Here is a 57,671-nt window from a genome sequence, read left to right as displayed (position 1 = left end):
ATCCAATATATCGACGTAGGTCTTTTTTTGATGGTGACTACCCGCCGCTGAATAAACAATTGTACGAATTGCTTTCGCTACTCGCCCTTGCTTGCCTATGACTTTCCCTCGATCCTCTGGATGAACAAAAAGTTTATAAACAATTCGATTTGCATTTTCATCCGTCTCTATACGAACTTCTTCTGGATAATCGACTAACGGTAAAACGATTGCTTCAATCAGCTGCTTCAAAGACGTCGCCCCCGATTATTTACTGAATTTTTGGTTATGGAATTTCTCCATGATTCCTTGTTCTGAGAACAAGTTACGCACTGTATCTGATGGTTTCGCACCGTCAGTTAACCATTTAAGAGCTTTCTCTTCATCGATGTTTACAGTAGCTGGTTGAGTAAGTGGGTTGTAAGTACCAACTGTTTCGATTGAACGACCGTCACGTGGTGAACGAGCGTCTGCAACTACGATACGATAGAAAGGAGATTTTTTAGCTCCCATACGTTTTAAGCGAATTTTAACTGCCATTTTAATAGCACCTCCGAATAAGTTTCACACAAGATAGTATATTATCAATGTTTAGGTTGTTTGTAAAGTGTTTTTTCTTAACACCTAAAAATTATTATTTAAACAATGAATCGAAGCCTGGTAGTTTCATCTTTTTCTTTCCTTTGCCACTTGCCATGCCTGTCATTTGCTTCATCATTTTTTTCATTTCATCAAATTGCTTTATTAAACGATTTACCTCTTGAATTGATGTCCCAGAACCCTTCGCTATACGCTTTTTACGGCTACCGTTAATAATTTCCGGATTCGTCTTTTCAGCAGGTGTCATCGAATAAATAATAGCTTCTACGCGGCCCATTTGCTTATCATCAACTTTAACATTATCTAAGCCTTTAATTTTGCCGGCACCTGGTAACATTTTTAAAATTTCGTCAAGCGGACCCATTTTCTTTACTTGCTGCAATTGCTCAACAAAATCATCAAATGTAAAGCTCTGAGTTTTAAACTTTTCCTCTAGTTCTTTAGCCTTTGCTTCGTCAACATTTGCCTGAGCCTTTTCAATAAGCGATAAAACGTCACCCATACCTAATATACGAGACGCCATACGCTCTGGGTGGAAAGGTTCCAACGCATCCAACTTTTCACCCATACCGACAAACTTAATCGGCTTTTGTGTAACGGAACGAATTGATAACGCCGCACCACCACGTGTATCACCATCGAGCTTTGTTAAAACAACCCCTGTAATGCCGATTGCTTCATTAAAACTTTCTGCCACGTTTACAGCATCCTGACCTGTCATAGCATCTACAACTAGGAACACTTCATCTGGTTCTTTTAACGCACGAATATCTTTTAATTCTTGCATTAATTCTTCATCGATATGCAAGCGACCTGCTGTATCAATTATCACAACATCATGATGTTCTTCTTTTGCCAATTCAATTGCCTGTCGTGCAATTTCAACTGGAGATACATCAGTCCCTAACGTAAAAACAGGTAGGGATAACTGCTTTCCTAATGTTTGTAGCTGTTGAACAGCCGCTGGACGGTAAACGTCAGCAGCAACTAGTAATGGCTTACGATTATATTTTTTACGTAACACATTTGCCAATTTACCAGTAGTAGTCGTTTTCCCCGCACCTTGTAAGCCGACCATCATAATAACTGTCGGTGGCTTTGTGTTAAATTTGATTGGGCTTTGCTCGCCACCCATTAATTCTGTTAATTCGTCTTGTACGATTTTAATAACTTGCTGACCTGGCGTTAAGCTTTGCATAACATCCACACCGACAGCACGTTCACTGACCTTTTTAACGAATTCTTTGACAACTTTTAAGTTAACATCCGCCTCGATTAAAGCAAATCGGACTTCTCGCATCATTTCTTTAACGTCTTGTTCCGATACTTTACCTTTACCTTTAATCTTTTGGATCGTTCCTTGGAGTCGCTCCGCTAATCCTTCAAAAGCCATTGCTTTCGCCTCCTAATCCCATTCTTTCAACTGTTCTATAAGCGCCAATTGCTCTTCACTTGTCATACTTTGTTCTGTAATCCCTGTTGTTAGCTGCGCAAGCATTTGTGTACGTTGTTGGAATTTTTCCAATAAACATAGTTTTTCTTCATATTCTTCAAGCATCGCTTCTGTTCGACGAATATTATCATAAACAGCTTGGCGTGAAATTCCATACGATTCAGCGATTTCTCCAAGCGAGTTATCATCTAAATAATATAGCTCCATATAACTTCGTTGCTTATCTGTTAATAATGCTTGATAAAAGTCGAAGAGAAAGTTCATGCGTGTTGTTTTTTCAAGTAGCATCGAATGTTTCTCCTCCCGTTATTAGTCATTTGTATCATAACGAAAAGCGCCCGTCTGTGTCAAGGTAATCTCCTTGTCTAAAAGCCTTAATTAACTGCTTTTTAGGCGTTTTTCACCTATAGCTAGTATTTCCCTTTTAAACAATGCGATTCCCCTGACTACAGACGAGCGCTTCAATTAACAAATTACTACTTGTTAATCCTCACTATTTTGTAATTCTTTATCTAAACCATCCGCAAATAAGCCATACACATAGCGCTCTGCATCAAATGGTTGTAAATCATCCATCTTTTCACCAAGACCAATAAACTTCACAGGAATGTGTAATTTATTTCGAATAGCGAGAACAATACCACCTTTAGCAGTGCCGTCAAGCTTTGTTAAAACGATCCCTGTTACATTTGTAGCTTCCTTAAATGTTTGTGCTTGAACAAGTGCATTTTGACCTGTTGTTGCATCTAATGCTAATAGTACTTCATGCGGAGCATTCGGTATCTCTCGAGAGATTACTCGATGAACTTTTTCAAGCTCATTCATTAAGTTCACTTTATTTTGCAAGCGCCCTGCTGTATCACAAATCAACACATCTGCTTTACGGTTTTTCGCTGCACGAATTGCATCGTACATAACCGCTGCTGGATCTGAGCCTTCCGATTGTTTAATCACTTCACAGCCAACACGGTCTCCCCAAACTTGTAATTGGTCGATGGCACCAGCACGGAAAGTATCACCTGCCGCTAAAACAACTGTTTTTCCTTGTGATTTTAGACGATGAGCAAGTTTACCGATGGTAGTCGTTTTCCCAACACCGTTTACCCCAACGAATAAAATGACAGTAAGCTCACCTTCAGGTTGCATATTAAGTTCGATTAAATCTTCTTCTCCTTGCTCATAAATTTCCACAAGTTTTTCAGAAATAAGCGTTTGAATTCCGTTTGTATCTTTTATATTTTTACGCTGAACCTCAAAGCGTAATTTGTCCATTAGCTCCATTACTGTTTCAAAGCCAACGTCTGCCTGTAATAATAAGTCTTCTAATTCTTCAAAGAAATCTTCGTCCACTTTTCGATAGCGAGCAACTAGATCATTCACTTTTGAAGTAAATGAATTACGCGTTTTTTCCAGTCCAGCCTTGAACTTTTGTGTAATAGACCATGCAGAAGGTTTTTTCTCCTCTTCTGGTTCTTCTACTATCGCGACTTCTTGCACTTCTTGTTGCTCTAGTTGTTCTTGATCTTCCATTGCTTCAGGGATTTCAGTTTCAATTGAGCTTTCCGTTACAGGAACTTCCTCTACTTTTTCAACTTCCTCTACAATTTCTTCAATTTGAGCAGGCTCTGTTGCTTCGTCTTGCTTCTGTTCAGCAGCTTCTTCTTCAGTAATCTCTTCTACTTTTTCTTCCTCGACTGGGTTGCCTACCAATTTATCTTTTAAACGTTTAAAAAAACTCATGCTTGTTCGCTCCTTTGCTCCGCAAGTTCGGGTTCATCTTCTAATTTTACTGATACAAGTTTAGATACACCAGATTCCTGCATTGTAATACCATACAGCACATCTGCTCCCTCCATCGTTCCTTTACGATGTGTGATGACAATAAACTGAGTATTAAGGCTAAATTTCTTCAAATATTGGCTATATCGAACGACATTTGCCTCATCTAAAGCCGCCTCTACCTCATCGAGAATACAGAATGGTACAGGTCGTATATTTAGGATGGAGAATAATAAAGCGATTGCAGTTAGTGCACGTTCACCACCAGAAAGCAAGCTTAGATTTTGTAATTTTTTCCCTGGTGGTTGAGCTACAATTTCTATCCCTGTTTCAAGCAAGTTTTGAGGGTCCAATAACACTAAATCTGCCTGACCGCCACCAAACAATTCACGGAATACACGTTTAAATTGCTCTCGAATGGCATAGAATGTTTCACTAAATCGTAGCGTCATTTCTTCATCCATTTCTTTAATAGCCTCATGTAATGTTTCCTGTGCAGCAAGTAAATCCTCGCGCTGCTCTGTTAAAAATGAATGGCGTTCAAGTACCCGATCGTATTCCTCAATAGCGCTCAAATTAACAGGACCTAGCTCTTCTATAGATTTCTTCAGTAATTTCACTCGACGTCGCATATGCTCTTCATCTTCAATTGCAAGGGCTAATTCTTCAGCTTCTTCAAATGTTAGCTGATAATTCTCTTCTAGCTGTTCATTGAAATTATTGATTTCGAATTCTACACGACTTCGCTTCAATTCATTTGCACGGATCGCCTCAAGATAGCCTTTATGTGTACGTTGCAATTCTTTCAGCTGTTCTTCTAAAGAAGTAAGCTCTTGTTGTTGCGCTACTTTTTCATCTTTTTTCTGTGAAATAGTATCCTGCAGCGAATCTCTTCGCGCTTTCCACGTAGCAACCTGCTCATCCACTTCTTCATCGCTTAAAAGTTTTGTCGAATCATCAGATTGAAGCCAGATTATTTCCTGAGAAATATTGTCGACTTTTTGACGAGCTTTGTTTAATTGTAAGGCTAACTCTGCTGTAGCAATTTGCACTTGTGACATTTGCTCCTGCATTACTGCTAACTGCGAGCGTTTTTCTGCTGACTGCTCACGAAGTACATCTTTCTCCGATTCACTTTGTAGCTTCACTTTACTTAGTTGTTCCACTGTTTCATTTATCTCTAAGAGCTCTGTTGCTAGTGCCGTTAAACGCTCCGTAGCCGCTTCCTTTTGAGCTAACAATGCCTCTTCGCGAGTTTTTACATCTTGCGTTTCATTAGAAGCAAAAGATACTCGTGCCGATAAGCTTTTCTCGACAACCTCTAGCTCACGAATACGACCCGCTTGTTGCATGTCATCTTTTCGTAGTTGTTCACCGTCAAGTTTCAATTGCTCTACTTTGTCTCGCAATACTGCAAGCTTCTCTTTTTCATCCGTGACAGCCTGTTCAGCACTATAAATAGATGCTTCCAACGATTCTAGCTTTACTATTAAACCATCTAATTCCGCTTTTCTTGTAAAAAGTGAAGATTGTTGCTTCGTTGCACCACCCGTTAATGAACCGCCTGCATTGACGATATCACCATCAAGTGTTACAACACGATATCTAAACCCACATAATCGAGCAATTTGACTTGCACCTTCTAAACTTGATGCAACAATGACATTGCCAAGGAGGTTCTCGACAATTGTGCGGTTCTCCTCACCGAACGTGACAAGTGCATCAGCCATTTTAACAAATGCTGGATGCTCAGTGGCTTGTTGAATCATAGATAGATTGATTTTCCGTGACTTGATAACTGTTTTCGGTAAAAATGTTGCGCGTCCAGCTCTTTTTTGTTTTAACCAATGAATCGCCTGTTGAGCATATCGTTCATCGGTTGTCACAATATGCTGAGAGGCTGCCCCTAATGCCGTTTCAATAGCCTGAGAATATTTCCCTTCCACTTGAATTAACTCAGCAACGGCTCCCTCAATTCCAGCTAATTCACCTTTATCACGCGCTAATAATACTTCTTTTACTCCATGGAAAAACCCAGAGAAATCTGCTTCTAGTTCAGCTAGCGTATCTTTTCTAGCCTTAAGTTGCTGCTGATGCTGATAAGCTTTATAAAGCATATCCTGCTTTTCATTAAATGATGCATCCACGTTCTTAAGCTGTATTTGCAATGCTTCATATTGCTCAAGTCTTTCCTGTAATACGTTTGTTGTTGTAGTATGAGCAACAGCTAACTTCTCTTTTTCCGCTAGAATTTGTGCAAGCTCTTGCCCGATTTCATCCGTTTGGCCGGACATTCGTGCCGCCATCGCTTTTTGCTGCACTAATTGTTGTTCAATATTTTTTAATTCATTTTTTACTGTTGCTTCTTCGTTTAAGGAGTCGATATATCGATTTTTTTGTTCTTCAATTTCTTGTTCAATTTCAGAAACAGAGCGATTCAAAGATTGCTCTACTTGCTTAATGCTTTGTTTCAGCTCTGATACCTCTTGCTGCTTTTCACCGAACAATTCTTTTTTCTCTTGCTCTTGAGCTATAAGAGCCTCAACCTCATCTTTTGCTTCTTGTAATGCCGTATTTAATTGAAGTAGTTGATTAGAAGCATTTTGGCGCTTTTCAGCCATTAACGCTTTACGACCATCCCAACGCTCTACCTCCATCGTTGCATTAACAAACTCAGCCTGAGTCGTATCTAAATAGTCATCTAGCTCTTTTAAAAGCTTACGAATACTAGCAGTTTGTTTATCTATCGAAGAAATATGATGAGCTTGTTTTTGTTCTGTTTCATAAAGCTCTGTGTACTCAGTTTTTAGAGCATGCAAAGATTGTGCACAATTTTTTAAATCGTGCACAAGGATAGCGATATCAAAATCCTTTAACTCAGTTGACATTTGCACATAATCTCTTGCACTTGATGCCTGAATTTCTAACGGCTCCAGACGACTATCTAGCTCATGTAGAATATCTAAAACACGATACAAATTTTCATCTGTTTCAACAAGCTTATGCTCTGCCTTTTTCTTTCTCAGTTTATACTTTAACACGCCAGCTGCCTCTTCAAAAATTGAACGACGGTCATCAGGTCGGCTATTTAAAATTTCATCGACACGACCTTGTGAAATAATGGAAAAGGCCTCTTTCCCAAGTCCCGAGTCCATAAACAAGTCCGTAATATCCTTCAGGCGACACTGCTGGTTATTAAGTAAATATTCACTATCACCTGAACGGTATACGCGTCTTGTTACACTGACTTCTGTATATGAAAAAGCAAGCTGTTCATCTGTGTTATCTAAAATTAGTGTTACCTCTGCAAAGTTTAGTGGCTTACGTGAGTCACTCCCAGCAAAAATAACATCCTCCATCTTTGCCCCACGTAACGACTTTGCCGATTGCTCCCCAAGTACCCAACGAATGGCATCAATGACATTACTTTTTCCACTGCCATTTGGTCCAACTACTGCTGTAACACCGGGTACAAAATCAATTCCAATGCGCTCCGCAAAAGATTTAAAGCCAATCACTTCGAGTCGTTTTAGGAACATCTATTAAGCCTCCTCTTTTGCAGTGCGCTCACGCATCATACGCATTGCGCATTGCGCTGCTTGCTGCTCGGCTTCTTTTTTTGATTTCCCACGACCAATTCCAAGCTCCTGTCCATTTAACAGTACGCTCGATACAAAGGTACGGTTATGTGCTGGACCCTTTTCATCAACAATTTCATAATGAAGAAGACCGTTATTTGTTTGCTGTACCATTTCTTGCAATTGGCTTTTAAAATCCATCACATGCGAAAAAGCACCGATTTCTACTTTCGGGAATACGATTCGTTCTAAAAAGGACACAACCGTTTGTAAGCCTTGATCTAAATAAAGGGCGCCAACAAATGACTCAAATACATCTGCAAGTAGCGCTGGGCGTTCCCGTCCACCTGTTAATTCCTCACCTTTTCCGAGTAATACAAAGCGGCCAAAACCTAATTCATTTGCAAAGATAACAAGTGATGGCTCACATACTATGGATGCCCGTAGCTTCGTTAACTCACCTTCACTCATATGAGGGTATTTCTCAAAAAGGTATTTAGAAACAGACAGTTCAAGTACTGCGTCTCCTAAAAATTCAAGACGCTCATTATCCGTAAACAATTTACGGCGATGCTCATTCACATAAGATGAATGCGTGAATGCTTGATACAATAAATTTTTATTACTAAATGTGATAGTTAATTCATGCTGTAACAGCTCGAATTGATTGCGTACTTTTTCAGGAAGTACGCCCGATTTCTGCATAGTTCCTTTTCTTTTCATAGCCATTGAACAATCTGCCTTCCTAATAGTTTCTACCGTTTAAGTGTACCTTTTTCAAGGCATTTATGCAAAAGTATTTCGGCTTAAATACAATGTTTTGGAAGTTTTATCATTTAATTATTTCCCAAAATAAAAAAAAGGGACGGTCACAGTTCGCATAACGAACCATTTCGTCCCTTTTTTTTTAAATACACCTTAGCATTTTCTGCTCTTCACATGTAAGAAAAAGCAGGAGTAATTTCTGCTAAAGGCTTTAACTTTATTCAATCATAAACTTTTATTGTAAAATGACCGCAGTCATGTCAGCACCGCTAGAGGTGATTAAGTTTCTGCTAGATAAAGTTAAAACGAATTAGTTTATTTTACTTTCGATGTATGAAATTGCAGAACCTACTGTTGAGATTTTTTCAGCATCTTCATCAGAAATTTCCATATCGAATTCGTCTTCAAGCTCCATTACAAGCTCAACTACGTCTAATGAGTCAGCACCTAAATCATCACGGAAAGAAGCTTCTAGAGTTACTTCACTTTCTTCAACACCTAAACGGTCCACGATTACTTTTGTTACGCGTTCTAATACTGTAGTCAAATCATTCACCTCCCCTCAAATGATTATACAAAAAATCATTATTTATGACTAATCGAAATTACATGACCATGCCGCCATCTATATGTAACGTTTGACCAGTCATATAGTTAGCATCATCTGAAGCTAGAAAAGCTACTGCCTTTGCGATATCCTCAGGCTGCCCAAGTTTCGCTAGCGGAATTTGCGTAAGCATACCTTGCTTTAGATCTTCTGGTAGTTGTTCAGTCATTTCAGTTTCGATAAAGCCTGGTGCAATCGCGTTTACTAAAATATTACGTGATGCTAATTCCTTAGCAGTCGTTTTAGTTAACCCAATAACACCTGCTTTTGCAGCTACGTAATTAGCTTGCCCCGCATTACCAGCTACACCGACAATCGATGAAATATTAATGATACGGCCTGCACGTTGCTTCATCATTTGACGTGTTACTGCTTTTGTACAAAGGAAAACGCCTTTTAGGTTCGTATCTAGCACATCGTCCCATTCATCTTCTTTCATACGCATTAACAAGTTATCACGCGTAATACCCGCATTATTTACTAAAATATCAAGTGAGCCGAATGTTTTTACCGCTGCATCCATTAATGCTGTAACTTCCTCTGTTTTTGAAACACTTGCTTGTACAGCTATTGCCTCGCCGCCATTCTCTTGAATCGTCGCGACCACTTCTTCTGCTTTTGCCTGTGAGCCGCTGTAGTTTACGACAACTTTAGCACCCTCATTAGCAAGCTTTAATGCTATAGCACGTCCTATTCCACGTGAAGCACCAGTTACAACAGCTACTTTACCTTCTAATTTATGCATTAATTGTCCACTCCTTCGCCGCTTCTAGTACAGCCTCTAATGATGTTTCATCATAAACACAGTATGTCGTAACAGATCGATCGATTTTTTTCACTAGTCCACTTAATACTTTGCCTGGTCCACACTCAATAAAGACATCCACACCTTGTGCGATCATTTCACGCACAGATGCTTCCCACTGCACAGCGCTATATACTTGTTCTACTAGCTCATGTTGAATAGCCGGAACATCCTCTAATTCTTTCGCCATTACGTTGCCGATTACAGGAATTTGTGGAGCTGACATTGATAGATTAGCCAATGTTTCTTTTAATTTTTCAGATGATGGTCTCATTAGTTCTGAATGGAATGGACCACTAACAACTAAAGGAATTGCTCGTTTTGCACCAGCTTCCTTTGCCGCTAAGGAAGCTTTTTCAACGCCTTCCTTTGTGCCAGAAATAACGATTTGTCCTGGACAGTTTACATTCGCCACTTGAACTGGATCACCTGCCACAGATACTTTTTCAGTTACTTCATGTAATGCCTCAAGCTCCATCCCTAGAATGGCTGCCATAGCACCTTGCCCTGCAGGTACAGCTTCATTCATATAAAGCCCACGCTTATGCACAACAGACACTGCATCCTCAAACGATAGCACACCAGCGATTACTAACGCGCCATATTCCCCAAGTGAATGTCCAGCTGCATAATTTGGCACAATACCTGCTGCACGTAATTTTTCTGCAACCATCACACCTGTAGTTAGGAGTGCAGGCTGAGCATGGTAAGTCAATGTTAACTCCTCGGCTGGTCCCTCTAGCATAAGCTTAGATAGTTCAAAGCCAAGTGATTGATTTGCACGCTCGTAAAATGCTTTACTTTCTGCCGAATTCTCAATAAACTCTTGCCCCATCCCAACTACTTGAGAACCTTGGCCTGGAAAAACAAATGCTATTTTCGTCATTTCTCATTAATCCCCTTTTTTAATCAATTATGCCTCGGCATAATTGCCGCTGTCGCTTCGCTTTCGCGCAGATAAACAATGCGTCCGGAATCGGCTTTGTACTAGCACAAAGAACTCCTTTCCGATTTCGTGACATCCGCCGGAGGCTTTGGGCCAACACGATGTTGGTCACTCAGTCTTTGCCACAGGATGTGACGTTCTTAGACTGAGTTCTTCTATTTTAGCGGGTGTTTCAACACCTGCCGAAAGAAGTTAATCAATTTCTAAGTGACGTACTGTATCTGTAATCGTCGAGATGACTGTATGCTCAACCATCGTATTCGCTTGGCGAATTGCACTGTATATTGCTTTAGCATTGGATGAGCCATGCGCCTTAATCACAGGTGCTTGTAAACCAAACAAGCCTGCACCACCGTACTCTGTGTAGTCCATCTTATTTTTTAGGTCACGTAAATTATTTTTCATAAGCACTGCCGAGATTTTTGTTTTTGTTGAAGCCATAAATGCCTCTTTTAACATTGAAAATAACGCACCAGCAGTACCTTCTATCGATTTCAACACCATATTACCTGTAAAGCCGTCTGTTACAACGACGTCCGCTACCCCTTCAAGTAAATCTCGAGCTTCTACGTTACCGATAAAGTTTAAATCTGCTTCTTTTAATAAACCAAAAGCCGCCTTCGTTAGTTCATTCCCTTTTTTATCCTCAGTACCGATGTTTAACAAGCCGATACGTGGCTTTTGTAAACCGCCTACCTTTTTCGCATAAATATCGCCCATAATCGCATATTGCAATAAATGCTCAGGTCGCGCGTCTGCATTTGCTCCTAAATCAAGCATTAAAAAGCCCTTACCATCTAAAGTAGGAAGTGTAGTAGCTAGAGCAGGTCTAGCAATCCCTTCAATACGTCCCACTTTAAATAAGCCTCCTGCCATTAAAGCTCCTGTATTACCTGCTGAAAGACAAGCATCTGCCTTTCCTTCTTCAACTGCATCCATCATTCGTGCCATCGATGAATCCTTTTTACGACGAACCGCGCGTGCTGGATCGTCTGTCCCTTCGACAACTTCATCACAATGTACTACAGTTAATCGATCATGTATTTTTATAAATGGTTCAAGCTTTTCTTGCTGACCATATAATTGAATTTCTAAATTTGGAATTTGCTCTAATGCTAATAAAGCACCTTCAACAACTGATTTCGGTGCGTTGTCGCCACCCATTCCATCAAGCGCTAATTTCATTGTTGTTCACCTTTACCTTTCGTGCGGTACATATCAAATTCACCAACAAAAACTGTTTCACCGTTAACAGTGGACGTTAACTCTACTTTTGTACGATGACTTTTTTCATCACGTCCGATAACGATCGCTTTTGTAATAACACGATCTCCAGCTCTAACAGGTTTCACAAAGGAAATGTTAGAGTGTACTGTTAATGCTAGTTCGTCGTCAATAACTGCTACCGCTAATGAGTTTGCCTGCGCAAACAAATGATGTCCACGTGCGATGCCATTGCGCTGAAAAACATGTTCTTCTTTTACGTCAAAAATAGATAATGCACGATTATCCAATTCAATATCAATTATTTCTCCGATTACTTCATCAATCGGTAGTGATTTCACTTCATTTTCATAGGTTTTTGAAGCAACATCTTTAATTCGTTCTCGTAATTCTGGAATCGCTAATTCCATACGATCTAAACGAATTGTTTGGACACTAACCTGAAACTGTGTTGCTAGCTGTTCATCTGTGACGAATGGATTATCAGCTATCGTTTCGGATAATAGTCGCTGTCGCTCTTTTTTCGTTCGTCTCAACATCATTCGCCACCTTTTTAGTTGTTATTAGCACTTGGTACTAATATCAGTATATAGAGTATAAAAAAAGAATGCAAGACTTGTTTTATAAACAAGTGCTCACATTCCTAATTGAGCATTCATAATCAATTAATCGAAGCGATCCCCTTGTAAAATACCTGAATTTTCAAGCATGTCACGTAAATGTTTGTACTCATCATCATGCCAAAAAGCATCTGTTTCAATCATATCCGTCGCATCTTTTCTCGCAGTTTCAAGGATTCGATAATCGTGCACTAAATCCGCTACTTTAAAATCTGGCAAACCACTTTGTTTACGCCCAAAGAAATCCCCTGGTCCACGTAGTTCCAAATCCTTTTCAGCAAGGCGGAAGCCGTCATTTGTTTCCGTCATCGACTGCATTCGTTCTTTACCTTCATCGGATTTTGGATCAGCAAGCAACACACAATATGACTGATGTTCTCCTCGTCCAACACGCCCGCGTAGCTGATGTAGCTGAGCTAAGCCGAAGCGTTCAGCGTCATAAATAATCATAAAAGTTGCATTCGGCACGTTAACCCCAACCTCAACAACGGTTGTAGATACAAGCACATGAATAGTTCCTTCACTAAAAGCTCGCATGACAGCGTCTTTTTCATCCGAGGATAGGCGACCATGCATTAATCCGACATTGTAACGCCCATTAAAATATGCCGCAAGCTGTTCATAGATTTCCACAGCATTTTGTACATCCAGCTTGTCTGATTCCTCGATTAGCGGACAAATAGCATACGCCTGTCTGCCAGCAGCAAGCTCTAATTCTAGCTTTGACATAACAGAACCAAATTGCTCTTTTTTCATCCAATGTGTTTCAATTTGCTTACGCCCTGCTGGCATTTCATCGATCAATGAAACATCCATTTCTCCAAATGCTGTAATCGCGAGTGTACGTGGTATTGGTGTCGCCGTCATAAAGAGCACATCTGGATTTTCTCCTTTATCACGCAATATTCTACGCTGCTCAACACCAAAACGGTGCTGTTCATCTGTAATTACAAAACCAAGCTTGTAAAAAATGACATCTGGCTGAATTAGCGCATGTGTACCAATTAAAATATCTATGTCTCCATTTACCAGTTCTGCTAAAAGTAAACGACGTTCCTTCGCTTTCGTCGATCCCGATAGTAAAGCTACACGGACGCCAAATGGCTCAAACCATTCCTTCAAACTCTCAGCATGCTGCTCAGCTAAAATTTCCGTCGGTGCCATTAATGCCCCCTGAAAACCAGCAGTAATAGCCGCATATAAACATATTGCCGCAACAACAGTTTTCCCTGACCCTACATCACCTTGGAGTAATCGGTTCATACGATGTGGCTCTTTTAAATCTTTGCAAATTTCATTGACGACACGTTTTTGTGCACCCGTTAATTCATATGGTAACGATGCAATAAAGGCACGTATCTTTTGTAAATCAAACTGTATAACAGTACCGCGCTCACTGTCCTTTCGAATTTTACGTAACGCTTGAATACGTAGTTGAAAGTTTAGTAACTCTTCATAGGCAAAGCGTCTTCTAGCTTGCTTCGCATGTCCTGCATCGATAGGGAAATGAATTCCTTCAAGCCCATCCCGTATTGCAGCGAGCTTATAATCCTCTCGTAAACGTTGCGGAACAGCATCAGGTATGTCAGCACCAAACTCATCTAGCACTTGTCGCATATATTTACGAAAACGCTTTTGCGGAATCAAACCTTTTAGACTATAAACAGGTTCAAAGTCAACTTGATCGGTCTTAGGACCAAATGTTACTGACGTTCCATTAATAACTTGTCTGCCTCGGTCCCATTTACCTGTAACGGTAATAATAGCTCCTGGTACAAGCTTTTGCTTCAAGTAGCCTTGATTAAAAAAAACAACCTTCACTAAATGTCGACCTGCCAACACCGACACTTGTAATCGTGATTTATTGCGACCTAAAAACAAAACTGTTGGTTCACGTTCAACTTTACACTCAACAGTGACACGTTCATTATGTGGTGTTTGCGCCAAATCTTTTAAACGAAAATCCTCGTGTCGATGCGGAAACGTCCATAACAAATCCGCTACCGTCTCGATGCCCAATGCTTCTAAATGTCCTGCTGTTTCTTTCCCGATTCCCTTTAAATTAGTAACAGTGTTCGTTAAATCAGTCACCTTGCACGACAGCTCCCTCAAAGTTTTTCACCACAAATACTTTATCTGCAGTCATTCGTATCACCATACTATTTTTCAGCATATGAGTTTTCCCCTTTCTTAACGATTGTTTTTGGCTTTCGTTATATTGTTGCTTACGTTTAACACTTCTGATCAATTCATCCTGTGCATTTTTAATTTCAATATTATTATATAACTTTTCATTTTCACTAACATAGCAATTTAATTCATCAATAATTAGATTGCTAGATATCAGATGTGTTAATTAACCATTTTTATCCATCCTAAATAATTAGAAGGCTCTGACTCCCGCTACAATCAGTTAAGATGACAAAATAGCAACAAAAAAATCCTTTTATCGCTCCATATTAAACTTATTTATTTCTAATCAACACACCTAGATAGTTATATCTTTAAGTAGGCCCACATAAAAAGCATAAACTTTTTCACCTTTAACAAATAAAGAATCAATCACCTTGATGCCTTCTTTTGTATTTCGAGCTTCAAATAAAGCCCACCTTTAGTTGAAATACACAGCTTTACAATTTTTAAGTTTTTAATAGTCCTGTTAAATAAATGCATTAATTTTTTCTCAGCATATAATGCTGAAAAAGGAGTGAAATCGCTTGGGATATTTTCCACCTCAAGGGACAATGAGGCCACAACAACCACCACCAACCTTCAGACCATCAAAACCTCCTGTGTCCTATGTTATTGACTGTGTATATCAAAACACTTATGTATGGCTTAGAAATGGTAGAGAATTTTGGTTTTATCCTACTCGTATAGAGATGGGTGAAGTATCTGGATATAGATGGAACGGTTCCTACTGGGCATTCTACGGATTTGACGAAGGATTGATTGATGCCGTTGCCTGTTATCCTACCCCAACTCCTTACTAAAAACGCAGAAGCCTTCAGGTCAAAAACCAAAAGGTCATTTTCTTTTTAATTGGCTTACAATACGTAGCATTACCAAGAACGTATTTCTCTTTATCTCAAAAAAACACGCCTCCCCTTAGGAAAAGCGTGTTTCATATTTTTATTTTTGAAGTGACTTAATACTTTCTAAATTGCCATTATCAAAAATGGCTTTGCTAATAGCTTTACCTGTTGGTGTTGCAGCTAGGCCTCCACGTGCCGTTTCTTTTAAATTTGGACTCATAGATTGTCCAATTCGATACATTGCGCCAATCACTTCATCACATGGAATGCGACTTGTGACTCCTGCAAGTGCCATATCCGCTGCCACAAGTGAATTTGCCGCTCCCATAGCATTCCGTTTAACACAAGGAACCTCTACTAATCCAGCTACTGGGTCACAAACAAGCCCTAGCATATTTTTGAGTGTAATGGCAAATGCTTCTGAACATTGCTGTGGCGTACCACCAGCCATCTCAACAATTGCAGCCGCTGCCATACCAGCAGCTGAGCCAACCTCTGCTTGACAGCCACCAGCAGCACCAGAAATCGAAGCATTATTAGCAACAACGAAGCCAAAAGCACCTGATGTGAATAAATAACGAATCATTTGCTCACGTGTCGGATTTAGCTTGTTCTTCACTGCAAACAGTGTCCCTGGCACAACTCCAGCCGAGCCTGCAGTTGGGGTAGCACAAATTGTACCCATAGCCGCATTAACTTCATTTGTCGCAACTGCTTTACTTACCGCGTCTAGTAATAAATCTCCCGACAATGAATTTCCTTGTGCAATGTAATTCTGAAGCAATACTGCGTCACCGCCTGTTAGACCCGTTACAGATTTAACACCCTTCAAGCCTCTTTCAATAGCTTCCTCCATCACCGTTAAATTATTGTCCATTTGCTGTATAATTTCTTCCCTAGTGCGTCCAGTTATTAACATTTCCTGCTCTATCATAATTTCAGAAATTAGTTTTCCTTCTTGCTCCGCTCGTTCAACTAGTTCACGAACATTATGAAACAATACGTCCATATCGGGACACCTCCTTAGTTATTAATTTTAGAAACCTTCGAAATATGTGGTATTAAAGAAATTTGTTGTAATACTTTATCCTCGATGTTTTGATCGATTTCTATCACCATAAGGGCTGTTAAACCACGTTCAATACGAGAAACTTCCATATGCCCAATATTGACCGCATGCATCGCTAAACAATTTGCCACATTGGCAATACAGCCAGCACGATCATCATGGACAACAAGAATTGCTGGCATGCCACCTGTTAGACGCAGCTTGAAGCCATTAACCTCACTGACTTCAATTTTACCACCACCGATAGAAATACCAACAACGGACATCTCTCCTTCATCATCGCCAATCACAAGGCGAGCTGTATTCGGATGCTCCATATTTGCTGTTTCTGGGATAAACTCATATTCTAAGCCTGCCTTTTCTGCATCGGCAAAAGCTGTTTTAATCCGCTCATCGAATGTATCGTAATTTAATAGGCCACCTACTAAAGCTACATCTGTTCCATGTCCTTTATACGTTTCCGCAAATGAACCATATAAGTGTATTTTCGCCCACTTTGGTTGTCTTCCAAATAAATCTCTAGCAACACGTCCAATTCGTGCGGCACCTGCCGTATGAGATGAAGAAGGCCCAATCATCACTGGTCCAATAATATCAAATACTGAAGTAAACTTCATAATAACACCCCTTTATTCTATATATATAATAATAATTCTTTTTACTTATATCATGCTTGATAGTTACTATAAAAGTAAAGCACTTCTTTATCAACTTTCAGAAAATTTACACGACTATAATTTACACAATGGAAATATTGATTAACTTTTGTCTATTCCGTATACACACTGATTTCAAAATGCCGATATCCCAGTATTTTCAAGTATCTTGTCCTCTGGATACATACATTAAATCATTTATTTTTAGCTAATTTATACCGTTTATTATCCCCTATTCTCCTCGTACCATAAACAAAAGCAGTACACGACTTGTGCACTGCTTTGTCTACTTATACTAAAAGTAGCATCGGATTATTCTACTGAAATAATATACGGATATAATCCTTGTTTACCATTAAATAACTCTACTTCAACCTCTGGATAATTCGCTTCAATAAATTTCACTAATTCCGAGGCATTTTCTTCCGTTGTATCTTCACCATAAATGACTGTTACAATTTCTGCATCTCCATCCACTAAATCAGTAATTACCTTCTCAGCTGCATCTTTTAATGCCGGAGTAGATAATACAATTTTACCTTCTGCAAGAGCCATGAAATCGTCCTTATGAATTTCCACACCATCAATAGATGTATCTCGAACTGCATAAGTTACTTGACCTGTTTTAACATTTGCATAAGCTTCTGTCATTGTTGCTTGGTTCATTTCAACTGTCGCCTCTGGGTTAAACGATAGAATCGCTGCCATACCTTGAGGGATTGTTTTCGTTGGAACTACAGCCGCTTCTATATCTAAAAGCTCTACTGCTTGTTCTGCTGCCATGACGATATTTTTGTTATTCGGTAAAATTAATACTTTTTCAGCACCAATTTCTTGTACCGCCTTCACAATATCTTCAGTTGAAGGGTTCATTGTTTGACCGCCTTCAATAACATAAGAAGCACCAATTGAACGAAGTAATTCAGCAACTCCCTCGCCCATTGCAATCGTTACAATTGCATATGGATGCTTTTCTGCTTTTTTGGCTGGAGAAGGTGCTTTATGATCCTCACCAACAATGGCAGAATGCTGTTCACGCATATTGTCGACCTTAATTTTAATAAGGCTACCATATTTTTGACCCATTGCTAAAACAGAGCCTGGTTGCTCAGAATGAATATGCACTTTTGCAATCTCTTCATCTGAAATAACAAGTAAAGAATCACCTAGAGGGTTTAATTCATTACGGAATTGTTCCTCGCTAAACGGCTCTTTTCCTTCTTCAAAACGTACCATGATTTCTGTACAATACCCGAACTCAATATCCACAGTATTCATGAAATCTTGTGCTCTATGGTGCTCTGCATTAATTAAATCATCTAAAGTTGCTTCATTTTTCACCGGTAATGGCTCACCTTTTAAGGATGCTAAAAATCCTTCATACACAAATAATAGACCCTGGCCGCCACTATCTACAACACCTACTTCTTTTAGAACAGGTAAAAGCTCAGGTGTACGCTCTAATGAAGCCTGTGCTTCAGCAGTAAATGCTTCCATCACTGCAATGATATCGGTTTCAGTTTCTGCCACTTCCACGCCTTTTTTCGCCGCTTCACGTGCAACTGTTAAAATCGTTCCTTCAACCGGCTTCATTACTGCTTTATAGGCAGTTTCAACGCCAGCTTGGAAAGCACCTGCTAAGCCCTTGGCATCAATTGTCGCTTCTTTTTCAATAAATTTACCAAAGCCACGGAATAACTGCGATAAAATAACGCCAGAATTCCCGCGTGCTCCCATAAGTAAACCTTTTGATAAAGCTTGGGATGTTTTGCCGATATGTTCTGAGACATATTGCTCTGTTTCCTTTGCACCAGATGTCATCGATAAGTTCATATTCGTTCCTGTATCACCATCTGGTACTGGAAATACATTTAATGAATCAACATAATTTGCATTTTGGAATAGGTGATGGGCACCCATTTGCACCATTTCTGCAAACTTTATTCCGTCTAAAGACTGCATTCGATTTAGTTCCTCCTTAATCATTCGCTACACGAACGCCCTGTACAAAGATATTGACAGATTTTACGCTCATACCTAATGTTTTATCTACTGTATATTTCACTTTCGATTGTACTTGGTAAGCAACTTCCGAAATTTTTGTCCCGTAACTAACAATAATGTACATATCGATATGTAAATCGTCGTCCTTTTTTCGAATTACAACACCTTTTGCAAAATTTTCTTTACGTAAAATATCAGTTAGACCATCACGAATTTGATGTTTAGATGCCATGCCAACAATACCGTAGCACTCTACAGCAGCGCCACCAGCTATTTGTGCAAGTACATCAGTTGAAATATCAATTTGGCCGAATTCATTGTTTAACTCAATTGACATAGAAATGCCCCCTTGGCTCTTTTTGACTAAATGATATTGTAACACTTTCGTTATACATTAAGCAACCTTGGAAGGCATGAAAGCGCACTGTACCAACGTTTTTCTGACATTTTAAAGGTAAACATACATCTTCATCGAAATTTCCACTTTTGCTGTAAAAGTTGTTACGAGCTTTTTGCTTTGCTGTGTATAACGCTTGATCAGCTATTGAAGTAGTTGATTTGCCGACCTTTATATAATAAGACACCTTAATTTCATGAACATAATCGTTTTTCAACAACATGAAAAGCCGATACTTTTTTATAGCATCAGCTTTTACATTTTTCTTTATAAAACCAACAATAAGTCGTGCTTCCCTATTCAACTTCCTATTCCTTAAATTAAAATAGGCTTTTAATAAGCGTATCAATCATCACTGGCATTTCCTTAAATGCACTATCCACATGTAGTCTTTCCGTCTTTTGGTGAGCATCCTTCCCAAACGGTCCAACATTTAAAACCGGGCCCTGTAATGCTGACATTGCTTCAAACGGAATACTATACGTGTCTCCCCATACAGGTGTGTTGCGTTCGAATGCTATCCATTCATTAGAGTTATCCGAATAATTGACATAGCTCAAATCACAAATTCCATTAAAATAGTGAATTTGCTCCACTTCAATAGTAAATGTTTGGGCTGTTTTCTTCATCAATTCAATTGATTGTATAACAAGAGGATCATTGGATGAATTGATTGCCGGATAGTAAGGTGGTGCATATAACAACACTGTCGCTGGTGATAGTTCCTGGCAACGAATCATTAGCTGATCTACAATGCGAATAGATTTCTCTCGATCATCCCATGCGCTATTTTCAAGAACTTGGCTTTTAATTAATTTTACTTCCTCGGCACCTAATTTATTCATCACATACTCTAAAAGTGCCTCATATCGAAGTACGTTTACTTCACCTACGCCTTGTACCTTTTCTCGCTCACAAATTCGCTTATATTGTTCATTACAAGCTGACATCGCTTCCAATGCAACTTGTTCAAAAATATCCATTACTTGCGATGCTGTGCGCTTTAATAAAAACACATTGTAAAGGGCTGCTGCACGATATGGTGTTTGTGTAGAATACTCCATTTTCAAATCTTTTAATTGTAAGGATACAGGTAATGGTGTACTTTCGCCGAGATCTGTCTCACGGAAAATCGGATTCCACTCCATATGCTGCGTCATATACGAAGCAATAAAATTTGCGGTCATTCCTTTTAATGGCTCACCCACATGTGTCTCTTTTCCGTAAAATAAGGCAGCAGGCATAATTTTACCGATAGTTCCTGAATAAATATATTCATTGGTATCAGCTGGTCCTTGTGAAAAAGAAGGCTCACTATTTAGAAATAGTTTATAAGTGAGTCCGTGCTGTTGGCGAAGTCTAACAAGCTCTACAACTGCTGCACGCATCCCAGCAGAATTCACTTCTTCATCTGGCACTGCCGTTAAAATAAGATTGATGGGCCATTCTTCGATACTTGCCTTTTCAATCAACTGCATATGCAAAGCAAGTCCCATTTTCATATCCATCGTCCCACGGCCAAATAAATAGTTGCCTGTTTCCAAATCAATTCTTGCCGCTTCAGGTAAATCCTTTTTGTATTTAGGTTCCATTAGCTTTTTTGTCAGCTCTTCAGGGTAAAAGGCTAATGGTTCCAGCTCGCCATATTCTTCAGTATGGACCGTATCAAAATGACTAATTAACACAACTGTTTCTGTTGCAGTTGGGTGCCTATACAAGGCAGTCACAGCATTGCGTTCAAGGCCCGCATCATGTAATTCAATAAATTCCGGGTTTTCCCGAAAATAAGAAAGCGTTTGTAATTTAGTTTTTAATTTATAGGCAAATTCATGTTCACCTTTAGTTAATGTCCTACTTTCCCAACTGACAATTTCACATAATAATGCACGTAGCTTTTCAGGCGTATTCCAAAGATAAACATTCATAAAAATTCTCCTTCATTTTCTCAAATCAATTACAATTTCATTTCAATGTATATCAAATGATTCCTCATTTTTCACTTCAATTTCATCACCAAAAGTTGAGATGACATTTTATAAAACGTATACCATGTATATAAGTTGATTGGAGTGGAGACTGGGCGACTCCTTGGGGATTAGCGTCACAGATGAGACCCTGGAGCGAGCAACGCGAGTGAAGCGGCTCATCGGACGCCCCCAGGAAAGCGCCCAGTCGGAACGGAAATCAACTACACGTTATGGTGATGAGTTAACCTCAGAAGAAACTGTAGTAGTTTTACTCAATTTCAATTTATAGAAAATCATGCAAGCAATAAAGAATCCAATTCCATATAACAAGCCAACTCTTTGTGTTGGATCGAATGCTAAAAAGACAAGAATTAGCATACAAAAAATAATACAGAACACCGGAATCAACGGATAAAATGGCGTTTTAAATTTCAAATTAGCCACATCCCCTCCTGCTTTCACATAACGATACCGGAACATCAATTGAGATGCGCAAATTCCCATCCATGAAATTGTTACAGAAATTCCTGCAATAGACATGAGTAAAACAAATACTGCATCTGCTTCCATCACGCTCGTCAATAAAGAAAGCAGCGAGAAAAGCATCGTAAAAATGAGTGCATTGAGTGGCACTTTATTTTTCGTTAGTCGTCCAAATAGTTTAGGCGCCATTCCCTCTTTTGACATCGACCATAATAAACGTGTGGACGCATATAGACACGAGTTACCTACTGATAATATCGCCGTTAAAATAACAAAGTTCATAATACCAGCTGCATATGGAACACCAGCTAAATTCATCAATGTGACAAATGGACTTTCCAGTAGTCCAAGCTCCGATGAAGGGAATATCGCAGATAAAACAATAATAGAAGCAATATAGAAAACAATAATCCTAAAAAGAATTGTCTTTATTGCCCGAGGAATATTTTTTTCTGGATTTTCAGTTTCTCCTGCAGCAATACCAACAAGTTCAGAACCTTGATAAGAAAAGATAACATTCATCATTGTGACAAATATGATTGAAATACCTGCCGGTAATAAACCAGTCGGTGCTAAATTCGTAAAGTGTGGTGTAGGACGATCAGCTAACGGAATCAACCCAAAGATCGCCGCCACCCCTATAACGATAAATGCAATCACTGCAATAACTTTAATACTTGCAAACCAGAATTCTGCTTCTGCAAAGCCTCTAGTTGTTAATGCATTTAAAGTAAATAACAGGGCCATAAATATTGCACACCAAATCCAAATAGGGACATTGGGGAACCAATGCTGCATCAAAATTCCCGCTGCTGTAAATTCTACCCCCGCTGTGGCAGCTGACCCGACAAAATACATCCATCCTAAAGAAAACCCTGCTGAAGGACTGATAAAACGTGTTGCATAGGTTTGGAAAGAACCAGTTACAGGCATATAAACCGCTAATTCTCCAAGACAATTCATAACCATGTACAATATTAAGCCACCAAATAAATAACCAATTAATGCCCCTCCAGGACCTGCCTGATTAATTGTAAAGCCAACATTTAAAAATAGTCCTGTTCCAATAACTCCTCCGAGCGATAGCATTAATAAATGCCGACTCTTCATCGAACGGTTTAATTGATGATCTTGCCGTTGTTCCCCTTTACTCAACATCCATCCCCACTCTCTAGCTGTTATTAATATATTGAATGTTCTGATATTAAAACCTACTAAAGTACCCAATCAATTTATCCTATTTAACTTCTTTCAGCGGGTGTCACGAAAATTTTGCCAAGGCATCCTTGATATTGATTGGGTATTTTTTCATTGAACTAAAAACGCAGTGACAAACAACTTAGCCCACCATCATGTTTTCTAAATTCAGACATTTCAAGCTCAATTGTTTGGTAGCCTAGATCGTTTAATTTACGATTTGTTTCTGGATAGCCTGCTGGAATAATGACATAATCATTAACTTGAATACAGTTTGCTGAATACTCATCCTCTTTTGGAATAATAATTTTTTCATAGGATTCGAATGCAGGGTGATCGATAAACTCACCTGCTACTACGATACGATTTTCTCCAACATATGCGATGCCCGTTTTTAAATGGAAAAATTCCTTTAACGGAACAATCGTTGCCTCATAGCCTTCTTTTTCTACGATTTCTTTAAATTGTCGAGCCCCTTCTTCATTAGTACGATCAGAGATACCGACATAAAATTTCTTTTCTGCCTGCAATACATCTCCGCCATCAAGTGTTCCTGGGCCTTCAATATAATATAATTTTTCATAGAACTTTTTAACAGCCGGTACGATTTCCTCAATCTCGCGATTACGAGCTTCGGCTCCTGGATTTGAAATAATGGCAAATTCAGGTGTTAAAACTGCCGTATCCTCTACGAACGTTGAATCTGGAAAGGCTTCATTCGCTCGAAGCTGTGTAACCTCCACTCCACATCTCTTTAAGGCTTCAACATATTTTTCATGCTGTTCAAATAATTTTTCTAACATCGGTTTTCCTAAGTCACTAGTCGTTAAACCATTTACATAACTATTTCCTGGGTTTTTTACAATAACATTTTTAAACATTTTACTTCATCTCCTTTTTTTCTCTTACTACCGGGCAGGTTAAACATGTTGGTCCACCTGTTCCTTTTATCGAAATTTCATTTCCTTTATATTCGTAAACTGTTACACCTGCATGAAGTAATTGTTGCTTTGTCATCGGATTTCCATTTGGAATAAGACATACTCTAGGTGCAAGTGCTAAAACGTTACAGCCTAGCGCATCGTATTCATCTTTCGGGACCTCAATTAATTGAATACCGCGGTCGATTAGAAGTTGACGGAAGAAAACTGGCATTAATCGTGAATGTACAACCGCTAAATCCTTGTCTACCATACTAATGAAAGACATTAAGTGTAAACATTCTGCTTCTCCTAAATCATGCGGTAGCTGCACAACAATGAATTCATCAACAACATCCTTCGTCATGTCCTTTAGCTGACGAATAGCTTCATCATTCGTTCGATAGCCTCGACCTACAACAAGTGTACGATCATCAAGCCAAACAATATCGCCACCATCTGATACAGCTTCTCCAGTCAATTCTCCGATAACCGGAATACCCTTTTCCTGTAAAAACCCTTTATAAACAGCTGCTTCTGGCTGTCTTGGTTTTTTGCCCGATTTTAAGATAATGGCACCATTTGGTGTGAATTTTACAGGATCATGCGCATACAGCGAATCAAGCCCTACTTCATCTGATTCTGGTAAAAAATCAATTTTTTCAACATACTTCTCTAGAATGCTCATAAATTTTGCATATTCTTTAAGAGCCTCATTATAGCTAGGTTCTGATAAGTAGTTAAATGTTTTCCATTCATCGCTAAGATGCTCTTGGTTTCGGAAAGCATCTTTTGGATGTTTTACTATTACGTGTCTCAAAGGTGCATACATTGATGAACAATAATGCATTCCTTTCACCCCTTTTCCGCGTAGTGGAAAACGTTTCCGTTAAGAGGAAAGTTTATATGAAAAATATATGTGCTTTAAGGTATAATGTCAATATATTTAGAAAAATTAATATATTCATCACCTATAAGAAGGAAACGGAATGAAACAAATATCCACGATTATGTAGCTAGACGTAGGCAATGAATAAAAATAAAATAAATGAAGGAGAGGTGGGTTATGAATGCAATTATTAGAACGAGCTATGACAATCGCTAAAGTTTTGGCTTCTGAAGCAAGTGAAAATAGCTTGTCCATTTCAGAGCTTTCGGCAAAATGCAATTTACCACTTAGTACATTACATAGAATTTTAAAAGCGATGATTAAAGAAGGAATGATTGAACAAGACGATCAAACTAAACAATATCGGCTTGGTACAATATGGATGGAGCTTGGCTTGCAAGTGTATGATACGATGGACTACATTAGTAAAATTAGGCCAGAACTAGAACGTCTAGCAAGAGAAGTCGAGGAAAGCGTCTATTTAAGTAAGCCCGCTGGTTTAGATACAATTATTATTGAAAGAATAGACAGTGCAACTAACCCGATTCGAATTTACGATCAGTTAGGCATTCGTATACCGATGCATATCGGGGCCGCAAATAAAACAATTTTAGCCACACTGCCTGTTTCTCAAGCAAGGGAAATTATTGAACAGCTTATTCCTCATGAAGAAATCTCTGAATTAGAGGCACAGCTTGATCAAATAAGACTACAAGGATTTGCCATTAGTCATGGGGAAAGAACGGCAGGAACATCCTCAATCGCAGTATCCATTGTAAATGGTTTCAATGAAGTGGTCGGTGCAATAAGTATAGGTTTTGTTAGCTTTAACGTCTCAGCAGAACATATTAATACCCTTGCAGAGCGTTTAGTGGAAACTGGTAAACGTGTTTCCATGAAGCTTGGTTACAGAGGAAAATAAAATGAAGCTTTATGATCCCCTACTGATGATGAGACTTCTCCAATCAGGCAGGGTAAAATTGAAAACTTCCAATTATTTCTCCCAATAATTGTTTTATCTAGGAATTTACGCCCATTATTTAACAAGTGTTTTTTGTCTGTAAAGGTTTTTTTCTTGAAAGGTTATGTGAAAACTATTGCACTGAACGTCATCGTATGTTAAATTATTATGGTATGTGAAATACCGAACTGAAATAATAATCTTTCAGCATTAACAGTAAGGAGGGAATACAACATGCCAAAACAATGTGTAATCACTGGACGTAAAGCTCGTACTGGTAACAACCGTTCCCACGCTATGAACGCTAGCAAACGTACATGGGGTGCTAACCTTCAAAAAGTTCGTATCTTAGTAGACGGTAAACCAAAACGTGTATGGGTTTCTGCTCGTGCATTAAAATCAGGTAAAATCGAGCGCGTTTAATCGTCGCTTCCAAAAAATCGATTTCGCATTTGGCGCAAATCGATTTTTTTCTTTCTTAATAAGATTAAGCCGCTAGCAATGACAACTAAACGTAATTGCTAGCGGCTTTCTTTACATATAACAGTTCAACACAACAAATCGCTTATTATCTGCAGAAAATAAGAATCTTCAACTTTTATCAGTTTTATGAGGAACGTTTTAAATAGAATAACTTCTGGCAGCGATGAGATTGTCCATCTGTTGTTGCTGTCGCTCCGCTTTCACACATAATACAGTTACTTTTAATGTTTCGTTTTATCATTATAAAGCGACATGAAAGAAGATACATACTATGTGAAGTGGTTGATTGGAGTGGAGACTGGGCGACTCCTCGGGGATCAGCAATAGAGGAACGAAGGCTAATACCATCACATCCTGTGATAACGCCTTCGTGACCAACATCGTGTTGGCCCGAGACCCTGGAGCGAGCAACGCGAGTGAAGCGGCTCATCGGACGCCCCCAGGAAAGCGCCCAGTCGGAACGGAAATCAACCCCTCGCTTTGCCGAAATCCATATTTTTCACATGCCACATTTATTTTTCTAAAACAGTAAAAAATCCGACTAGTGTTAGTCGGATTTTTTTACTTTCTTATCTTTTTTGAAAATGTTGATACACGTACGCGTAATACTACTTACAAATTTCGGTAGCTGGAATGTATATACTTTCAGGACTCTCTCCCCCTTACGCTAATCTATGCTTCTTATCATTAAACATATGCCTTGCGAGAAAGATATAGACCCTGAATTACCTATTATTTCATTACTTGTAAAGCGGGATGTGCCGAGAGAGATTTCTTCATTTGTTGTTTCATATTTTACTTGCCTTAATGTCACATCTTTAATCGGCTCTTCATGTGCAAAGAAAGATAAATAACGATATTGCTTATCTGCTTCAATGATGTGCTTGCCTGGCATTAAAAATTGCAACATATTTGCATGATTAATAATCTTCAATACTACGTGCGGAACCTCTTTTTGTAAACGATAAATCGAACGAACTGCTGCCTCATAATGATCTAAACGTCCACCCGTAACACCTGTAAGAACAATTTCTAGTGGTGTATAGGTCAAGGCTTTTAATAACGCTAAGTCCGTATCTGTTTCATCTTTTTCTTCTTGGAATCGTTGTCTATCATTTGTATGTGCCATCACCAGTTCGTATTCCACTTTTGATAAAGAGTCAAAATCTCCTACTATGGCATGTGGTGTGATGCCTTGCTCGATTAAATATAGCGCTCCTCGATCAGCTCCGATAAATACTACATCACTTTGCTCTTTAAACGGACTAAATGAACAGAGTTCCTCTTTTGGTCCACCTGCACAAACAACGACTTTGGTCATCCTTGAATCGCTGCCTCACCAGCAGCTAAAATTTCTTGAAGTGCCGCTGAACGATCTTCTTTACTGTAAATTGCTGAACCAGCTACAAAGATGGTTGCTCCTGCTTTTGCACAAGGAACAATAGTCTCTGCATTAATTCCACCATCGATTTCTATAGCAATATCAAGATTACGTTCTTTAATAATAGCTGCTAATGCTTCAATTTTTGGCACTACAGAATGAATGAATTTTTGCCCACCAAACCCTGGATTCACAGTCATGAACAACACCATATCAATATCCTCTAATACGTGTTGAATAGATTCTATTGGTGTATGTGGATTTAATACAACACCCGGTTTGACTCCAAATGAACGAATTAATTGAATCGTACGGTGTAAATGGCGGCAAGCTTCTACATGCACCGTAATATAGTCTGCCCCTGCTTTGGCGAATTGTTCAATATACTGATCAGGATTTTCGATCATTAAATGTACATCTAACGGTAAATCCGTTAAAGGACGAATAGCGTCTAATACGATAGAGCCAAATGAAATATTCGGCACAAAATGACCATCCATAACATCGATATGAATAAGCTGTGCACCTGCTTTTTCTACTTCCTTTACTTCTTCTCCTAATTTAGCAAAGTTGGCTGCTAAAATTGATGGTGCTATTTGTATCATCATTAATACCTCGGCTTTCGATCCATAATTTCTTGTATAAATTGTTCGTAGTGTTTATAACGATAGTCACGAATTTCCCCCGTCTCCACCGCTGCTTTTACTGCACATTTGGGTTCCTTTAAGTGTAAACATCCTCTAAATTTACAATCCTCTGCAATACGGGCCACTTCAGGGAAACATGCGCCTAATTCTTCTTTTTCTATTTCATCAAAATCAAATGAACTAAACCCTGGAGTATCTGCTAATAAACCGTCACATACCTCGATTAATTCGACATGGCGAGTTGTATGTTTACCACGCCCTAAGCTTTGTGAAATAACGCCTGTTTTTAAATTTAAATCTGGAATCAATGTATTTAGTAGTGTGGATTTTCCAACGCCAGATTGACCTGCTAATACGGACGTTTTCTCCTTTAAAATAGGTTGTAGACGTTCAACTAATTCTTCCTCACCCTTATAGGTTTGTAGCACGGTATAACCCATACGTTCATAATCTGCTATATAACCTTGCAATTCCTCACGTTCATGATTTTCTAGTAAATCCATCTTTGTTAAACAAATAATCGGATGAACATGAAATGACTCTAAAACAACTAAGAAACGATCGAGTAAAATTGTATTAAAATTAGGTTCTTTTACAGAAAATACAAGAATACCTTGATCAATATTGGCTATTGGGGGACGTACTAATTCATTTTGGCGTTCCATAATTTTTTGAATAGTCCCGTCCGAGCCTTTTGTTTCCACAGTATACTCTACAAAGTCGCCAACGAGTGGGGATTCCCCGCGATTGCGAAATACCCCACGTCCTCGACATTGTATTAGTTCTTCTCCATCATATACATAATAATAACCGCTTAATGCTTTACGAATTTGGCCTTGCGCCATCCAATCCCCCCTTATTTAACATCATCGTAGTTGAATGTTTCTTCAGCAATAATTTCTGAATCACGAATAATTTTATAGGCCGCATCCTGGCCATCTCCAATAACAAGCTGTATTCGGTGCTCTTGATCAGCCGTAATAGTAAATGTTTCAACTGTTGTTAACATTTTATGGTTTTTATCTTGAATATCAATTCGAATAGTTTGCTCTAAACCTTCCTCATTCGGTTTATATTCAATTGGCACAGTTTTCACCAAAGTTTTATCAGGCTTTGCTGCAGGTCCTTTACTTAAAATAACAGCGATTGCGGTGCCCGCTTCAACCTGCGCTCCCGCTCTTGTCAATTGCGATTTAACACTTCCAGCTGGTATTTTATCATCATTTTCTTCACGAACAATACGCCATGTCAAGCCTTCTCTTCTTACATACTCATCCATTTGAGCTTTGGTGTAATTCACAACATCATCTACGGTGATCATTTTTACACCTACGCTGACCGTAAATTTCATTATTGTATTCTTAGCGACTACCTCTTCTTGTGGTGCCGGCTCTTGTTCAATAATTCGTCCTTCAGGCTCTTTTGAATTCACATAGCTAACTTCAGAATCTAAAAATTTATCCTTTAGCACTGATTGAACTTGGCTGATTTGCTGGCCTCTATAATCTTCCACTTTCGTCATTTCTACCCCAAGACTCACAATCAAGTCTACTTCTGTGCCTTTTACACGCTCCGTTCCCTCTGAAGGGTCTGTTTCTATAACCTTATCCTTTTCGATGTCCTCGTCATAACGCTCCTGCGGTTGACCGACAGTAAAGCCTTCAGCCTCTAATTTCTTAGTAGCTTCTTCAACTGTCATATTAGCCACACTAGGTACAGGTATCTTTTTCGGGCTAAATAGATCTGTTGCAAAAAAAACGAATAGGAAAATGGCGATGGCTACTATTACTAACCCAGCAACAACTATTGGCCATTTTTTCTTTTTCTTTTTCTTCACAGGCACTGTCTTTTCAACAGGCTTCTTCGCTTCGGGTTTCGGCTTTGATTGTGTAATTGGCTCGATTGCTCTTGTCTGCATTAAATCTTCGTCTTGACGTACAATTGGTTCTTTTATAATCGGAATAGCCTTCGTCACATCATTATCTACAGGTATGACAAACTTCGGTTCATTCATACGATTTGGCGATAAAACTGTTTCTAAATCTGCTTGCAGTTCTTCTACAGTTGAATAACGATGAGAAGCATCTTTTGCAGTAGCTTTTAGCACAACATTTTCCACGCTTTGCGGAATTGTAGCATCGAAGGCACGAACTGATGGTGTCTCTGATTGTAAATGTTTAAGCGCGATAGAAATAGCTGACTCGCCTGAAAATGGCAATTCCCCTGTTAATAATTCATATAAAACAATGCCAAGTGCATAAATATCAGATCTGTTTGTTGCCGTACCACCACGAGCCTGCTCTGGTGATAAATAATGCACCGTTCCAAGCACGGAGTTTGTTTGTGTAAATGATGTTGCACTAAGCGTCATCGCTATGCCAAAATCAGTTATTTTCACATTACCTTCTGCATCCATTAAAATATTTTGAGGTTTAATGTCACGATGGATAATATGATTTTCATGGGCATTAGCAATTGCTGACGTTAACTGCTTCATAATATGCACACATCTGGCAGGAGAAATTGGTGCAAACTCCTGTATGTACTGCTTTAATGTTTTTCCTTGGACATATTCCATTACAATATAATGCAGATCACCATCATCACCTACATCATAAACACTAACGATATTCGGATGTGTAAGGCTTGTGGCAGAAAGTGCTTCACGTTGAAAACGGCGATACAAGTCATCCTCATTGGTAAAATCATAGCGCAATATTTTGATCGCTACATCACGGTTTAAAATCATGTCATGTGCTAAATAAACATTAGACATACCACCGCCACCAATAAGCCCTATAATTTTATAGCGGTCACTAATTCGTTTACCTACAAGCATACTTACACCTCCTCATCTTGCCTTGTGAGCAGCACGAGGGAGATGTTGTCTTCTCCCCCGCTTGCATTTGCTAGTTCCACAAGTTTTCGTCCTTTTTCTTCTACTGAATCTGGATACGTAATAATTGATGCCATTTCATACACTGTAAGTTTATTGCTTAAACCATCAGAGCAAATGAGCAAATACGATTCTGATGCTAAATCAACTTCATAAAAGTCTGGTTCAATCGTTTCTTCTGTACCAACAGCTTTTAAGATGAAATTTTTCTTCGGATGCGTCAACGCTTCCTCTTCACTGATTTCACCATTTTCAACCAGAACATTTACATAGGAGTGATCTCTTGTTATTTGTTGTGCACCATCCTCAAAGAAATAATACACACGACTATCACCAACATGTGCGATAAAGCAATGATCTTTTTCAATTAACACTGCAATAAACGTCGTGCCCATTCCTTTACAGTCTTCATGTGATAAAGAATAGTCATATATACTTTTATTCAATTGCTTGACTGCTTGTAATAACCACTCTTTTTTTGATGTTGTTGATGCAAAATGATGTGCCTCTGCCTGTAAAAAAACGGTTTCCATCTGTTTCATTGCCATATCACTCGCTACATCGCCAGCATTATGACCACCCATGCCGTCCGCTACAAGTGCTAGTGCAAGCCCGTCTTGACGATTAAAAAATGCCGCACGGTCTTCATTAATTGCCCGTTTTAACCCAATATCACTTTCGACTGTGTATTCCAACACTGGTCACCTCGTCTCTTCAGATCTCTCTTGCGCACGTAATTGACCACACGCAGCTGCAATATCAGAACCTTGCTCTCGGCGGATCGTTACGTTAATACCATTCTTCTTTAATGTTTTTTCAAAGGCAAAAATTTGACTACGAGATGTACGAACATAATCACGTTCTGGTACATAGTTTACAGGAATTAAGTTCACGTGGCATTTAATTCCCTTTATTAATGCAGATAATTCTTCTGCAATTTCAACTGAATCATTTTCACCAGACATTAAACCATACTCAAAAGTAACACGTCGGCCAGTTTTTTGCGTATAGTATTGGACGGCTTCCATTAATTCATCTAACTTATAAGCACGTGCAATCGGCATTAGTTTTTGACGATCCTCTTGGTTTGGTGCATGTAAGGAAACTGCAAAGTTGATTTGTAGCTGTTCATCAGCAAATTGATAAATTTTCGGAACTATCCCTGATGTTGATACAGTGATGTGACGAGCACCAATGTTTAACCCTTTTTCATGGTTGATGACTTTTAAGAAGTTCATCATCGCATCATAATTATCGAAAGGTTCTCCAATACCCATAATGACGATATGTGATACACGTTCGCCCATTTCATCTAAAGTCTGCTGTACTTTTACAACTTGCTCCACGATTTCACCTGCTAATAAGTGACGTTTTAAACCACCTAAAGTTGAGGCACAAAACGTACAGCCAATTCGGCAGCCTACTTGTGTTGTCACACAAACAGAGTTCCCATATTCGTGACGCATTAATACAGTTTCAATAGAATAGCCGTCTTGTAATTGGAATAAAAACTTGATCGTACCATCTTTAGATTCCTGTTTAATAATTGTTGATAATGTCGTTAATGAAAAACTTGCTTCAAGCTTTTCACGTAATCCCTTTGAAAGGTTAGACATCTCTTCAAATGTTTTTACTCGTTTATTGTAAAGCCAATCAAAAATTTGTGCTGCACGGAACGGTTTTTCACCATTTTCCTTTAACCATTCTTCTAGTTGTTTCAGCTGTAATGAGTATACCGATTCCTTTAAATTTGGTTTTTCTTTTTTTGTACGTCGAACAGGCTTGTCTTCTGCTTCGACAACTAAGTCGCTAATACGCTCATTAAATTTCTCTTGATCCACCATTAGTTGGATTCTCCTTTTTTACGAAAGGCGGCAACGAAGAAACCGTCACTGCCAAAGTCTTGTGGAAAGACTTGAAGCATGCCATTTGCTTGCTTTTCCGCTAATTTTGTTGGTAAAGATTCTAGTTGTATAGCTTCCATTTCAGGATGCGTTGATAAAAAGGCCTCTACAGTACCTTCATTCTCTCTTTTATCTACTGTACATGTACTGTACACAAGCTTGCCATCTATTTTCAATACTTTTGTTGCAGCATCTAATAGCGCCAATTGTATTTTTTGGAGGTTTTCTAAATCTTCCTCACGTTTTGTATATTTAATATCCGGCTTGCGGCGCATAACACCTAAACCACTACAAGGTGCATCGACTAAAATAGCGTCGTATGATTCTAGTTGTAAAAAATCCGGTGCCTTACGTCCGTCAATCGGAGCAGTCTCTACTATATCAATCCCTAGACGATTCGTATTATGGTCGATTAAATCTAATTTATGAGGATGAAGGTCGGTCGCTAAAATCGAACCTTCATTTTTCATAATCTCAGCTATATGTGTAGTTTTTCCACCTGGTGCCGCACACATATCTAAGACGCGCATACCAGGAGATGGATTCAACACATTTGCTGGAATCATGGAGCTTTCATCCTGAATAGTAATAAGCCCTTCTTGGAAAGCTTTCGTTCGAGCTGGCTGACCATTTGTTACATGTAAGCACTCCGGCATTAGATCGCTTTTTTTCGCAGTTAAACCTTCCGCTTCTATACTCGCAATCGCTTGAGCGACGCTTGCTTTCGTTGTATTTACACGTACAGTCTGCACTGGAGGCACATTATTTTCATGTAACATTTGAGCCGCTACTTCAATACCATAGTTATCGACAAAGCGTTGCACTAACCACTCAGGATGACTCGTTTCAATAGCAAGGCGCTCAATCGGATCTTTAATGTCATCAGTAGAAGCTACACCCTGACGTAAAATAGATCGTAAAATACCGTTGACCATCGAAGCTATCCCTTGGTGACCTCGACGCTTTGCAATTTCTACAGCCTCATTTACCGCTGCATGAGGTGGTATACGCGTTAAATAATGCATTTGATATAAAGATAAACGTAAAAGCCAGCGCACCCAATGATCCACTGAACCACGAATAAATGGCTCTAAATAGTAGTCAAGTGTCATTTTATATTGGAGAGTGCCATACGTAATTTCTGTTAAAAGAGCACGATCCTTCGCTTCAATTTTATGACGCTTAATCGTTTCATTTAAAAGCAAATTACTATAGGCTTGATTTTTATCTACTGCTAACAGAATAGAAAGTGCGGCATCACGCACATTTCCATCCCAAATTACTACGCTTTTTTTACTCATTTAAATTGGTCCCCAATCTGTAATTTAGAACCTGTACCACGCAAATATTCCTCTGCCGTCATGCGTTTTTTACCAGCTGGTTGTACATCATACAGGGCAAGTGTTGTACCATTTCCTGAAGCCACTTCAAAATGATCCTTTGAAATCTCAACAACTGTACCAGGAACAGCATCATGCGTTGTGTTACCAACCTGCGCCCACCAAATTTTAAAGTTACCATCTTCAAATGTTGTATAGGCAACTGGCCATGGATGAAGACCACGCACTTGATTGTATAAAGTTGTAGCATCCTTTGTCCAATCGATACGTTCTTGCTCACGTGAAATATTGCTTGCAAAGGTTACTTGTGCTTCATCCTGCACGGTACGATTATTTGTTCCATTTATAATAGAAGGAAGTGTATCTTTTAATAATTCGCTGCCCACAGCACTAAGCTTATCAAATAGTCTACCCGTATAATCATCATTTTCAATTTGGATAGCCTTTTGGGAAATGATATCACCAGCATCTAGCTTTTGCGCCATATACATAATCGTTACACCTGTCTCTTTTTCACCATCAATAACTGCTTGGTGAATAGGTGCTCCACCACGATACTTCGGTAAAAGTGACGCATGGACGTTAATACAACCAAGCGGTGGTGCATCTAGCAATTCTTTCGGCAAAATTTGCCCAAAAGCAGCCGTTATGACTAAGTCAGGCTGTAAATCAATAATTTGCTGTAATTCCTCAGAACCACGTAGCTTTTCCGGCTGAATAACAGGTATACCTAACTCCATCGCTGCTGCTTTAACAGGTGGTGGTGTTAACACACGCTTACGCCCAACTGGACGATCTGGTTGTGTCACTACAGCTTTAATATCATAACCTTCATGATGTAGCATACGCAAAATTGGCGCGGAGAAATCAGGAGTCCCCATAAAAATTAATGAAGTCATATTATTCCTCCTCTTCAGCGTACATTGCTTCAAGCTCTTCTTCAGTTAAAATGCGTTTAATTTTTGAATCAAATAGCACGCCATCTAAATGATCGATTTCATGTAAAATTGCTCGTGCATCAAAGCCTCCCGCTTCTAACTCATATACACGTCCTTCACGGTCACATGCTTCAATTTTCACATATTCAGGTCGTTCAACCTCACCGTATAATCCTGGGAAGCTTAAGCAACCCTCAATATCTACTTCAGCTCCATCCGTTACAATAACAGTCGGATTAATCATTTCTAAAACATCTCGTTCTTCGCCAAGCTCGACAATTGCAACACGTAATCCTACATTTATTTGAGGTGCTGCAATACCAACGCCATCGTATTCAACCATTGTGTCATATAAATCATCTAGTAATGTAATAATTTCTTCATTGATTTCTGTTACTTCCGCGCACGGTGTTGATAATACCTTTGCTGGATGTTCTACAACTTTTTTAATTGCCATGTTATGTTCCTCATTTCTATATTTAAGGCTTAGGACCTTGTCTAATTGTAACGCCACTTCATATTCTAACTAGTTTATATAGTCGACGGATCTAAATCCACCGTCATTAAAATACCCTGTTTAATCCATTCCGCACGATACATCGCAAGAAGGCGCTGTAATACAGGAATCAGATTTGGTTCAATTTTATATTTTATCAAACATTGATAGCGATATCTATTTTGGAGACGGCTAATGCTTGCAGTTGTTGGACCAATAATGGAAACTCGGTCTGATAAATTTCCCTTGAGCCAATCTGCCGCACGTCCAGCATATTCTGCCGCCATCATGACATCTTCATGGGATATTTGGACAAGTGCTACATAATAATATGGTGGATAGCTAGAGCGACGGCGTAAAAACATTTCACGTTCGTAAAATGGCTCGTAATCTTGAATTTTTGCCAATTCAATTGCATAATGCTCTGGCGTATACGATTGAATAACAACCTCACCATGCTTATCATGTCGTCCAGCTCTACCGCTAACCTGCGTTAATAACTGGAATGTACGCTCCGCTGCACGGTAATCGGGTAGATGCAGAGATGTATCAGCACTAAGTACACCAACAAGCGTAATATTAGGAAAATCAAGACCTTTAGCAATCATTTGCGTACCTAGCAAAATATCTGCCTGTCCTTCCCCAAATGCCTGTAAAATTTCTTCATGTGCACCTTTTTGCTTTGTCGTATCAACATCCATTCGGAGAACCCGTGCCTCAGGAAACAGCTTGTAAATTTCTTCCTCAACTTTTTGCGTTCCCGTACCAAAATAACGTATATGCTCACTCTGGCATTGAGGACATATTTGAGGAACACGCTCGTCATAACCGCAATAATGACATTTTAATTTCTCTGTTGTTCGATGATATGTTAACGAGATGTCACAGTTTGGACATTGTACAACCGTTCCACAATCACGACAAAGCACAAAAGAAGAATAGCCACGACGATTTAAAAACATGACCATCTGTTCTTTTTTCTCTAGTCTTACACGTATTGCATCAACAAGCTGCTCTGAAAACATGGAACGATTTCCATTTTGAAGCTCCTCTCGCATATCCGCAATAAAAACTGTCGGTAATGCTTGATGCAAAGCACGTTGTTTTAATGATAGCAAACCATACACGCCCTTCTTTGCTCTCGCAAATGATTCCAGCGCAGGCGTTGCACTGCCTAATATAACAGGACATTTGTAAAATTCACTTCGCCAAATCGCTACATCTCTAGCGTGATAACGTGGTGAATCTTCTTGCTTGTATGTCGATTCATGCTCTTCATCTAAAATGATAAGACCTATATTTGTAAAAGGTGCGAAAATTGCCGAGCGAGCTCCAACAACAACGCTCACCTTCCCTTGTTGAATTTTACGCCATTCATCATACTTTTCACCGACAGATAAGCCACTATGCATGACAGCAACCATCTCACCAAAACGACTACGAAAACGCTCTGTCATTTGTGGTGTTAATGATATTTCAGGTACTAGCATAATGGCTTCCTTACCTTCATCTAACACCTTTTGAATTGCTTGCAAATAGATCTCCGTTTTACCACTCCCGGTAACGCCGTGTAGTAAAAAAGTTTTCGCAGTCTGTTCATCCATCGATCCAGTAATAGCCTTTAGGGCTATGTGCTGCTCATCCGTCAATTGTAAAGATTGAGTACGGGAAACCTCTTTCGTAAAGGGATCTCGATACACCTCTTCTTGTATAAAGTGAGCGGCTCCTTTTTCGATAACTGACTGTAGTACCGCGGAAGATGCACCTGTTTCCTCATAGATTTTCTGTGGTAAAAGAATTTCTCCAAGGTGTCTGCCCATCCATTCAATCAGCTGGCGCTGTTTGGCTGCTCTCGCTGCACCTTCCATGGCCTTGTCGATATCTTGCTGATGATCTGAAATTTTGACCATACGTATTTCTTTTACATTCCCTTGCTGCTTCACAACATTTTCAATTTTTACGATTTTATCGGTTATAAGTTGCTTTAATAAAGGAAGTAATTCAGCACGCTCGAATTCTTTGAAATTAACCTGTTGTCGCTTGCCAAAAATAGCATTAGCCTCATCTGGTAAAACATCTTTCTCCGCTTGTAGCATTATGATTTTTTCATACTTTGCTCGAAGCGCTGACGGAAGCATAACCTGTAAGGCATCAATTTCATAGCAAATCGTTTCGTTTTTTAGCCATTTGGCCATTAATAGCATTTCTTCGGTTAATACAGGCTCAATATCTAAAATTTGCGCAATAGACTTTAATTTGTTAGATGGTACATCTGTTTCAGTTTTTAATCCGACCACAAAGCCGAGTACATTTCTTGGTCCAAACGGTACTTTTACACGACAGCCCATCTCTATAACATGTGCCCATTCTGCAGGAACTTCATAGTCAAATGGACGATCTACATGGTAAGTTGAAACATCCACTATAACCTCTGCAATCAAAAAACTCATTGCTTCTCACCCTGTACTATATATGTCCAAAATGCTTGTGCAAATTGCTTGGCATCTGTCGCATCCCACATTTGACCATTTACTTCTGCCGTGTCACTAAAATCAATCCACTTGTCTGACATAATTGTTACCATTGGTTCACCTATAACCTTTTGTCCAAAAGTTATTGCGGTCATTCCTTCTACGGATAATATCGGTGCCTCTTCAGTTGTAGGCGTATTTGCTGCATGGATAAAAAATGCGGATGGATATTGTTTTTTATAATCCTCAAGCTGTTCAAAAAGCTTATATACGCTTGTTGTTTTCTCATCTATTAGGATTACATTTGCCCCAAGTGCCTGTGCCTCTTTTGCTATTGCCTGACCCATTCGACTATTCGACTGTGTACTAATTACATGGTGCTCGTCTAATGGTACATAAAACGCTCCAGCTGTGACCACTACTGTTTTACTAGCTAATGGCTTTGCCTTCTCTGAAAAAAATTCTTGCACGATCGCTGTTATTTTTTCAGGCTCTTCTAAACGTCCTTTACCAACATAGCCACATGCCAAAAAACCTTCTGAAGGTTCAATAAATTGATAGCCATCTGATTGTAGCTGAGCCAAATTTCGTTTTACCGCCGGATGGTCATACATATGTACATTCATCGCTGGTGCTAGCCATACAGGGGCAGTTGCTGCAAGCAAGGTCGTCGTTACCATATCGTCCGCAATTCCATTCGCCAGCTTCCCTATAACATTTGCGGTAGCTGGTGCAACTAAAATTAGATCTGCCCAATCTGCTAAATCAATATGGGCAATAACACTTGAATCCTTTTCATCAAAAGTATCGAAAAAAACATCATTTTTGGACATAACTTGAAAGCTCAATGGATTCACAAATTGTCTTGCTGATGCTGTCATGATGACCTTTACATTTGCCCCAGCCTGAGATAGCTTGCTAACTAGAGCGACAGCCTTATAAACCGCTATACCACCTGAAACACAAAGTAAAATATTTTTATTCATGCACAATCGTCCTTTCAAATGATAAGCTCCCAAAGGAAAATTCCTCGGGAGCTCTCGGCATTCTGTATAATCAAAAATCCACTGCAGACGTTAACATTAATTTCGCAAAAGCTTATTTATGTTAGATTTCGTCTTCGTACACAGTTGACTCATCCTGTGATACCTTCGTAAGTACACCTGCCGCTACTTCTTCAAGTGCTTTCCCTACGTACTTATGAGAAACATACTTGTGTAAGCGTTCAGTGTCTTGTTCCTCTTGCATTTGACGAGCACGTTTAGATGCTAAACTCACTAAAGAGTATTTTGAATCGATTTCTTTTTTTAATGTATCTACTGATGGGTATAACATAGATTTATTCTCCTCTCAACATTGACAAATATCTTTTTTCAACACGTTCTCTACGACAATGCTCGGCTTTAATAATCGCATTTATACGATCACAAGCATTTGTCACTTCATCATTTTCAACTACGTAATCATAAAGGCTCATCATTTCAAGCTCTTCACTTGCAGTTGCTATACGTTTTGCAATAACCTCGGCTGTTTCCGTCCCTCGACCAACTAAACGATCCTTTAATTCCGTTAAGCTTGGTGGGGCTAAGAAAATAAATAATGCATCTGGTGCCTTTTGGCGGATTTGCGCAGCACCTTGCACTTCGATTTCTAAAAACACATCACGCCCTGCATCAAGTGTTTCATTTACGTAGGCTAACGGTGTCCCGTAATAATTCCCTACAAATTCAGCATGCTCCAATAAGCCACCCTGTTCAATCAACGCTTCAAATTCATCACGCGTCTTGAAAAAATAGTCTACACCATCTACTTCACCTTCGCGAGGATTTCGTGTTGTCATCGAGATGGAATACTCATAATTCGTATTCGGCTGAGAAAATAATTCTTTTCGCACTGTCCCTTTACCTACACCAGATGGGCCAGACAGAACAATTAATAATCCACGTTCTTTTATCATTTATTCTCTATATCTCCCTTAATTTATAACAGATACATGCAAGCTATTCGATATTTTGAACTTGCTCGCGCATCTTTTCTAAAATTGTTTTCGCCTGAACTACCGCAATTGCCGCCTCTGTCGATTGATTTTTTGAACCAATCGTATTGATTTCGCGGTGTATTTCCTGCATTAAAAAGTCTAATTTACGGCCAACTGAAATCGTTTCTTGTAATGTTTCTTCCAGTTGATTAAAGTGACTATCTAATCGGTCCAATTCTTCGGTGATATCCACACGTTCTGCAAATATCGCTACTTCGGCAAGTAGGCGATCTTCTAACAAAGTTCCATTCGCCACTTCAGTAACTCGTTCCAATAATCGGGTACGATATTTTTCAACAGCTGTGGAAGCACAAGAACGAATCTGGTTCACTTGTTCTTTTAACTGTTCTTTATATTGTACAACAACATCTTGCAATTCTTGCCCTTCACGCTCACGCATTTGAATGAGCTGTTCCAGTGCTTGCGCAATAGCCTTTTCAACAGCACAAATTAAATCCTCAGGTGTAAGCTGTGGCTTTTCCTGTATAAGCGCTTGTTCAAGCGATAGTAGCTCTTGCATCGTCCATTTTTCTTCCAGTGGTACTTTACTTGCTAATTGCTCTTTTGCCTTACGATACGCTTCAATTAATGACCAATTAATTTCAATAGATTGCTCGACGTTATCTAAGTCTTTAACATAAACCATCACATCAATTTTGCCACGTGACAAAGCTTTCGAAATAAATTTCTTCGCAAAAATTTCTGCTTCAAGCCATTCTTTCGGGAATTTTGCATTAATTTCTAAAAATCGATGGTTGACCGAGCGCATTTCTACTGTTAATTGAAAGTCTCTTGTTGTTGTGACACCTCTGCCAAAACCAGTCATACTACGCACCAAGGTTCGTCACACCCTTCTTTGCATACTGGGATTATTATAACATAAGCTCTGTCGTTTATGACGTGTCTCTCCATAAAAAATTACATAGAGCAAAAGGTAATTCTACCACAGTTGAAGCTATATTTTAATATTCACCTAAAAAATGCTATGATAAACATAAGAAAAAACTCATCAGCAAAGCATAGAGATGACATTTGTTAAAATGGATGCATGTCTAGAAGATGATTAAAGTGAAAAACAGGCGACTCATCGTGGATTAGCGATAGAGGAACGAAGGCTAAGAACATCACGTCCTGTGATAACGCCTTCGTGACCAACTTCGTGTTGGCCCAAGCGGCTCATCGGAAGCCCCCAGGAAGCTCTGCTCTGCGCGGAGGCGAAGCGTCAGCGGCAAATGTTTTATCTGTGCGAAAGCGAAGCGTCAGCAACAAAGCGCCCAGCTGGAACGGAAATCAACCCCATACTATGGTGATGAGCATATAAATGGAGTTAACTATAAGGTGTATTGATTAAGAAAACCTTTTTTGCAATCGAGCGATTTTTTTGAAATTTGCTTAGATGTGCCCATTTTTAGCAGATTGTAGTGAAGGGCTACTTGACTCCCGCGGGAAAGCGAGACAGACGAGACCCTGCACGAAGCGAAGCGGAGGAAGCGGCTCGACGCTCGCCCGCAGGAAAGCAAGTAGCCCGTAACGGAAATCTGCACCTTGCACCTTCTAAGTAATTTGTTTAGATAGAAATGGTTAATCAATATACCTGTTAAAATATAAAATACGAAAGTACCAAGGATGCTTATATCGTTGGAAAGAGGAATTCATATGGCATTTGATGGCTTATTTACTTATTCAATGACAGCCGACCTACAACAATTAGTATCAGGTCGGATTACTAAAATACATCAACCAAACGCTCAGGAGGTTGTTCTACATATTCGTGCGAACGGAAGCAATCATAAATTACTTTTCTCGATTCATTCTTCTTACGCACGTGTTCACCTTACGGAGCATTCTATTGACAATCCAGCAGAACCCCCAATGTTTTGTATGCTGTTGAGAAAGCATATAGAGGGTGGTTTTATTTCTTCTATTAAACAGCACGATTTTGATCGTATTATAATAGTAGAAATCGAAAGTAAAAATGAAATTGGCGACCCGATTGTAAGAGAGTTACATGCTGAAATTATGGGCCGTCACAGTAACCTATTATTAATAGATAAGGAGCAGGGAAAAATAGTCGACAGCCTAAAGCATTTGCCACCATCCGTAAATAGCTTCCGTACAGTTTTACCTGGTCAGCCTTATATCGCACCACCCGCACAAAATAAATGGCACCCTTTAGCAGTAACCGACGAACAGATTACACTGTTTTTCTCAGAACCAAAAACGGCTAAGGAAATTGTTTCGCAATTTACTGGTTTCTCTCCTATACATGCTGAGGAATTATTATTCCGATTAACAGACACAGATGATCGTGTAAATTGCTTTAAAAATTTTATAGCTTCCTTTAATAATGGTGGAGCAAAGCCAATGTATGTAATCGCAAATAATAAAACTTACTTCTCGCCAATCGCTCTAACTCATTTACAAGGAGATGTAACGATTTATCCGAATGTCCATGAGCTACTTGACCGCGTATTCTTTGCTCGAGCTGAGCGTGATCGTGTCAAACAGCAGGCTGGTGATTTGGAACGATGGCTACAAAATGAAATTGACAAACTTATATTAAAAACTAAAAAGTTAAATAAAGACTACGAACGCGCATCAAAGCTAGACCAGTTCCAATTATATGGGGAGTTACTGATGGCGAGTATTTATGCGTTTGAAAAAGGTGTAAAGGAAGTAACTGTCACTAACTATTATAGCGAAACTGGCGATGAGGAAATCACCATTCCAGTGAGTGAACGTAAAACACCTATTGAAAATGCTCAAAGCTATTACACCAAATACACAAAAGCAAAAAATGCCCTTATTATGGTGCAAGAACAGTTAGAAAAAACGAAGGAAGAAATAGCTTATTTTGAAATGCTTGCTCAGCAAGTACAACAAGCTGCTCCTGGAGATATAGAAGAAATTCGCGAAGAATTAGCAGAACAAGGTTATTTGAAATTACGTCATGGAAGAAAAAAGAAAAAACAAACGAAACCAGAGCCTGAACGTTATGTCTCTTCTACAGGTGTAGCGATATCTGTTGGGAAAAATAACAAACAAAATGACATGCTTACATTTAAAATGGCTAAACGCGCAGATATCTGGCTGCATACGAAGGATATTCCTGGCTCACATGTTGTCATCCATACAAGCGAACCTGACGAAACAACATTACGAGAAGCCGCAACGCTTGCTGCCTATTTTTCAAAAGCAAGAGACTCTTCCTCTGTTCCAGTAGATTACACAGAAATACGTCAAGTAAAAAAACCAAATGGCGCTAAACCTGGTTTTGTTATTTACTTTGAACAAAAGACTTTATACATTGATCCAGATGAAGCTGTCATTTTACAATTAAAAAAACAGTCTTAAAGGGTTGGAATACGATACGAATTGTATCGTGTTCCTTTTTTATGGCGATGACCACGTAATCCGTACTATACATCTATTCACTCCCCCTTCAACTTGATTGATTTTATAGCTATTGTTTCCTATTATAATAACGCTAAAAAAACTCGTGAATATTCCGAACTGTTTATTCCGAGCGTTATTGACTTCCTCCTCTCTTAATGGCTAAATTTAAATAAACTATAAATTGCATCTTAGAAAGGGCGTATTTCTATGTCTGTAGGCAAAAAATTAAGCTTTGGATTTATCTCCATCATCCTGACCTTAATTATTTCATTGGTAATTATGTTTATTCAATTCTCGAATATTGAAAAGAAGGTAGAAAATGCGCTAGAAAATCGTGTAGCGCTAGTAGAATTAGCTGATAATATTCAAACTGTGCGAGCAATGCAAGGTCTTTACATTCGGGCAATACTCATCGAAGACACAGCAGCTAATAAAGATAACTTTACAAAGTATGCTAAAATGCTAGATTCGCATGTAATTGAGATCATGGAAAAATCTGATTCATCCGAAATGGAGACTTTTGCAAAAGATTTAAATACATATAATGAAGCTTTTAATAAAGCCGCTGAAGAAGCACTAGCACTTCATGATGGCGGAAAATTAGAAGAAGCGATACAAAAAGTTAATGGCGATGTCCAACAAGCAAATCAAGATTTGCTAGCAGTATCCGAGAAAATTGTAAGTTATCAAAAAAATCAACTTGATATTGTCACGCAAGAATCTAAAGAAGCAGTATCAAATTCACAAACAATCTCAATCATTGCGATCATCATTGGTGTAATACTTGGAATATCCTTGATGTTTTATGTACAGCGTACAATTTCGCGACCTTTAAAATCCGTCGTTATTGCTGCCAATAATATTGCAAATGGTGAATTATATCATCAAGATATTTCCCATCAATCTAAAGATGAAATTGGACAGCTATCTACAGCATTTAACGTAATGAAAAGTAGCTTACAAGGTTTATTAACACATATTCAAGGCAATGCGGAACATTTATCAGCTTCTGCTGAAGAACTATCCGCCTCTATCGAAGAGATTTCAGCTTCTGCTGATGAGATAACTGTACGAATTAACGGGACGGCAAATGCGGCATCTACTGCTACAATTGCTGCCAACGAGAGTGCCCATGCAATGGATGAAACAGCCGTTGGTGTACAGCGTATAGCAGAGGCTACTCAACAACTTCACCAAAGCGCAGTGACAACAACTGAATTGGCGAATAATGGTAATAGTACAGTTGATGAAGCTCAACAACAAATGAACGTGATTTTTAATTCTACCCAAACGATTAACAATCTCGTTCAAAAATTAAGTAAGCAATCAGAAGAAATAGGTAATATCACTACAGTCATTACAGCCATCACAGATCAAACGAATTTATTAGCACTAAACGCTGCAATCGAAGCTGCACGTGCAGGTGAACATGGCAAAGGCTTCGCTGTCGTAGCTGATGAAGTTCGCAAGCTAGCAGAAGAATCAAAGCAATCTGCCAATCAAATTGTTACCTTAACACAAGAAATCCAAGAAGATACCCAAAATGTAGAAAAAGCTGTCGAAGATGGGCTACAATCTGTCACAGATGGTGTAAAAATCATCGGGGATGCTGGCAACTCTTTTGAAGCAATCGTAAAAGCGATCAATATGATGACAAATCAAATAGAAGACATTTCGGCTACTTCTGAAGAAATCTCCGCAAGTGCTGAACAAGTAGCAGCCTCTGTTGCAGAAATTGCTCATGGCGCTTCTACTAGTGCAGCAAATACACAGATCATTGCCGAAGCTAGTGAAGAACAAGCAGCGACAATGCAACAAGTAAATCATGTTGCTACAGATTTAAGTGAAAAATCCTCGGACTTACAAACCCAAATCAATCAATTTAAACTTTAAACACTCAAGCAGAGAATTTCTTTATTCTCTGCTTGTTTTTGTCCCAGTCCTCATTTCTGAAAGCAAAATCATGGTGCTACGAGGCGACAGTAGTAGAAACTAATATCGTTTAGCTCTTAAGAAATCATCCATCTTTAACTATAGTTTACAATTACTTTACTGTTTATTTTCAGGAAAACCACCATTTAGTAATTTAAATATGGTAAAATTGACCATGTAAATAAATCAAGTAATTTCTACTTATACATTTTTCAGTAACTATATGTAGAAGTTTTCCTCCTAAGCGAGACAAATGGACTTCTCCATAAAACAACATCATAGAATTATCTTAAATTAGGTATGTTTATCATGTTCAATCCCCTATAAACATATAATTGATTCCATACAGAGCTTTATAAATACATTATTGAATATACATGTAGTGTGTAAATTATTTCAAAAAAATATATTTCACTAAATAATTTACATCTATTTTTTAAGAAAGGAACATTTTGTCATACATATACTCTACTTTTTCTTTATTCTCTCTTATACTGGATATTCTTAAATAAATACAAAACAAGTTTCTTATATATCATTAATAGATACAAATATTCAGTCTTCGAGATTGATATTTTACAGTAAAACGCCTTTCCAAGAATCAAAATTACTCGTTTTTGCAACAATTATCTACAAATCCACACAAACCTCTCATAACACCACACATGACTTTTGACTCATTTTTAAAATAACTATAATATTATCTAAACAATATGAATTTTCGGTATAGTTAGTAAGTTCCGTATTTTTGTTTTATTTTTGATATTCAGAACAAATAAATATCAAATTTTTATTATGAAAGCGCTTTTATTCTTTAATGTGATAAATAGAAAAAATTTATCATCCTCTTAAATGTCAGATAATACTATATAAATTTGAATCTTTTTTATTTTGTACACAATGATTTTTTGGTATATTAAATAAGAGCTTCACAAAAGGCTTAAAATTGTATAAGGGGGATTTACATGATTAAAAACAAAAAGTTTTTATTATTAACTGTCCTTGCAGTCTTCTCACTAGTATTAGCTGCATGTGGCTTCGGCGGTGATTCGTCTGATAATTCTTCATCTTCAGACGACAAAAAGGATTCTGGTTCAAAAGCTAAAGAACTTAGATTAACTATCCCTTCAGAACCACCGTCTTTACATCCACAACTTGCAACAGATACTACATCTAGTGCAATCTTAATTAACGTTTTTGAAGGTCTGACTGTTTCAGACACTGAAGGTAATACTACTCCAGGTATGGCTGAGAAATGGGACGTAAGTGAAGATAAAAAGACTTATACTTTCCATTTACGTGATGCAAAATGGTCAAATGGTGATTCAGTTGTAGCAGGTGACTTCGAATATTCTTGGAAATGGGCGTTAAATCCAGAAAACCTTTCTGAGTATGCTTCTATTTTCTACCCAATTAAAGGGGCTCAAGCTTACAACGAAGGCAAAGGTTCTGCTGATGCTGTTGGTATCAAAGCTGAAGATGAGAAAACTTTAGTCGTAACTTTAGAAAATCCAACTCCATATTTCTTAGAATTAACAGGATTCAAAACTTATTTACCAGTTAACCAAAAAGTGACTGAAGCTAATAAAGAATGGTACGCAGACGCTGGTGAAAACTTCGTAACAAATGGTCCTTATAAATTAAGCGATTGGAAACATACTGAATCTATCGCTCTTGCAAAAAATGCAGATTATTGGGATGCATCAAATGTTGATGTTGATACTGTAAATATTGATATGGTTGAAAAAGAAGCAACTGTTGCTACTAAATATAAAGGTAACGAGATTGACTATATCGGTGCACCATTCCAAACAGTAGATCTTAACGTAATTGATGAGTTCAAAAAAGATAAAACTTTAAGAATCAAAGACCAAGCATCTATTTATTGGTACAAATTCAATACAAAAGACAAAATTATGTCTAACGCAAATATCCGTAAAGCTCTTACTCTAGCAATCGATCGTCAAAAACTTATTGACAACGTAACTAAAGGTGAACAAAAACCAGCTACAGGTATGGTTCCTATAGCAGTTCCTAAATTTGAAGATGACCGCGGTTACATCAAAGATAACGATGTTGATGGAGCAAAAGCTGCTCTTGAAGCTGGTATGAAAGAACTTGGCATTAAAGATGCTAAAGATATTAAAGTAAATATTTCATTTAACACTTCTGAAGCGCATGCTGCAATCGCTCAATTTATTCAAGAAGAATGGAAAACAAAACTTGGTATTACATCTCAGTTAGATAATTCAGAATGGCAAGTTTATCTAGAAAAAATCAACACTGGTGACTACCAAGTAGCTCGTATGGGTTGGGTAGCTGACTATCTAGACGCATATACATTCCTTGAAATGTTCGATTCTGCTAAAAACGGTAATAACGATACAGGTTGGGAAAGCCCTGAATACAAAGGCTTCTTAGATAAAGCTATTGCTGAAGTAGATGAGGCTAAACGTATTGACTACTTAAAACAAGCAGAAGCAGTCATTATGAAAGAACTTCCAGTTGCACCTATTTACTACTACACTAACTTGTCAGTAGTTAAAGATGGTATCGAAAACTTTGATCCAAATCCAACTGGTGATGTTCATCTTAAATATGTAAAGATGAAATAATACTTTCTTTTTAAGCTCTAAGCGGAGAGCTGCCTCGTGGCCACTTCGGCGCGAGTCAGCTCTTTTTAAAATACGAAGGCACTAATTTGTCAGATAATTGACAAATTGAAGGAGGAGTTTTATGTGATTAAATATATTTTGAAAAGGCTGATGTATATACTTCTCGCGCTTTTCGTCATCGTAACGGCTACGTTTTTCCTATTACGTCTTGCTCCTGGTAACCCATTTGCATCTGAACGTAATTTCCCTCCTCAAATAGAGGAAAAGTTAAACGAAACGTATGGATTAAATAACCCTTGGTATATTCAGTACAAAGATTATTTAATCGATGCGGCCACTTTTAATTTCGGTGAATCTATGAAATATAAAGCGCGTTCTACGAATGATATGATTGCAGAAGGCTTCCCGGTATCTTTAACTTTAGGAATTGAAGCTATGCTGCTAGCAATTGGATTTGGTGTATTAATCGGTGTAATTGCAGCGCTTTATCATAATAAGTTCCCAGATTATTTGGCAACGACCTTTGCGGTGCTCGGAATTTCCGTTCCATCCTTTATTTTAGCTGGACTCATGCAATATTTCCTTGCATATAAACTCCAACTATTCCCAATTAGTGGATGGAAAGGCTTTAGTTATAGTATATTGCCAGCCTTAGCTATTGCACTTTCGCATATGGGCTTTATCGCTAAACTGACTCGTTCAAGTATGCTTGAACAAAACAATAGCGATTATGTAAAAATGGCTCGTGCAAAAGGTTTAGGCAAATGGACAGTTGTTTTCCGCCATACTTTACGTAACTCCCTTTTACCAGTTGTTACTCATTTAGGTCCATTAACTGCTCATGTTGTTACAGGTAGCTTCATTGTAGAACAAATTTTTGCGGTTCCTGGTTTAGGTAAACACTTTGTGCAAAGTATTACGAACCGTGACTATACAGTTGTTATGGGAACAACGGTGTTCTTATCAATCATTCTTTTATTTGCGGTATTCCTCGTAGATATTTTATATAGCGTAATCGATCCGCGAATTAAGCTGAAAGGAGCGAAAAAGTAATGACACAGCAACAAATCGAAAAAGATAAGTTTAAAATTGTTGGCGGCAATCATGAAGCAACTGATAAATTAGCTAATAAATCTGTCTCCTTTTGGAAGGAAGTATTTCTTCGTTTTTCCCATAATAAAATGGCGATCTTCGGTTTAATCGCTTTAATAGCTATTATTTTAATGGCTACCTTTGTGCCAATGTTTTCACAATACCACTATAGTGAGCAATTAGGTTCTTATAATGCCCCACCATCGGCAGAATTTTGGTTTGGTACAGATGATTTAGGCCGAGATATTTTCGTTCGAGTATGGGCTGGCGCTCGTATTTCTTTATTAATCGGGTTTGCTGCTGCCGTTATTGACTTAATCATTGGCGTATTATGGGGAAGTATTTCTGGTTTAGCAGGCGGTCGTGTTGATAATATAATGATGCGTATTGCCGATGTTCTAACAGCTATACCTTACCTTTTAGTTGTAATCGTACTTTTAGTAGTATTAAAACCAGGTATTGTACCAATGATTATCGCATTATCTATTACAGGTTGGATTCAAATGGCTCGTATTGTTCGCGGTGAAGTCTTATCTATTAAGAACCAAGAATATGTACTGGCTGCTCGTACTTTAGGTGCACGCACAGGACATTTAATTTTAAAACATTTAGTGCCAAATGCACTTGGTGCAATTTTAGTAACAATGACATTAACAGTGCCATCCGCTATTTTTACAGAGTCTTTCCTTAGTTATTTAGGACTTGGAGTTCCTGCTCCACTTGCATCTTGGGGAACAATGGCTTCTGAAGGTAACGGTGCCATTACAAACGCTCCTTGGCGTTTAATATTCCCTGCATTGTTCATTTCACTAACAATCTTTGCGTTTAACGCAGTTGGTGACGGCTTACGTGATGCATTAGATCCAAAACTACGTAAATAAGGAGGTGACCGAAAATGAGTAAAACAATTCTGGAAGTAAAAGATTTAAAAATAAACTTTAAAACGTACGCAGGACTTGTACACGCAGTTCGTGGCGTAAACTTTGACTTAAAAGAAGGCGAAACACTTGCCATTGTTGGTGAATCTGGTTCTGGTAAAAGTGTTACAAGTAACGCTTTAATGAAACTAATTCCACAGCCACCTGGTATTTATGAGTCAGGACAAATTTTATTTAACGGCCGTGATTTAGTGCCTTTAAGCGATAAAGAAATGTCAAAAATACGCGGAAATGAAATTGCAATGATTTTCCAAGATCCAATGACAAGCTTAAACCCGACGATGAAGGTCGGACGTCAAATAACTGAAGTTATTTTACAACATAAAAAAGTATCAAAAGCTGATGCTAAAAAACGTGCAATCGAACTTTTAACGCAGGTAGGTATCCCTTTCCCTGAAAAACGTTATAAACAATACCCGCATGAATTTTCAGGCGGTATGCGTCAACGTGTTGTTATTGCCATCGCACTTGCAGCTGATCCAAAGCTTCTAATTGCCGATGAACCAACAACAGCATTAGACGTTACAATCCAAGCGCAAATTTTAGAGCTAATGAAAGAAATCCAAAAAAATTCGAAAACATCTATCATTTTCATTACGCACGATTTAGGTGTCGTTGCAAACATTGCCGACCGAGTTGCAGTTATGTATGCAGGTCAAATCGTCGAATACGGTACTGTTAATGATATTTTCTATAACCCTAAGCATCCATATACATGGGGTCTGCTTGGTTCGATGCCAGACTTAGATAACGATACGGATGAGCTACTACGCACGATTCCTGGATCACCACCAGATCTTACGAACCCTCCAAAGGGCGATGCGTTTGCCGCTCGTAACGAGTTTGCAATGGCTATTGACTATGAGCAAGAGCCACCGATGTTCCAAGTAAGCGAAACACACTTTGCAAAAACATGGTTGATGCATCCTGATGCACCAAAAATTCCGCTTCCAGATGCGGTTGCTAAACGTATTGAAGGATATTTAGCAAAGGAGGCACAATCAAATGACTAAATTGGGCACAAAAAAAATTCTTGAAATTAAAAACTTAAAGCAGCATTTCGGTTCAGCAGGTAACCCTATTAAAGCTGTCGATGGTATTAGCTTCGACGTATACGAAGGTGAGACACTTGGTCTTGTTGGAGAATCAGGCTGTGGTAAATCAACAACGGGTCGTTCCATTATCCGTCTGTACGACATTACAGATGGTGAAATTATTTTCGATGGTGAGAACGTCCATGGGAAAAAATCTAAAAATGACTTAATGAAATTTAATCGTCAAATGCAAATGATTTTCCAAGATCCATACGCTTCATTAAATCCGCGTATGACAGCTGGTGAAATCATTAGTGAAGGCTTTACGATTCACGGTCTTTACAAAGATAAAAAAGAGCGTCGTGAAAAAGTTAATCAACTGTTAGAGGCTGTTGGCTTAAACAAAGAGCACGCAAACCGTTATGCACACGAATTCTCTGGCGGCCAACGTCAACGTATTGGAATTGCTCGTGCGCTTAGCCTAGATCCGAAGTTTATTATCGCCGATGAACCGATTTCAGCACTTGACGTATCGATTCAAGCGCAAGTAGTAAACTTATTAAAACAACTACAAAAAGAACGTGGCCTAACATATCTTTTCATTGCCCATGACTTATCAATGGTTAAGTATATCAGTGACCGTATCGCTGTTATGTACCGTGGTAAAATCATGGAAATCGGTAAAGCAGATGATATTTACAATCACCCTGTTCATCCGTATACAAAATCATTATTATCTGCTATTCCACTTCCTGATCCAATGTCAGAAAAACGCCGTCAACGTATTCCGTACAAGCATACGGAAGTTGACGATAGCGCAACATACCACGAAGTTGGCGAGCAGCATTACGTTTATGGTACTGCCGACCTTGTGAAATCTTGGGTTACTAGTCGATAATAACTTACAAATCCATCCATTGGAGATTTTCAGTGGGTGGATTTTTTTGTATATGACACGAGGCTGTTTTACAAAGGATATAAATATGTAACCTTCCTGCCATATTTTTATCCTTTATTTTAGTTTATGAAAAACAGTCTTTCTCATATAAAGAAAGACTGTCCTTCCATTCAATTATTTCAATGGTGCTTCTGCTGTTAATTCAATTTCTTGCAGCTCTGTAGAATTTCCATACTCAACATTATAGTTTTTCACACGCTTATTCACCGGAATAACTTCAGTGCGGAAGAATGTTGGGAATACCATCGCTTGTTCACTCATATATTCTTGCCAAGCACGGAATGCTTTTGTACGTTTTTCTAAATCCATCGAATCTTTAGAGTCGATATCTTTTAATAATTTTGTTAAATCGGCAGATACGAAACGGCTAAAGTTAAATTCAGCATCGTCACTATATAAACCTGCTGGAGATGGGTTTGTCCCCGTGCCCCATGCTGCCATAAACATATCGATTTCTGGATCATCTGCTCGGACTTTATCATAGAAAGCATTAAATTCGATAGGACGACCTGTAGTTAATTGCACATCTAAGCCAACCTCTTTCCAGTTCTGACGGAAATATTCATCAATCGCATCGTCCGTTTCTGAGCCAGCCATTGTAGCTAATCGAATTGTGAATTTTTCACCATCTTTATCTTCACGAATACCATCGCCATCCACATCTTTATAGCCAGCTTGATCTAATAATTGTTTAGCCTTTTCAGGGTCATAATGGTAGCCCTCTAACGTTTCATCATAGAATGTAAATACTGGGGGAATTAAAGAGTTCGCACGTACACGTAACCCTTGGTAGAACTTCTCTGCAACACCCTCAACATCCATTGCATAGGCAATTGCTTGACGCAACTCTATATTGTTCATTTTTGAATTTCCATCAAAAATGTTAACTTTGTTTTCTTTATCGTAATTCCCTAATTTAAAGCCGACATAATTATAAGCCAGTTCCGCTCGACCTAGTATAGCTAAATTGCTTAAATCTTTAATGTTATCATATTCTTTTGTATCAAAACTTGATGCAAGATCATATTTCCCTGTTCGTAATGCTTCACTAATTGAAGTTGGTGGCACAACCTCAAGCACAACTTTATCAATTTTTGGCTTTCCTTTAAAGTAATGCTCATTTGCTACAAATTGTACAGACTCACCATTCACAAGTTTATCTATTTTAAATGGTCCAAGCGTTACAGGGTTTTTTCGTACCGCGTCGGAAGAAATTAAATCTTTTACCGGAATAGACTCTAATTGATGCATCGGTTCCGCAGATCCCCATAAACCATCACCACCATAATAAATGGCAGGTGATACTTCCTTTAATTGAATTTGAATTGCTTTATCGTTAACTTTTGTAATACCTGAGATTGTATCTGCTTTACCGTTATGATATTCTTCTGCACCGACAATATTTTTGAAATCACCATCATAACGTACTCCAGGATAATCTGGGTGTCCGATAATTAAATATGGGTACATTAAATCATCTGCAGTTAATGGTGTGCCATCAGACCATTTATAATCCCCTTGAATGGTTACTGTTGCTGTTTTCGCTTCTGTATCAACCTCTAATTTTGCAGCCCCTTCATTATTAATCACAAAGTCGCTATCTACATTAAAAATAGAGTTAGTCATATAACCCATAATTTCTGAATCATATCCATCTTCATAAAGTTCCCTGTTAAAAATCCCTTGGAATGGAGAACTTGTTACAAGACCTACTCGCAATGTACCTCCCTGAATCGCCTCTCCTTCATTTGTCACTTCAGTTGGTAGTAAACTTTCCTTTTCTTTAACTGTTTCTTTTTCTTCTGTTTTCTCTTTATCATCAGATTTTGAGCCTTTATCAGCTCCACCGCCACCCGTACAGGCTGCTAAAATAAGCATGAATGCAAACAGCACGGACAAGAATAACCAATTCTTCTTCATGTGTAAATCCTCCCTTTTATCCTAATCGTTGTTTTGCGTCAGCCGACCGTCGTAGCGCTTGACCGACATAATTTATACCAAGCATCAATATTAAAATTAATAATGATGCAGGCAACCATATCCACCACTTAGTAGATAATACAATTGGATTCGTTGCATAGCTTACGAGAGTCCCTAAGCTAGGTGTAGTTGGGGGTAAACCAAAGCCTAAAAATGATAGACCTGTTTCAATACCAACATTCCCTGCAAAATTTAAGGTTAGTTCTACAATAAGCAACGAGCTCAAATTTGGTAATATCCCCTTAAACATAATGGCAAAATCGCTAGTGCCCATTGTTTTAGAGGCATTCACATAATCACGGCGTCCTTCTGATAAGGCTCTACTACGGATTAAACGCGCTGTCCCTATCCATTGAAAGGCACTTAATATCAGAATCAACTCAACAACACCATATTTAGGAATAATTGTAACTAGCACGATGATAATCATTAAGGTTGGTAATGTCATGAGAAAATCGATGATACGCATAAAAAAATTATCAATAAAGCCGCCATAATAGCCCATTATAATACCGAGTGCAATCCCGATTGTATTGGCGATAAGCGTAATAGCTATTGCAATTAGAATGGAATTTTTCGCGCCGATTATAAGCTGTCCAAACATATCACGCCCAGCTTCATCAGCCCCAAGAACATAACCATTTACACCCGGCTTTGTAAAACGCTCTAATAATTTAATTTTTAAAATTTCATCTTGGTTCATAAATATTGCTATAATTAATATCGCAATAATCAGTAAAATTATGACGAAGAATGAAAATAACGCTAGCTTATCTTTTCGAAATTCACGTATGATAACTTGTATCCCTGTTGGCGGGGTACTTTCAACTGTCATTTTGTCATTTTTTTGTTCCATTTTTTATTCACCTCTCCTTACACATTAAATTTAACGGTTAGTCTATGCGGATACGTGGATCAACAATGCTCATAATAATATCTGACAGTAGACTACCTAATAATGCTAAGAAGCCATAAAGCATAACGAGAGCTGTAATCACACTATAATCGCGACTCGTTATAGAATGGATGAATAATTGTCCCATGCCCGGGAAGCCAAAAATTGTTTCTATGAAAATCGAACCACCCAATAAACCTGTAATTGTAAAACCAAGGAAGGCTGCAATAGGCAATAAGGAATTGCGAAAAATATGTCTTCTATAGATTCTTTTCATCGGTACACCTTTACTACGTGCTGTTTTAACGTAATCCTGTGTCTTAGCATCGATAATTTCCGAACGCAAATATTGAATAATCGTCGTTGTACCTAAAATTGCATATGTCATTGCAGGTAAAATTAAATGATAGAGACGATTCCAGTAATATTCAAGCGTTCCTGGTTCTACACCTACATCAACTGTTCCACTCGTCGGGAACCACATTAAACGATAACCAAAAATATATAAGAAAATTAGCCCCAAGACAAAAGTGGGTATCGCGTAGCTTATAAAGCTATATAGTGTAATCGACTTATCGAGCAAAGTATCTTGCTTGCGACCAGCAATCATTCCTAATGGAATGGCAATCGCATAAACTAGAATCGCACTTAGTAGAGCGAGCCAAAATGTATTTAATGCGCGCTCACCAATCAGTGTGGACACCGCAATTTTATATGTATAGCTTTGTCCAAAATCACCTTGAAAAGCATTTGTGATCCAATGGTAGTATTGCACATACCAAGGGTCGTAATAGCCTGCCTGAATTCTCAATTCTTCGATACGTGTAGGATCTGATTCTGGTGTAATCAGCCCTGTAAATGGGTCACCTGGCATTTGCTTCGCCAAAATAAAGATAATTAGGCTTAGCACAAACATTTGAGGGATCATTAAAATTGTTCGTCTAGCAATCGTTTTCCACATTTTATATACCCCCTGACATCGCAACCATATGCGTTTCTGAAATGGATTTTAGCGGGTATACTTTTCCATGCTCATCATAATATTGATGTTGCTCATTCTGATAGTTCTCTTCTTCTTTTTGTCGAATTAATTTACGCTCCAAGCGTGTCTCTGGCGCAATATTTGGAATGGCAGACAAGAGACGTTTTGTGTAAATATGTTGCGGATCCATATAGATATCACTTCTCGTACCTGTTTCCACGAAGCGTCCTTTATACATAATGGATATATAATCGCACATATGTTTTACAACACCTAGATCATGTGAAATGAATAAATAAGTAAGTCCATACTCATTTTGAATATCTTTCATAAAGTTTAGCACCTGTGCTTGTACGGATAAATCCAGTGCAGATACGGGTTCATCAGCAATGATCATTTTTGGATTACAAGCAACGGCACGCGCGATTCCAAGACGTTGCTTTTGACCACCAGAAAATTCATGCGGATACTTTAACATTACATCTTCAGACATACCTACAATTGCAAGTAACTCTTTAATGCGCTTACGTTCCTCTTGATCACTCAGCTTCATAAAATTCCGAATAGGCTCTGCTAAAATGTCTAATACACGTTTTCTAGGGTTCATACTAGAATGAGAATCTTGGAAAATCATTTGAATATCTTTGTTATAAGCTGAATCACGATTTCTACGCTTGTTTGTAACATTCTCACCTTCATAGAGAATTTGACCCGAGGTGATTTTTTCTAGACCTATAATGGCCTTCCCTGTTGTCGATTTTCCAGAACCTGATTCTCCAACTAAACCATATGTTTTTCCTTTTTCAAATTCCATTGTGACACCATCAACCGCATATACCTTATCGATGACTGTATTAAAAAAGCCCCCTCGAATTGGGTAATGAACGTTTAGATCATTAATTTGCATAAAGCTCATACAGCCCCGCCTCCTTCTTCACCTTCTAAATGAAAGTGTTTCCAGCAGGTACATCTAACAAAATGACCTGGTGCAATTTCATGTAATTGTGGTTTTCTTTCATGTGCAAATGTATCAATCCACGGTATTCGTGCTGAAAATCGGCAGCCTTCACGAGGTAAATTCACCAGCGATGGCACCATACCTTGAATAACTTCAAGTCTTTCATTTTCCCTATGTGTTTGTGGAATAGAATTCAACAATGAACGAGTGTAAGGATGTTTAGCATTCGTAAATAATTTTTGAACAGGTGCTTCTTCTACTACTTCACCTGCATACATTACCGCAACTCGATCAGCCATTTCTGCCACAACACCTAAATCATGTGTAATTAAGATAATACCTGTCTCAGTTTCTGACTGTAGT

Annotated in this window: 52 protein-coding genes (2 of these 52 cut by a window edge); 10 read left to right on the top strand and 42 right to left on the bottom strand. The window is 38.6% G+C overall.

The features are described 5' to 3' along the window. The 13 genes from ACQKMI_RS08480 to recG all read right to left on the bottom strand — a co-directional run. Positions 1–231, bottom strand: partial view of a KH domain-containing protein gene (locus ACQKMI_RS08480; protein WP_004269410.1) — the 5' portion only. The gene continues 3 nt to the left of window position 1, outside the view; only the first 231 of its 234 coding nucleotides appear in the window; the start codon lies at positions 229–231; its stop codon lies beyond the left edge, outside the window. A 15-nt stretch (positions 232–246) separates the two neighbouring features. Continuing rightward, a complete protein-coding gene (gene rpsP / locus ACQKMI_RS08475; RefSeq protein ID WP_053483320.1) occupies positions 247–519 on the bottom strand; it encodes a 30S ribosomal protein S16 in 273 nt (90 codons plus the stop codon). 94 nt (positions 520–613) lie between these two features. Then, entirely contained in the window at positions 614–1,972 is a 1,359-nt protein-coding gene (ffh, locus tag ACQKMI_RS08470) for a signal recognition particle protein (protein ID WP_427488150.1), read from the bottom strand. A gap of 12 nt (positions 1,973–1,984) precedes the next feature. Next, positions 1,985–2,320, bottom strand: a complete 336-nt coding sequence (locus tag ACQKMI_RS08465) for a putative DNA-binding protein (RefSeq protein ID WP_323645214.1) — start codon at positions 2,318–2,320, stop codon at positions 1,985–1,987. A 195-nt stretch (positions 2,321–2,515) separates the two neighbouring features. Beyond that, complete coding sequence (gene ftsY / locus ACQKMI_RS08460) at positions 2,516–3,772, bottom strand: signal recognition particle-docking protein FtsY (RefSeq protein WP_427488149.1); 1,257 nt, start codon at positions 3,770–3,772, stop codon at positions 2,516–2,518. Continuing rightward, positions 3,769–7,350: a chromosome segregation protein SMC gene (smc, locus tag ACQKMI_RS08455; RefSeq protein WP_427488148.1), complete on the bottom strand. Its 3,582-nt coding sequence runs from the start codon at positions 7,348–7,350 to the stop codon at positions 3,769–3,771. Before smc ends, ftsY begins: the two co-directional genes overlap by 4 nt. Positions 7,351–7,353: 3 nt before the next feature. Then, a complete protein-coding gene (rnc, locus tag ACQKMI_RS08450; protein ID WP_427488147.1) occupies positions 7,354–8,118 on the bottom strand; it encodes a ribonuclease III in 765 nt (254 codons plus the stop codon). A gap of 346 nt (positions 8,119–8,464) precedes the next feature. Further along, positions 8,465–8,701, bottom strand: coding sequence for an acyl carrier protein (acpP, locus tag ACQKMI_RS08445; protein WP_068983180.1), 237 nt, complete (start codon positions 8,699–8,701; stop codon positions 8,465–8,467). Between the two features lie 58 nt (positions 8,702–8,759). Beyond that, positions 8,760–9,506, bottom strand: coding sequence for a 3-oxoacyl-[acyl-carrier-protein] reductase (fabG, locus tag ACQKMI_RS08440; RefSeq protein WP_427488146.1), 747 nt, complete (start codon positions 9,504–9,506; stop codon positions 8,760–8,762). Continuing rightward, a complete protein-coding gene (gene fabD, locus ACQKMI_RS08435) occupies positions 9,499–10,452 on the bottom strand; it encodes an ACP S-malonyltransferase (RefSeq protein ID WP_427488145.1) in 954 nt (317 codons plus the stop codon). Before fabD ends, fabG begins: the two co-directional genes overlap by 8 nt. A 252-nt stretch (positions 10,453–10,704) precedes the next feature. Further along, positions 10,705–11,697, bottom strand: coding sequence for a phosphate acyltransferase PlsX (gene plsX / locus ACQKMI_RS08430; protein WP_427488144.1), 993 nt, complete (start codon positions 11,695–11,697; stop codon positions 10,705–10,707). Next, a complete protein-coding gene (gene fapR / locus ACQKMI_RS08425; protein WP_079560862.1) occupies positions 11,694–12,272 on the bottom strand; it encodes a transcription factor FapR in 579 nt (192 codons plus the stop codon). Before fapR ends, plsX begins: the two co-directional genes overlap by 4 nt. Positions 12,273–12,401: 129 nt before the next feature. Continuing rightward, positions 12,402–14,447 (bottom strand): ATP-dependent DNA helicase RecG, encoded by a 2,046-nt coding sequence (recG, locus tag ACQKMI_RS08420; RefSeq protein ID WP_427488143.1) that lies wholly within the window; start codon positions 14,445–14,447, stop codon positions 12,402–12,404. A 653-nt stretch (positions 14,448–15,100) separates the two neighbouring features. Between recG and ACQKMI_RS08415 the strand changes: the two genes are divergently transcribed. Continuing rightward, positions 15,101–15,349 carry a transporter gene (locus tag ACQKMI_RS08415; protein WP_427416513.1) on the top strand — a complete coding sequence of 83 codons (249 nt, stop codon included), beginning with the start codon at positions 15,101–15,103 and terminating at the stop codon, positions 15,347–15,349. Between the two features lie 139 nt (positions 15,350–15,488). Here ACQKMI_RS08415 and sdaAA read toward each other — a convergent pair whose 3' ends face one another. From sdaAA to ACQKMI_RS08370, 9 genes are all read right to left on the bottom strand, one after another. Next, positions 15,489–16,400, bottom strand: a complete 912-nt coding sequence (gene sdaAA / locus ACQKMI_RS08410) for an L-serine ammonia-lyase, iron-sulfur-dependent, subunit alpha (protein ID WP_427488142.1) — start codon at positions 16,398–16,400, stop codon at positions 15,489–15,491. 14 nt (positions 16,401–16,414) lie between these two features. Beyond that, entirely contained in the window at positions 16,415–17,077 is a 663-nt protein-coding gene (gene sdaAB, locus ACQKMI_RS08405) for an L-serine ammonia-lyase, iron-sulfur-dependent subunit beta (RefSeq protein WP_427488141.1), read from the bottom strand. Between the two features lie 351 nt (positions 17,078–17,428). After that, positions 17,429–19,078: a DAK2 domain-containing protein gene (locus ACQKMI_RS08400; protein WP_427488140.1), complete on the bottom strand. Its 1,650-nt coding sequence runs from the start codon at positions 19,076–19,078 to the stop codon at positions 17,429–17,431. 16 nt (positions 19,079–19,094) lie between these two features. Beyond that, a complete protein-coding gene (locus ACQKMI_RS08395; RefSeq protein WP_427416516.1) occupies positions 19,095–19,457 on the bottom strand; it encodes an Asp23/Gls24 family envelope stress response protein in 363 nt (120 codons plus the stop codon). Further along, positions 19,447–19,734: a hypothetical protein gene (locus ACQKMI_RS08390; RefSeq protein ID WP_427488139.1), complete on the bottom strand. Its 288-nt coding sequence runs from the start codon at positions 19,732–19,734 to the stop codon at positions 19,447–19,449. The genes ACQKMI_RS08395 and ACQKMI_RS08390 overlap by 11 nt, the downstream gene beginning before the upstream one ends. 103 nt (positions 19,735–19,837) lie before the next feature. Continuing rightward, a complete protein-coding gene (locus tag ACQKMI_RS08385; protein ID WP_427488138.1) occupies positions 19,838–21,442 on the bottom strand; it encodes a M20/M25/M40 family metallo-hydrolase in 1,605 nt (534 codons plus the stop codon). 270 nt (positions 21,443–21,712) lie between these two features. Then, positions 21,713–23,125 carry an amino acid permease gene (locus ACQKMI_RS08380; RefSeq protein ID WP_427488428.1) on the bottom strand — a complete coding sequence of 471 codons (1,413 nt, stop codon included), beginning with the start codon at positions 23,123–23,125 and terminating at the stop codon, positions 21,713–21,715. A gap of 158 nt (positions 23,126–23,283) precedes the next feature. Continuing rightward, positions 23,284–24,045, bottom strand: coding sequence for a dimethylarginine dimethylaminohydrolase family protein (locus tag ACQKMI_RS08375; RefSeq protein ID WP_427488137.1), 762 nt, complete (start codon positions 24,043–24,045; stop codon positions 23,284–23,286). Between the two features lies 1 nt (position 24,046). Beyond that, positions 24,047–24,934, bottom strand: coding sequence for a dimethylarginine dimethylaminohydrolase family protein (locus tag ACQKMI_RS08370; RefSeq protein WP_427488136.1), 888 nt, complete (start codon positions 24,932–24,934; stop codon positions 24,047–24,049). Positions 24,935–25,154: 220 nt separating this feature from the next. Here ACQKMI_RS08370 and ACQKMI_RS08365 point away from each other — a divergent pair, with 220 nt between their 5' ends. Continuing rightward, positions 25,155–25,895 (top strand): IclR family transcriptional regulator, encoded by a 741-nt coding sequence (locus tag ACQKMI_RS08365; protein WP_427488135.1) that lies wholly within the window; start codon positions 25,155–25,157, stop codon positions 25,893–25,895. A gap of 273 nt (positions 25,896–26,168) precedes the next feature. Beyond that, positions 26,169–26,357 (top strand): 50S ribosomal protein L28, encoded by a 189-nt coding sequence (gene rpmB, locus ACQKMI_RS08360; protein ID WP_049668398.1) that lies wholly within the window; start codon positions 26,169–26,171, stop codon positions 26,355–26,357. A gap of 607 nt (positions 26,358–26,964) precedes the next feature. Here rpmB and spoVM read toward each other — a convergent pair. The 15 genes from spoVM to ACQKMI_RS08285 all read right to left on the bottom strand — a co-directional run bounded on the left by spoVM (position 26,965) and on the right by ACQKMI_RS08285 (position 41,354). Then, positions 26,965–27,066: a stage V sporulation protein SpoVM gene (gene spoVM / locus ACQKMI_RS08355; RefSeq protein ID WP_139376952.1), complete on the bottom strand. Its 102-nt coding sequence runs from the start codon at positions 27,064–27,066 to the stop codon at positions 26,965–26,967. Positions 27,067–27,084: 18 nt separating this feature from the next. Next, complete coding sequence (locus ACQKMI_RS08350) at positions 27,085–27,738, bottom strand: thiamine diphosphokinase (protein ID WP_427488134.1); 654 nt, start codon at positions 27,736–27,738, stop codon at positions 27,085–27,087. Beyond that, on the bottom strand, positions 27,735–28,403 hold the full coding sequence (rpe, locus tag ACQKMI_RS08345; RefSeq protein ID WP_323645589.1) for a ribulose-phosphate 3-epimerase: 669 nt from the start codon (positions 28,401–28,403) through the stop codon (positions 27,735–27,737). The genes ACQKMI_RS08350 and rpe overlap by 4 nt, the downstream gene beginning before the upstream one ends. 2 nt (positions 28,404–28,405) lie before the next feature. After that, the gene (gene rsgA, locus ACQKMI_RS08340; RefSeq protein ID WP_427488133.1) at positions 28,406–29,290 is read right to left on the bottom strand and encodes a ribosome small subunit-dependent GTPase A; all 885 of its coding nucleotides are present in this window, start codon (positions 29,288–29,290) and stop codon (positions 28,406–28,408) included. A gap of 11 nt (positions 29,291–29,301) precedes the next feature. Beyond that, complete coding sequence (gene pknB, locus ACQKMI_RS08335) at positions 29,302–31,284, bottom strand: Stk1 family PASTA domain-containing Ser/Thr kinase (protein ID WP_427488132.1); 1,983 nt, start codon at positions 31,282–31,284, stop codon at positions 29,302–29,304. Between the two features lie 2 nt (positions 31,285–31,286). Continuing rightward, complete coding sequence (locus tag ACQKMI_RS08330) at positions 31,287–32,036, bottom strand: Stp1/IreP family PP2C-type Ser/Thr phosphatase (RefSeq protein ID WP_427488131.1); 750 nt, start codon at positions 32,034–32,036, stop codon at positions 31,287–31,289. A gap of 6 nt (positions 32,037–32,042) precedes the next feature. Then, positions 32,043–33,185 carry a 23S rRNA (adenine(2503)-C(2))-methyltransferase RlmN gene (gene rlmN / locus ACQKMI_RS08325; protein ID WP_427488130.1) on the bottom strand — a complete coding sequence of 381 codons (1,143 nt, stop codon included), beginning with the start codon at positions 33,183–33,185 and terminating at the stop codon, positions 32,043–32,045. Continuing rightward, on the bottom strand, positions 33,185–34,546 hold the full coding sequence (gene rsmB, locus ACQKMI_RS08320) for a 16S rRNA (cytosine(967)-C(5))-methyltransferase RsmB (protein ID WP_427488129.1): 1,362 nt from the start codon (positions 34,544–34,546) through the stop codon (positions 33,185–33,187). The genes rlmN and rsmB overlap by 1 nt, the downstream gene beginning before the upstream one ends. Then, positions 34,543–35,484: a methionyl-tRNA formyltransferase gene (gene fmt, locus ACQKMI_RS08315; protein WP_427488128.1), complete on the bottom strand. Its 942-nt coding sequence runs from the start codon at positions 35,482–35,484 to the stop codon at positions 34,543–34,545. Before fmt ends, rsmB begins: the two co-directional genes overlap by 4 nt. A gap of 1 nt (position 35,485) precedes the next feature. Further along, entirely contained in the window at positions 35,486–35,980 is a 495-nt protein-coding gene (gene def, locus ACQKMI_RS08310; RefSeq protein WP_323645240.1) for a peptide deformylase, read from the bottom strand. Positions 35,981–36,054: 74 nt separating this feature from the next. Next, on the bottom strand, positions 36,055–38,469 hold the full coding sequence (priA, locus tag ACQKMI_RS08305; RefSeq protein WP_427488127.1) for a primosomal protein N': 2,415 nt from the start codon (positions 38,467–38,469) through the stop codon (positions 36,055–36,057). Further along, a complete protein-coding gene (gene coaBC, locus ACQKMI_RS08300; RefSeq protein ID WP_427488126.1) occupies positions 38,466–39,476 on the bottom strand; it encodes a bifunctional phosphopantothenoylcysteine decarboxylase/phosphopantothenate--cysteine ligase CoaBC in 1,011 nt (336 codons plus the stop codon). Before coaBC ends, priA begins: the two co-directional genes overlap by 4 nt. A gap of 121 nt (positions 39,477–39,597) precedes the next feature. Continuing rightward, positions 39,598–39,825 carry a DNA-directed RNA polymerase subunit omega gene (gene rpoZ / locus ACQKMI_RS08295; RefSeq protein ID WP_053483349.1) on the bottom strand — a complete coding sequence of 76 codons (228 nt, stop codon included), beginning with the start codon at positions 39,823–39,825 and terminating at the stop codon, positions 39,598–39,600. Positions 39,826–39,829: 4 nt separating this feature from the next. After that, positions 39,830–40,447 carry a guanylate kinase gene (gmk, locus tag ACQKMI_RS08290; RefSeq protein ID WP_427416532.1) on the bottom strand — a complete coding sequence of 206 codons (618 nt, stop codon included), beginning with the start codon at positions 40,445–40,447 and terminating at the stop codon, positions 39,830–39,832. A 43-nt stretch (positions 40,448–40,490) separates the two neighbouring features. Further along, positions 40,491–41,354, bottom strand: coding sequence for a YicC/YloC family endoribonuclease (locus tag ACQKMI_RS08285; protein ID WP_427488125.1), 864 nt, complete (start codon positions 41,352–41,354; stop codon positions 40,491–40,493). Between the two features lie 830 nt (positions 41,355–42,184). Here ACQKMI_RS08285 and ACQKMI_RS08280 point away from each other — a divergent pair. The 7 genes from ACQKMI_RS08280 to ACQKMI_RS08250 all read left to right on the top strand — a co-directional run bounded on the left by ACQKMI_RS08280 (position 42,185) and on the right by ACQKMI_RS08250 (position 52,433). Then, positions 42,185–43,882 carry an Rqc2 family fibronectin-binding protein gene (locus ACQKMI_RS08280; RefSeq protein WP_427488425.1) on the top strand — a complete coding sequence of 566 codons (1,698 nt, stop codon included), beginning with the start codon at positions 42,185–42,187 and terminating at the stop codon, positions 43,880–43,882. A gap of 249 nt (positions 43,883–44,131) precedes the next feature. After that, positions 44,132–45,817: a methyl-accepting chemotaxis protein gene (locus ACQKMI_RS08275; RefSeq protein ID WP_427488124.1), complete on the top strand. Its 1,686-nt coding sequence runs from the start codon at positions 44,132–44,134 to the stop codon at positions 45,815–45,817. A 1,004-nt stretch (positions 45,818–46,821) separates the two neighbouring features. After that, positions 46,822–48,471 (top strand): peptide ABC transporter substrate-binding protein, encoded by a 1,650-nt coding sequence (locus ACQKMI_RS08270; protein ID WP_427488123.1) that lies wholly within the window; start codon positions 46,822–46,824, stop codon positions 48,469–48,471. A gap of 123 nt (positions 48,472–48,594) precedes the next feature. Then, entirely contained in the window at positions 48,595–49,524 is a 930-nt protein-coding gene (locus tag ACQKMI_RS08265) for an ABC transporter permease (protein WP_427488122.1), read from the top strand. Beyond that, complete coding sequence (locus tag ACQKMI_RS08260) at positions 49,524–50,444, top strand: ABC transporter permease (protein ID WP_427488121.1); 921 nt, start codon at positions 49,524–49,526, stop codon at positions 50,442–50,444. Before ACQKMI_RS08265 ends, ACQKMI_RS08260 begins: the two co-directional genes overlap by 1 nt. Before the next feature lie 14 nt (positions 50,445–50,458). Continuing rightward, positions 50,459–51,514: an ABC transporter ATP-binding protein gene (locus ACQKMI_RS08255; RefSeq protein WP_427488120.1), complete on the top strand. Its 1,056-nt coding sequence runs from the start codon at positions 50,459–50,461 to the stop codon at positions 51,512–51,514. Continuing rightward, entirely contained in the window at positions 51,507–52,433 is a 927-nt protein-coding gene (locus ACQKMI_RS08250; protein ID WP_427488119.1) for an ABC transporter ATP-binding protein, read from the top strand. Before ACQKMI_RS08255 ends, ACQKMI_RS08250 begins: the two co-directional genes overlap by 8 nt. Before the next feature lie 174 nt (positions 52,434–52,607). On the opposite strand, the gene ACQKMI_RS08245 is transcribed toward ACQKMI_RS08250, so the two are convergent. The 5 genes in view from ACQKMI_RS08245 to ACQKMI_RS08225 are tightly spaced (at most 37 nt apart) and all read right to left on the bottom strand, a layout consistent with a single transcriptional unit that may run on beyond the window. After that, the gene (locus ACQKMI_RS08245; RefSeq protein WP_427488118.1) at positions 52,608–54,413 is read right to left on the bottom strand and encodes an oligopeptide ABC transporter substrate-binding protein; all 1,806 of its coding nucleotides are present in this window, start codon (positions 54,411–54,413) and stop codon (positions 52,608–52,610) included. Between the two features lie 16 nt (positions 54,414–54,429). Beyond that, complete coding sequence (locus ACQKMI_RS08240) at positions 54,430–55,329, bottom strand: ABC transporter permease (RefSeq protein ID WP_427488117.1); 900 nt, start codon at positions 55,327–55,329, stop codon at positions 54,430–54,432. 37 nt (positions 55,330–55,366) lie between these two features. Further along, a complete protein-coding gene (gene opp4B / locus ACQKMI_RS08235; RefSeq protein ID WP_427488116.1) occupies positions 55,367–56,329 on the bottom strand; it encodes an oligopeptide ABC transporter permease in 963 nt (320 codons plus the stop codon). Position 56,330: 1 nt separating this feature from the next. Continuing rightward, the gene (locus tag ACQKMI_RS08230; protein WP_427488115.1) at positions 56,331–57,266 is read right to left on the bottom strand and encodes an ATP-binding cassette domain-containing protein; all 936 of its coding nucleotides are present in this window, start codon (positions 57,264–57,266) and stop codon (positions 56,331–56,333) included. Beyond that, positions 57,263–57,671 carry the 3' end of an ABC transporter ATP-binding protein gene (locus tag ACQKMI_RS08225; RefSeq protein WP_427488114.1) on the bottom strand. 605 nt of this gene lie beyond the right edge of the window, so only the last 409 of its 1,014 coding nucleotides appear in the window; its start codon lies off the right edge, out of view; it ends in the stop codon at positions 57,263–57,265. Before ACQKMI_RS08225 ends, ACQKMI_RS08230 begins: the two co-directional genes overlap by 4 nt.

Source organism: Lysinibacillus sp. NPDC097214 (assembly GCF_050277945.1).
In the GTDB taxonomy this organism is placed as follows: domain Bacteria; phylum Bacillota; class Bacilli; order Bacillales_A; family Planococcaceae; genus Lysinibacillus; species Lysinibacillus xylanilyticus_B.
Note: the sequence above shows the minus strand (reverse complement) of the source record. Positions and strands in the feature narration are given on the sequence as shown.

Bases quoted from the DNA above. Each gene is read 5' to 3' on its own strand.
- rpsP (WP_053483320.1), bottom strand. From the start codon at position 519: ATGGCAGTTAAAATTCGCTTAAAACGTATGGGAGCTAAAAAATCTCCT.
- ffh (WP_427488150.1), bottom strand. From the start codon at position 1,972: ATGGCTTTTGAAGGATTAGCGGAGCGACTCCAAGGAACGATCCAAAAG.
- ACQKMI_RS08465 (WP_323645214.1), bottom strand. From the start codon at position 2,320: ATGCTACTTGAAAAAACAACACGCATGAACTTTCTCTTCGACTTTTAT.
- ftsY (WP_427488149.1), bottom strand. From the start codon at position 3,772: ATGAGTTTTTTTAAACGTTTAAAAGATAAATTGGTAGGCAACCCAGTC.
- smc (WP_427488148.1), bottom strand. From the start codon at position 7,350: ATGTTCCTAAAACGACTCGAAGTGATTGGCTTTAAATCTTTTGCGGAG.
- rnc (WP_427488147.1), bottom strand. From the start codon at position 8,118: ATGGCTATGAAAAGAAAAGGAACTATGCAGAAATCGGGCGTACTTCCT.
- fabG (WP_427488146.1), bottom strand. From the start codon at position 9,506: ATGCATAAATTAGAAGGTAAAGTAGCTGTTGTAACTGGTGCTTCACGT.
- fabD (WP_427488145.1), bottom strand. From the start codon at position 10,452: ATGACGAAAATAGCATTTGTTTTTCCAGGCCAAGGTTCTCAAGTAGTT.
- plsX (WP_427488144.1), bottom strand. From the start codon at position 11,697: ATGAAATTAGCGCTTGATGGAATGGGTGGCGACAACGCACCGAAATCA.
- ACQKMI_RS08415 (WP_427416513.1), top strand. From the start codon at position 15,101: ATGAGGCCACAACAACCACCACCAACCTTCAGACCATCAAAACCTCCT.
- sdaAA (WP_427488142.1), bottom strand. From the start codon at position 16,400: ATGGACGTATTGTTTCATAATGTTCGTGAACTAGTTGAACGAGCGGAG.
- sdaAB (WP_427488141.1), bottom strand. From the start codon at position 17,077: ATGAAGTTTACTTCAGTATTTGATATTATTGGACCAGTGATGATTGGG.
- ACQKMI_RS08400 (WP_427488140.1), bottom strand. From the start codon at position 19,078: ATGCAGTCTTTAGACGGAATAAAGTTTGCAGAAATGGTGCAAATGGGT.
- ACQKMI_RS08395 (WP_427416516.1), bottom strand. From the start codon at position 19,457: ATGTCAATTGAGTTAAACAATGAATTCGGCCAAATTGATATTTCAACT.
- ACQKMI_RS08385 (WP_427488138.1), bottom strand. From the start codon at position 21,442: ATGAATGTTTATCTTTGGAATACGCCTGAAAAGCTACGTGCATTATTA.
- ACQKMI_RS08380 (WP_427488428.1), bottom strand. From the start codon at position 23,125: ATGTTGAGTAAAGGGGAACAACGGCAAGATCATCAATTAAACCGTTCG.
- ACQKMI_RS08375 (WP_427488137.1), bottom strand. From the start codon at position 24,045: ATGTTTAAAAATGTTATTGTAAAAAACCCAGGAAATAGTTATGTAAAT.
- ACQKMI_RS08370 (WP_427488136.1), bottom strand. From the start codon at position 24,934: ATGCATTATTGTTCATCAATGTATGCACCTTTGAGACACGTAATAGTA.
- ACQKMI_RS08365 (WP_427488135.1), top strand. From the start codon at position 25,155: ATGCAATTATTAGAACGAGCTATGACAATCGCTAAAGTTTTGGCTTCT.
- rpmB (WP_049668398.1), top strand. From the start codon at position 26,169: ATGCCAAAACAATGTGTAATCACTGGACGTAAAGCTCGTACTGGTAAC.
- ACQKMI_RS08350 (WP_427488134.1), bottom strand. From the start codon at position 27,738: ATGACCAAAGTCGTTGTTTGTGCAGGTGGACCAAAAGAGGAACTCTGT.
- rpe (WP_323645589.1), bottom strand. From the start codon at position 28,403: ATGATACAAATAGCACCATCAATTTTAGCAGCCAACTTTGCTAAATTA.
- rsgA (WP_427488133.1), bottom strand. From the start codon at position 29,290: ATGGCGCAAGGCCAAATTCGTAAAGCATTAAGCGGTTATTATTATGTA.
- pknB (WP_427488132.1), bottom strand. From the start codon at position 31,284: ATGCTTGTAGGTAAACGAATTAGTGACCGCTATAAAATTATAGGGCTT.
- rlmN (WP_427488130.1), bottom strand. From the start codon at position 33,185: ATGGTGGATCAAGAGAAATTTAATGAGCGTATTAGCGACTTAGTTGTC.
- rsmB (WP_427488129.1), bottom strand. From the start codon at position 34,546: ATGAGTAAAAAAAGCGTAGTAATTTGGGATGGAAATGTGCGTGATGCC.
- fmt (WP_427488128.1), bottom strand. From the start codon at position 35,484: ATGACTTCATTAATTTTTATGGGGACTCCTGATTTCTCCGCGCCAATT.
- def (WP_323645240.1), bottom strand. From the start codon at position 35,980: ATGGCAATTAAAAAAGTTGTAGAACATCCAGCAAAGGTATTATCAACA.
- priA (WP_427488127.1), bottom strand. From the start codon at position 38,469: ATGAGTTTTTTGATTGCAGAGGTTATAGTGGATGTTTCAACTTACCAT.
- coaBC (WP_427488126.1), bottom strand. From the start codon at position 39,476: ATGAATAAAAATATTTTACTTTGTGTTTCAGGTGGTATAGCGGTTTAT.
- rpoZ (WP_053483349.1), bottom strand. From the start codon at position 39,825: ATGTTATACCCATCAGTAGATACATTAAAAAAAGAAATCGATTCAAAA.
- gmk (WP_427416532.1), bottom strand. From the start codon at position 40,447: ATGATAAAAGAACGTGGATTATTAATTGTTCTGTCTGGCCCATCTGGT.
- ACQKMI_RS08285 (WP_427488125.1), bottom strand. From the start codon at position 41,354: ATGACTGGTTTTGGCAGAGGTGTCACAACAACAAGAGACTTTCAATTA.
- ACQKMI_RS08280 (WP_427488425.1), top strand. From the start codon at position 42,185: ATGGCATTTGATGGCTTATTTACTTATTCAATGACAGCCGACCTACAA.
- ACQKMI_RS08275 (WP_427488124.1), top strand. From the start codon at position 44,132: ATGTCTGTAGGCAAAAAATTAAGCTTTGGATTTATCTCCATCATCCTG.
- ACQKMI_RS08270 (WP_427488123.1), top strand. From the start codon at position 46,822: ATGATTAAAAACAAAAAGTTTTTATTATTAACTGTCCTTGCAGTCTTC.
- ACQKMI_RS08260 (WP_427488121.1), top strand. From the start codon at position 49,524: ATGACACAGCAACAAATCGAAAAAGATAAGTTTAAAATTGTTGGCGGC.
- ACQKMI_RS08255 (WP_427488120.1), top strand. From the start codon at position 50,459: ATGAGTAAAACAATTCTGGAAGTAAAAGATTTAAAAATAAACTTTAAA.
- ACQKMI_RS08250 (WP_427488119.1), top strand. From the start codon at position 51,507: ATGACTAAATTGGGCACAAAAAAAATTCTTGAAATTAAAAACTTAAAG.
- ACQKMI_RS08245 (WP_427488118.1), bottom strand. From the start codon at position 54,413: ATGAAGAAGAATTGGTTATTCTTGTCCGTGCTGTTTGCATTCATGCTT.
- ACQKMI_RS08240 (WP_427488117.1), bottom strand. From the start codon at position 55,329: ATGGAACAAAAAAATGACAAAATGACAGTTGAAAGTACCCCGCCAACA.
- opp4B (WP_427488116.1), bottom strand. From the start codon at position 56,329: ATGTGGAAAACGATTGCTAGACGAACAATTTTAATGATCCCTCAAATG.
- ACQKMI_RS08230 (WP_427488115.1), bottom strand. From the start codon at position 57,266: ATGAGCTTTATGCAAATTAATGATCTAAACGTTCATTACCCAATTCGA.